We start from the raw sequence: 54051 nt of genomic DNA on the forward strand, positions 1-54051 counted from the left end.
AACCCGATGGCCAGCACCATGGCCAGCAGCGTCAGCGTATTGATGGAGAAGCCAAACAGGTACATCAGCGCGCAGGCGCCCACCAGCGACACCGGGATGGTGACGATGGGAATGATGCTGGCGCGCAGGTTGCGCAGGAAAAAGAAGATGACCAGCACCACCAGCACGATGGCCTCGCCGATCGTGTGGAAGACGGAATCGATGGAGCGTTCGATGAAGACCGACGAGTCGTACGCGATGTTCAACTTCATGCCGGCCGGCAGGGTTTCGTTCAGCCGTTCGACTTCCTGTCGCGCCGCCTTGGACAGTTCGAGCGGGTTGGCCGTGGACTGCCGGGTGACGCCGATATTGATGGCCGGCTTGCCGTTGAAGCGCGACAGCACCCGATCGTTGGCGGCCGCGATCTCCACCTTGGAGACGTCCCGCAGCCGCACCGGATAGCCCTTCACGTTGGCGACGATCACGTCCTCGAACTGGGCGGGGGTTTGCAGGTCGGTGGACGAAACGACCGAGAACTCGCGGGCGCGCGATTCGATGCGCCCTGCCGGAATTTCCACGTTCTGGCTGCGCAGCGCGGCTTCGACTTCCTGCACCGTCAGGCCGTAGGCGGCCAGCTTGTCGCGGTCGACGTAGATGCGCATGGACGGCAGGCGTTCGCCGAACACGCGCACTTCCGCCGCCCCCGGCAGCACCGACAGGCGGGTCTTGATATACCGGTTAATGTAATCGGAAGTCTGGATCGCCGAAAAGGAACCCGACTCCACGGCGATATAGATGATGGGCTGGGAGTCGGCCTCGACCTTGCCGATGATGGGCTCGTCGATTTCGTCGGGCAGGAAGCGCCGGGCGCGCGATACCTTGTCGCGGACTTCGGCCGCCGCCGCGTCCGGATTGCGCGACAGGTTGAACTTGATGTTGATGAGGCTGCGTTCCGACCGGCTGCGCGAGGTCATCACGTCCACACCCTCGATGCCCGCAAGCTGGTCTTCCAGCGGCTTGGTCACCTGCGATTCGATCACCTCGGGCGATGCGCCTTTGTAGGTGGTGTCCACCGACACGATGGGCTCGTCGATCTTGGGGTATTCGCGCACCGTCAGGCGCGAATACGAAATCAAGCCGATCAGCACGATGACCAGCGACAGGACCGAAGCGAACACCGGCCGTTTGATACAGGTTTCGGAGATACGCATGGCGCTATCGCTGAATGTATGGAGGGGGCCGGCGCTACGAGCCGTTGCCCACGATGGTCACGGACGCGCCGTCCGTCACGCGTTGCAGGCCCGAGACCACGAGCATGTCGTTGGCCGCCACACCCGTCAGGATCTCGACGCGGCCCTCGCGGCGCTCGCCGATCGTCACTTCGCGCCGTTGCGCGACGCCGTTCTCGACCCGGTAAACGTACTGCGTTTCGCCCGAGGGCGATAGCGCGGCTTCCGGCGCGACCAGCGCCTTGTCTTCGTTGAACAGCAGTTGCACCCGGGCAAACATGCCGGGCCGCAGCACGGAATCCTGGTTGGCCACGGTGGCGCGAAGCAGGATGGACCGGCCACCCGCGTCGATCAGCGGGCTGACGGCATAGACGAGGCCACGGCGCTCCTGACCTGGCAGCGCGTCCAGCCGCAGTGTCAGTTGCTGGCCCACGCGCACCTTGCTGAGATACATCTCCGGCACGCGGAAATCCACCTTGAGGGGATCGATTGCCTCGAGCGGCGCCAGATCCTGCCCCTGATTGACGTAATCGCCGACCGACACGCTGCGCAGCCCGACAATGCCGCCAAACGGCGCGGTGATGGTCATTTTGTCCAGGCGGGCCTGGGCCAGCGCCACGGCGGCCTCTTGCACCTTCAGCGTGCTGCCGGCCTCGTCACGCGCCTGCTGGCTGACGAATCCCTTGCCCTGCAGTTCCACCGAGCGCCGGTAATGGCTTTGCGCCAGCGTGAGGTTGGCGCGCGCCTGGGCCAGTTCCGCGCGCGGCACGGAATCGTCCAGGCGGATCAGCGACTGGCCTTGCTTGACGGGCTGGCCTTCCTTGAATTCGATCGCCTGGATGCGGCCGGCCACTTCCGGGCGCAGCACGACGGATTCGTCGGAGCGCAGGCTGCCCACCGCCGACAAGCCGCGGGCAAAGGGGATTTCCTGGACGGGCGCGACGGCGACCCGGGCCGGGGCGGCGGGCGCCGCAGGAGGTTTCGAAGTGGCTTGGGCAGGCGTGGCGGCGGGCGCCAGCCAGCGTGGAACAAAAACGCCGAGTGCGGCCCCCGCGGCCAATCCTGCCGCAACGGCGGCCAGCAGTACTGCTTTTTTCATGCGCGAATGTGGCGGTATTGCGGCGCGGGCCAGACTTGCCCTGCTCGGACGGCGCCGCAGGAACTGGATGGAGGGTTGGCACTTTAGCACCCGAATTTACATACTGGAACAATCCTGAAGCAGGATGAAAGAACTAAATCCGCCCTTGAAGGCGGATTTGAGGGTATATCCGGATGCCGATAGCGTGGCCGAACTCGCCGAAGCGGGCGACCGGGGCGCGGAGCGCGCCGATTCAGCCGCCAGTGGCTACGACGGCGCCGACGTCTTGTTCACGCGCGGCGAGCCACTTCGACGCCCATGTTGGCCAGCTGGTCGGCGCGTTCGTTGCCCGGGTCGCCCGCATGGCCGCGGACCCAGCGCCAGGAGACTTCGTGGCGCTGGACCTGTTCATCCAGCGCCTGCCAGAGCTCGGCGTTCTTGACCGGCTTTTTCTCGGCCGTGATCCAGCCGCGCCGCTTCCAGTTGACCAGCCACTCGGTCATGCCCTTCATGACATATTGGGAATCGGTGTGGATGGTGACGACGCAGGGACGCTTGAGCGCGCGCAGGCCTTCGATGACGGCCAGCAGCTCCATCCGGTTGTTGGTGGTCTGGAGTTCGCCGCCATGCAGCGTTTTCTCGTGCGTGCCCGCGCGCATCAGCACGCCCCAGCCGCCGGGACCGGGATTGCCCTTGCAGGCGCCGTCGGTCCACATTTCCACTTTCTGGTCGTTCGATTTGTTGTCCTGCATGGTGCTGCGTGGTTTTCCTTGTTCGTGCAATGTGAGGCCGACCTGGCCGCTCAGGTGCGGTCGAAGCCGTCGTCCGCGTGGCGGTTGACCACCACCGACGCGGCGCGCGCGCGCTTGGGTTTGGTTTTCCAGGCAGGCCCGATGATACGCATGCTGGCCACGCGCTTGACGGCCGACACCATATAGACCGCCCCGCCCAGGCTCCACCAGCGGGCGCCGGCGGACTCCAGGAAGTTCCAGCGCTGCAGCCATTTTTCGCTGCGGCAGGCGGGCGCGTAGCAGCCGAACTGGCTTTCGTCGACTTCCAGCGAAAGCAGCTTGAACCAGTCTTTGAGCCGCGCCAGCGATACCTGGGATGACGGCGGCTGCGGCAGCCATGGCTCCATGCCGGGCATCCGGGTGCGCGCGCCCCACATGCTCCAGGGATTGAAGCCCGAGATGACGACCCGCCCTTCAGGAACCAGCACGCGCTCGACTTCGCGCAGCACGTTGTGGGGCTCGGGCGTGCATTCGAAGGCGTGCGGCAAAATCAAGAGGTCTACGCTTTGGGATTCGAACGGCAGGGCCTCAGGTTGCGACACGACCACCCGCGACTGCCAGGCGGCCATGTTTTCCGGCATGGGCGTTTCGGTGCCCACGTAGCCCTTGAACGGCATCCGGTTCGCGCGCAGCAGGTTCATGTCGGCCAGACCGACCTGCCAGGCGTAATATCCGAAGACATCCGCGACGGCCGCGTCGAACTGGGCGCGCTCCCAGGCCAGCACGTACTGGCCCGGCGGCGTCTGGAACCATTCGGCCAGTTCTACAATCGGCGGAGTTTCTTCTGCCACGTTTTTATCCTTCGAATCCCATGCAAGCCTTGACCGCCCCCGCAGGCGGCCGCGAACGCAACGCCGCGGTCTTGCCTTTGCCAGCCTTTTCCGACAACTACATCTGGGCCATCGTCCGCGACGGCCAGGCGGCGGTCGTGGACCCCGGAGAAGCAGGCCCGGTGCTGCGGTTTCTTGAGCAGCAAGGCTTGAGGCTGCGCGCCATTCTACTCACGCACCATCATGGCGACCATGTGGGAGGCGTACTTGAATTGTCACGCATCGAGGGCATCACCGTATATGGTCCCGCGCGCGAACGCTTGCCGCGCTGCGACGTTGCGCTGACCGAAGGCGACCGCGTGACCCTGCCCGAACTGGACCTGGATCTGGCCGTGCTGGACGTGCCGGGCCACACCGCCGGGCACATTGCCTACGTCGGCCGGGCGGCCGGCGTGGAGCCCGCATTGTTCTGCGGCGACACCCTGTTTGCGGGCGGCTGTGGCCGGCTTTTTGAAGGCACACCGCCGCAAATGTATGATTCCTTGGAAAAATTTTCCGTTTTACCGCCCGATACAAAGGTTTTTTGCGCGCACGAGTACACTCTAGCGAACCTGCGCTGGGCTCTGGCGGTCGAACCGACCAACCGCGAACTGCAATCGTGGCAGCTGCAAGCCCAGCAATTACGCGCGGATGGTCAGCCCACGCTACCTTCGACCATCGGCCAGGAACGCGCGACCAATCCGTTTTTGCGCACGCAGCAGCCCGACGTCGTCCAGGCCGCTGCAAGCTGGGCGGGACGCAGCCAGAATTCGCCGGTAGAGGTCTTTGCCTCCCTTCGTGAATGGAAGAACGATTTCAAGTGACCACCTGATGAATCTATCCCGACTCCTTCTGCCGCTCATGGTGGCAGTCCTCGCCGGTTGCGCAGGAACCAAAGCTCCCGATAGCAAGAATCTCACTACCAATTCCCAAGGCCGCTACATCGCGCGGGATACGTCCCGGACGATCGACCTGACCAACCCGCCAGCCGATGCCTGGGACCGCATCCGCCGCGGTTTCGCCATCCCCAACCTGAATACCGACCTCTCCAAGCAGTGGACCGACTACTACGCGTCCCACCCGGAATCGGTGCAGCGCATGGCGGAACGCGCCGGCAAATACCTGTACTTCATCGTTGACGAGATCAATCGTCGCGGGCTGCCTACCGAACTGGCGCTGCTGCCCTTCGTGGAAAGCGCGTACAACCCGACCGCGCTGTCGCGGGCCCAGGCATCCGGCCTGTGGCAGTTCGTGCCGGCCACCGGCCAGCACTTCAACCTGAAGCAGGACTGGTGGCGCGACGAGCGCCGCGACCCCATCGCCTCCACCAACGCGGCGCTGGACTACCTGGAAAAGCTGTTTGAAATGCAGGGCGACTGGTACCTGGCCCTGGCCTCGTACAACTGGGGCGAAGGCTCGGTGCAGCGCGCCATGGCCAAGAACGAAGCCGCCGGCCAGAACACCGACTACCTGTCGCTGAACATGCCGGACGAGACCCGCAACTACGTGCCCAAGCTGCAGGCCATCAAGAACATCATCGCCGACCCGCAGCGCTATGCGGTGGCGCTGCCCCCCGTGGGCAATACGCCGTACTTCGTGACGGTGCAGAAGAACAGCGACATCGACCAGGAAATCGCCGCCAAGCTGGCCGAAATGCCGCTGGACGAATTCAAGGCCCTGAACCCGTCGTTCAACCGCCCGGTCATCCGCGGCGACCACGGCCCCACGCTGCTGCTGCCGGCTGACCGCGTCGAGACCTTCAACGCGAACCTGACCAACTACAAGGGCGACCTGTCCGCCTGGAAGGTCTATCACACGCGCCGCGGCGAATCCTACGCCTCGATCGCCAAGCGTTTCGGCGTGACCGAAGCGTCGCTGCGCCAGACCAACGACATCGGCTCGCGCCAGAAGTCGGCCACCGGCCAATCGCTGCTGGTGCCCGGCGAACCCGGCACGGGCGGCATCCAGATCGCGTCCCTGGCGCCCCCCGTGGGCGCGCTGGACTCGGCGCCGCAAGACAACAAGGCCGCGGCCCCGCGTGGCCGCGCCGCCCAGGCGCCCGCCGCCCGCGTGTCCAGCGCCCGCCCGAACGTGCGCAGCCACAAGGTGCGCCAGGGCGACACCCTGTTCTCGCTGGCCAAACAGTACGGCACCACGGTCGACGCGCTGCGCGCGCTCAACAACCTGAAGGGCAGCGCCCTGAAGATCGGCACGCAACTGCGCGTTCCGGGCACGAACGCCCGCGGCTGACGCAACATTCAGGACAGCGCGGCGCCCGAACCGGCGCCGCGTTTCCATGCCCGCTGGCCCGCCAAATTCCTTAAAATAGGCGGTCTCCAGAAGGGAAAAAATCAAAGGACGAATCTATGGGCTTTCTCGCCGGCAAGCGCATCCTGGTCACCGGGGTGCTTTCCAACCGTTCCATCGCCTACGGCATCGCGCGCGCCTGTCATCAGCAAGGCGCCGAACTGGCTTTCACCTACGTCGGTGATCGCTTCAAGGACCGCGTGGGCGAGTTCGCCGCCGAATTCGGCAGCAGCATCGTGCTGCCTTGCGACGTGGCCGAAGACAGCCAGATCGACGGCGCCTTCGCCGAACTCGGCAAGCATTGGGACGGCCTGGACGGCCTGGTCCACTCCATCGGCTTTGCCCCCCGCGAAGCCATCGCCGGCAATTTCCTGGATGGCCTGTCGCGCGAAGGCTTCCGCATCGCCCATGACATCTCGGCCTACAGCTTTGCCGCCATGGCCAAGGCCGCCCTGCCCCTGATGGAAGGCCGCGGCGGTTCCGTGCTGACGCTGACGTACCTGGGCGCCGAACGCGTGGTTCCCAACTACAACACGATGGGCCTGGCCAAGGCCTCGCTGGAAGCCAGCGTGCGCTACCTGGCCACGGCGCTGGGCCCGCGCGGCATCCGCGCCAACGGCATCTCGGCCGGCCCGATCAAGACCCTGGCCGCCAGCGGCATCAAGGACTTCTCGGCCATCCTGAAGTTCGTGGAAAGCCAGGCGCCGCTGCGCCGCAATATCACCATCGAAGACGTCGGCAACGTCGCCGCCTTCATGCTGTCGGACCTGGCAGCAGGCGTGACCGGCGAAATCACCCACGTGGACGGCGGTTTCTCGACCATCGTCCCGGGCATGGAAGGGTAATACGCCATGCAGGCGGGGCCATGGCGCCCCGCCTTGCTGGTCCGGTCCGGCGGCTCAGTCCGGCCGCACCACCAGCGTCGACACCTGCACGTCGACTGCCGTCATCAGCTTGTGGATCGGGCACTTTTCGGCCACCGCGAGCAATTCATCGATCTGCGCGTCGGACAGTTCGCCATGGAGCGTCAGCTTGGCGGTCAGGCGGTAGATGCCCTTGCGCTCTTCGCTGGCGTCGCGCACCACTTCAACGCCCACCGATTCCAGCGGCAGCTCTTTGCGCTGCGCGTAGACCATCAGCGTCATCGCCTTGCAGCCGCCCAGCGCGGTATCGAAATAATCATGCGGATCCGGCCCTTCGCCCTGCGGCTGGGGCATGGCCAGCGGCAGGTCATGGCCTTCGGCGGTGGCGGTGAATTGCAGGGTGTGGGGCGCATTCTGGCGCACGCGGATGCTCATCAATCGGATCTCCTGGTTGGGACTGCCGGCTGGCCGGCACCTGCAATGTTGTAGCACTTGACGCAGCCTTTGGGGGCCGGGACGGCGTCGCTGACAAAATGCTGAACTTCCCGCCGCCGCGCCTGTCCGATATCCCTGACTGAAACGATCTACAGGAGGCTCGCATGAGCGCCCGGCAACTACTCGACCAACTGCTGCAGTCCGGACAAGGCCTGCTTTCCGACACCACCAACCGCGTGCAGAACGCCACCGGCGGCAAGGGATCTTCGTTCCTCTCCGGCCTGGGCGGCGGCGCCCTCGGCGCGGGAGCGCTTGGCCTGCTGATGGGCAGCAAGAAAGCGCGCAAGATCGGCGGCAAGGTGGCGATGTACGGCGGCATGGCCGCGTTGGGCGCGCTGGCCTATCGCGCCTACGGCGACTGGCAGCGCAAACAGGGCGGCGCGCCGGCCGCCCCGCCCCAGACGCTGGACCGCCTGCCCGCGCCCGAAGCCGAGCAGCACAGCAATGCCGTGCTCACCGCCATGATCGGCGCCGCCAAGGCCGACGGCCACATCGGCCCCGAGGAAAAGACCCTGCTGGAAACCGAACTGGCCAAACTGTCGTCGGATGCGCAGGATCGCCGGTGGCTGGAAGCCGAACTGTCGCGTCCCCTGGACCCGAGCGTCGTTGCGCAGTCCGCCAAGACGCCCGAAATGGCGGCGGAAATGTACCTGGCCAGCCTGCTCGTCGTGGACGAGGAAAGCTACATGGAACGCGCCTACCTGGATGAATTGGCGCGTCAGCTCAAACTGGAGCCGGGGTTGAAGGAACAGCTCGAACAGCACGCCAAGGCGGCCGTCTGACGGACAGGCAGGCCGCCCGCGCAGGGCGGTCTGGCCAGGCCGTTGGGCGGTCGAACGATCCGCAGGTCGCGACCATGGTGGCCGATGGATCGCCGTTATCCGTTCAATCCGCCCGCAGTCCGATCGCCTCGGTCAGCGCGGTATAGCGGTTGATATCCGCGTCGATCATCTGCTGGAATTCCCGCGGCGTGCTGCTTGCGGGCGTGAAGCCCTGCTCGCGCAGCCCAGCCTGGACGTCGGGCCGGCGCACGATCTTCGCTACCGCCGCATTCAGTTTGTCCACGACCGCCGGCGGCGTCGCGGCGGGCGTCAGCAGGCCGTGCCATTGGTCCAGCGCATAGCCCTTTACCCCTTGTTCGGCCACCGTGGGAACGGTGGGCATCAGCGGTGATCGCGCCGGCGACGTAACAGCCAGCGCGCGCAACTTGCCCGCCGCGATCAGCGGCGCCGCGCTGGACGCCGTTACGACGCCCATGGGGACTTGCCCCGCCGTGACATCCGTCAGCGCCGGGCCGCAACCCTTGTAGGGCACGTGCTGCAGAACGGCCCCTGCCGCGCGGGCCAGCATCTCGCCCGCCAAATGCTGCGGCGTGCCATTGCCGCAGGACGCAAACGGCAGCGGCTTGTCCGAACGGGCGGCCGCCAGGGCGTCGTCCAGATTGCGCAAAGGCGATGCGGACGGCACAACGAATACCGAGGGCACGAACGCCACGTTGATGACGGCGGAAAAGTCCCGCTTGGGTGAAAAACCCAGGTTGCGGTAGACGCCCGGGTTGATCGCGAAGGAGCTGTTCACCATCAGCAGCGTGTAGCCGTCCGGCGGCGCCTCGGCCACGACACGCGCGCCGATATTGCCGCTGGCCCCGGGCCGGTTTTCAACCACCACCGGCTGCCCCAGCGATTCCTGCAAGCTCGCGCCGATTCGGCGGGCCAGCAGATCGGTGCCGCCGCCAGGCGGAAAGGTCACGACGATGGTGATCGGATGCGAGGGGTAGGAGGCGTCGCCGGGCGCCTCGCCCGATGGCGGATTGCCGCAGGCCGTCAGGGACAGCGCAACGAGCGTAAGGGACGAAAGCAGCAGGCGTTTCATATAGCGGGCCGGTAAGAACCGCAGCGCGCGGCCCGCGCTGCGGATTAAAGCGAAGCCGGCTGGGCCGGCGACTGGCGACTGGCCTCAGGCGTCCAGGCCGATGTCGAGCACCTTGGCGCTGTGGGTCAACCAGCCCACCGCGATCTGGTCCACGCCGGTAGCCGCCACGGCCGCAGCGGTGTCGGGCGTGATGCGGCCCGAGGCTTCGGTGATGGCCCGGCCGCGCGCCATGGCGACGGCACGGCGCAGATCGTCCAGGCTCATGTTGTCCAGCAGCACGACGTCCACGCCCAGCGACAGCGCCACTTCAAGCTGTTCCAGCGTGTCGACTTCCAGTTCGATCTTGACCATGTGGCCGACGCCGGCGCGCGCCCGCTCGACGGCAGTGGCGACGCCGCCGGCCAATGCGATGTGGTTGTCCTTGATGAGCACCGCGTCGTCCAGACCATGGCGGTGGTTGCTGCCGCCTCCCACGCGCACCGCGTACTTCTGCACGGCGCGCAGCCCCGGCATGGTCTTGCGAGTGCAGGTGACGCGAGCGCCATGGCCGGCGATGGCGCGAGCGATCGACGCGGTGGCCGTGGCTACACCGCTGAGATGGCACAGAAAGTTGAGCGCTACGCGCTCCGCGCTGAGCATGGCGCGCGCGTTGCCGTGGATGCGCGCGATCTCCATTCCGGGTTCCAGATCGCTGCCGTCGCGACGCGACACGATGAATTCGATGCCGGGATCCATGGCCCGGAAGGCCAGCCGCGCCAGATCCAAGCCCGCCAGCACGCCTTCCTGGCGCGCCACCAGCCGGGTCTGGGCCGTGGCGTCGGCGGGGACGATGGCGTCCGTAGTCAGGTCGCCGGCGCGGCCCAGGTCTTCCAGCAAAGCCGCGCGCACCAACGGCTCGAGCATGACGTCCGGCAGCGGCGGAACGGGCAGGCGGTCGGTTGCGGCGGGCACTGCGGCTTTAATGCTCATTTTGAGTATTTGTCAGTTAAAAAAAGGCGCGCACTTATTGCGCACCATTTATGCTAAAGACGAGCATAAGACATGTCAAGCGTCAAAGCACCCGGGACAAGGGCAGTTTGCTGCCCGCGATCGCCCGTTCCAGCAGGACGTCGCGGCGGAAGCGGAACAGTTTCGCGGGGCGACCGGTGGTGCCGGTGGCCATGTCGCCGGTCTCTTCGACCAGCGCCTGCTGCTCGATGAAGCGGCGGAAATTCTGCTTGTGCAAACCCCGGCCGGCCAGGGCCTCCACCGCCATCTGCAGCTGCAGCAGCGTGAACTGCTCGGGCATCAGCTCGAACACCACCGGGCGGTATTTGATCTTGGCCCGCAGGCGAGCGATGCCCGTGGCGAGGATGCGCCGATGGTCATGCCGCATCGGCTGACCCGGCAGCGGGGCATCGCCGTTGCTGCGCCGCGCCGCCTCGGGCACCAGCCCGGCCTCGAACAGCAATTCATAGCGCTGCAGGACCATGTCTTCGTTCCAGGCCGCGCCGTCCATTCCAAAAGTGATGGCGGCGCGCTGATGGCGGCGCGCGCGCTCGGCGGCGTCCGAGCTGTCGTCGCACCAGGCCGTCACCCGCGGCACGATCACGTCCTCGACAAGCGCGGGCGTGCCCGCGCGCCGGTCTTCCCACGGAAAGTACCGATACCAGTCCTGCCATCCGACCTGCGCGACGCCGGTCTCGCCCGCTTCCCGCGTGAGACCCAGGTAGCTGACCGAAATGACGCGCCCGCCGGATTCGTCCGAACGGTCGCCGTCGGCGAAGGTGTAGAGCTGCTCGACATAACCCAGCGGATGGTGCGTTTGCGCTTCGACCCATGCGCGCAGGCCCGCCTGCAGCGAGCGGTGCGCAAGCTCGAAAGGGCCGGCCGGCAAGGCGCGCGCATCGTCGGTCGTCAGCACGCGCGGTTGGCCGTTGGTCACGGCGACCAGCACGGCAACGAGTTCAGCATGGACGGAGCGTTCGACGGTTTCGGTCAAGGTAGGCGTAGGCAGAACAAAACGGGAAAGGGAAAAATCGAGCGGCAATGGGGCGGGCAAGGCACAGTCCGCAAGCCCCGCAAAGGCTGAAATTATAAGGACGGGGCCCTGCAACAGCCCCTTGCAATCGTGACAGTCAAAACGGCGACGACAGCGCGCGACGGTCCTAAGATGGGAAGGGAATCCAGGCGCGTCGCCATCGTGGGACGCCCGCAGACGGAGCGATCATCATGCTGAAAACTGCCCCAGATCCCAATCTTGCGCCCAAGCCTCCCGAGGACGTGAAACCTGCCCCGGATCCGCGCAAAGGCACCGATGTGCTGCCCATGCCCGACGAAAGCAAAGTCGTCGCCGGCATGCCGCGGCGCGGCCGCGCCATCGCGGAACCGGGCGAACCCGGCGTCATCACCCCCGAAGACGACGTGCTGGATACGTCCTACGAAAACCGCAAGGGCTGAGACCCGCGTTACGCGACTTTCGCCACCGCCTCCTGGCGCGTGTCCACCACCGTCAGGATGGCGAGAAAACCGCTGATGTCGAAGACTTCACGCACGTGCGGCTGCATCGCGCACAGCACCAGGGCGCCGGCGCCCTGCTTCAGGCGCTTGGCCAACACGAGGACGACGCGCAGGCCCGCGCTAGAGATGTAGTTCAGGTTGGACAGATCCAGCACGAAGCGGCCTTCGCCCTTTTCGACGTGGGCCAGCAGGTCGGCCTCGATGCCGGCGGCATTGCCGCTGTTGATCTGGCCTTCGGGCGAGACAACCAGCACTTCTCCGACTTTCTCTATTGCGAGACTCATAGCGTTTCCCCGTGAATGTCCGGCGCCCGGCGCCTGCGCATGGGGCCGGCGGCGCGATGCCCGAGATAATACGCGACGCGGCGTGACCTGTTCGCGGCGCGGTGCAATCGGGCATACTTGCGCCTCACGTGTACCCCTGAACGCTAGGCGACTCATGTCTTCTCAGCCCGATACGCTTGACCTCGTTCCCGACCAGAACGCCGTTGCCTCGGCCATGCAATGGCTGGAGGGTATCGCCGAACGCGAAGCGTGGCCGCCCAAGCTGAACTTCGGACTGTCGCTCAGCCTGGACGAAGCGCTGACCAACATCGTGTCGTATGCGTTCGATGATCCCTCGCAAGCCGGCCACCCGCCTTGCGTCGTGCTGTCCTGCCGCCAGGACAGCGATCTGATTTCTCTCGACATTGTCGACAACGGCCGCGCCTACGATCCCACCAAGACGCCGCCGCCTCCATTGGCCGCCAGCCTGGACGAAGCCGAAGTCGGCGGACACGGCGTGCGTCTCATGCAGCACTATCTGCACGACCTGCGCTACGCGCGCACCGATGGCCGCAACTGCCTGACCCTTATCGCGCGCGCCGGCTGAACCCTCGCCTCTTGCGGTTCATTGGCTAGCCTATCGATGCCTTCCGCTTCATAGGCAGAAAATACCGAACAAAATCCGGGCATCCGTCACTCATGCTTGTACGGCGCGCCAGTTGCGCGCCGCTTGAGTACTGATGCCGCCCGTGAATGCACCCTATCGTCCAGAAGGACTGACCGCCCGACCGCTGCATGCCCGCATCCATCCGGACGCCGTGGCGCACAACCTGGCGCGGCTGCGCGCAGCGCTGCCCGCCGGCCCCGCCGCGCCCCGCCTGTGGGCGACGGTGAAGGCCGACGCTTATGGTCATGGCGTGTCGCGCGTCCTTTCTGCCCTGCGTGGCGCGGACGGACTGGCCGTGTTGCATCTGGACGAAGCGCGCGCCTGCCGTCGCCTGGGCTGGGAAGGCCCGATCCTCGTCTACGGCGGCCTGTACTCGCCGGCCGATGCGCTGTTGATGGATACGCCCGACCTGCATCTGGTGATCACGCACGCCGCGCAACTGGATTGGCTGGCGCAAGCGCCGCTGGCGCATCCGCCCGCGATATGGCTGCGCTTTGCCGGCGACATCCATCACACCGGTTTCTCGGCCACCGCGTATCGCGCCGCCTACGACGCCGCGCGCGCCCTGAGCCGGCGCGGCGTGATCGGCGATGTCGGCCACTTGAACCATTACGCCCGCGCCGACGAGCCCGACGGCGTGGGCGACGCCGACAAGGTCTTCCGCGACACCATCGCGGGCCTGCCCGGCCCGGTTTCCACCAGCAATTCCGCAGCCCTGCTCAAGCATGGCGCGCGCGCCGCGGACACGCAATGGGTGCGCCCCGGCCTGGCCTTGTATGGCGCCAGCCCCTTTGCTGACACCAGCGCCGCGCAGCTGGGCCTGCGGCCCGCCATGTCGCTGCACTCGCAGGTGGTGGGCATACAGCGGGTGGCCGCCGGGGCGGGCGTGGGCTATGGCGGGGCGTTCTCGGCGCCGGAAATCATGGACGTCGGCATCGTTACCTGCGGCTATGCGGACGGCTATCCGCGCCACGCGCCTACCGGCACGCCGGTGCTCGTCGACGGCGTGCGCACGCGCCTGCTGGGCCGCGTGTCCATGGACATGATGGCCGTGGACCTGGGCCCCGTTCCGCACGCTTTGATCGGGGCGCCCGTCACATTGTGGGGCGCCGACGGCCTGGCGGTGGAGGAAGTCGCGGCGTCGGCCGGCACGATCGCGGCCGATCTGTGGACGAGCCTGAGCGCTCGCGTTCCCGCACACCTGGCCGGCGCGGCCGCGGCGCGCTGAATGGCGCCCGCGCCTGAAGCCGCTGCACGCGTCGACTTCAGGCGCGATGGCGCGCGTTCAGCCGGCCTCGCCTCGCGGACGCGCGGGCGCGAACAGCAAGAACAGGACGGTGGCGCACAGATAGATGACACCGGTCGCGGCCAGTCCGGCGCTCATGCCCGCCGCGCCGAACATCGCGCCCACCACCAGCGGCCCGGCCATCTGGCCCAGCTTGTCCGCGGCGCGCATGACGCTGGTTGCGCCCGCTGCGCCGTAGCGCTGCACATCGGGCAAGGCAAGCATGTAAGGGGACTGCGACGCGCCGGCGAAGCAGCTGGCCAGCGCCAGCAGAAGCACCGCCGCCGCCGCAGCCAGCAGACCGCTGTTGAAATACAGGCCCAGCATGCCCAGACTGCCCACCACGCCGCCCACCACGATCCAGCTTTTCTTGATCCGGCTGCGGTCCACCACGCGCCCCATCAACGGGCCCAGGTAGATCACGCACAACCCGTAGATCATCAATACGCGGCCGATGCTGGACGCGGCCACGCCCTCGGCTTCCAGATACAGCGGCAACGCGAAGGACAAGAGGCCCACCTGCGCGATCGAAAACGGAATGACGCTGCCCAGCAGCAGCAGGCCAAAATCGCGCGTGCAAAGCAGGCGCAGCGTATCCGACAGGCTGGCGCCAGCGCGCGCCGCCGCCTGGCCGGCGAGCTTGCGGCCGGCTTCCATGTACGGACGCATCAGCACCAGCACGCCCGCCAGCGGCAGGGCCAGCATTGCAGCCCCCACGCCGAACACGGCGCGGAAACCCACCTGTTCCATCAGCATCGCGCCCACCGCGGCGCCCGACAGGTGGCCGGCGAAGAGGCCCGCGATAACGCCCGTCATGTTGCGGCCGCGATAGGCCGCCGGACTGCGCGTGACGATGAAGCCCTGCAACCCCATCCAGGTCAGCCCATAGCCCAGGCCCACCAGGCCGCGCGCCGCGCTGAACATCAGCAGGTTGCCGGCGGCCGCGCAGGCCAGCATGCCCGCGCACGACACGCCCAGACCGGCCAGCACCGGCACCTGCCAGCCCTTGCGATCGGTCAGCCGCCCGGCCAGCAGCGATGTCAGCAGGCCGCAGCCCATTTCAACCGAGATGGGCAACGCCAGCAGCAGATTGGCCGGCAGGTCCAGCCCGCCGGACGGAAGGCTGCGCGCGTACAGCGGCAGGAACCCCAACGGCAGGGCCCACGCGAACAGGAATCCGAACATCACCGGCCGCGCGATGCGGCCCACTTCGGAGGCGTCGTCGGGGCCGACGCGCGTGCCATCGGGCAGCACCGCGCGCGCCGCGAACGCTCGATTCATCAGCAGGGCCAGCAGCAACAGCATTTCGATGGCCGCCACCAGCGCAACGGCCACCACGGTCACGGCGTCGAGCGCGCGGCTGCGCACGCCGGCAGCGATGACGTCGCCCGACAGGCGCAGCACCAGGTCACCATGCGCGCGCGGATCGGTGCGCGATTGGCCCACCGGCAATACCAGCGTCAGGTCTCCGGCCTGCGGACGCGCGGCCGGCAGGCCGGCCACATCGAGCGGCCCGCCTGCGTCCGCGCGTGCAAGCACACGGCCATTGCTGTCGACGAGTTCGATCTGGTCCACCGCGGGGAAGGTCGCGGCCAGCCGCGAGAACGGCGCGTCGACACCGCGCAACCGGTCCAGGGTCAGCCCATATCCCAGGACCCGGTCCAGATCGCGTTGCAGGCCTTCCGCCAACAAGCCGACGTTGTTGCGCGTGACGTCGACCCAGCCGCTGCGGAACGTGGAGATCGTGTAGGCCGCGTAGACGCCCTGGGCCAGCATCAGCGCCAGCAGAGGCACCACGAAGCGGGCGCGGCCGCCGGCGGCCAGCGAGGTCAGCGGCACCAGGTATTTGAAAACGGCGGCAAGACCGAGGCCCACCGCGAGGGTCACGGCCAGCAGCACCTTCAGGTTGTCCAGGATCAGCCGGCTGCTCGCGTCCGCGTCCTTGGCCGTCGACAGCACGACCGCGCCTGCGACCTTGCCGTCCGCGCCGGCCAGCGGCACCGCCACGGTCACCGCGCCGTCGCCCACGGACATCAGCGCCCCCGATGCGCGGCGCGTGGCCGCCGGATCACGCGCGCCGCCAGCGTCCAGCGCCCTGGAAAGCGCGATGGCGCCATCGGGAAGATCGCCCTGCAAGGCCAGCGTCTGGCCGTCGGCCAGCAGCACGGCCGCGCCGCGCAGATCGCGCGACCCCGACACACTGTCGCGCAATGTGTCGCGCAGGCCGAAGTACTGCTCCAGCGGCTTGCCCAACCGCAATCCGTTTTCGATGTTGCCCGCCACGCGGCGGGCGACGACTTCCACGCGATCGGCGGTGGTGTCCACCACCAGCCGGTTCAACGCAGACAGGCTCAGTGCGCCGATGAGCGCCTGCGCCAGCAGCAGCACGGCCAGGCAGGCCAAGGTGACTTCGAGCACCGGGCGGCGTTTCAAACCTTCCAGCACCAATTGAATGGGTTCGCTACGCATGGGACCGAAGCACCGCAAAGTATTTACACACGGGCACCAATGGTATTTACAATTAATGCAAATTGCATCTTTTTTCACACCGTCCCCCACCCCGCCCACCACCGCCTCCATGCCGTTCCGGTCGCTGCGTAGCAAGATTTTTTTACTGGTCGTGGCGATACTCGTGGCGGTAGCCGCGTTCGTCATGCTCACCACGCAGCGCAACGTGACACGCACGGTGATGAACAGCGAGCGCCACGCCGTCAACAACGTGATGGAACTGGTGCTGCGCGACACCGAGGCGCGCTGGGGCGCACTGCTCACGGACAAGATCTCCACCGTTCGCAGCGGACGCCGTCAGCTCATGCAGACGGGCACCGTGGTGGCCGCCGCGCTCAATTCCTACGCGGACATGGCCGAGCGCGGCATCGTGACGCCGGGCGCGGCCAAGGGCATGGCGCGCAACTGGATCAACCGCCTCAAGCTCGACGACCGCCGCTACGCCTTCGTGTACGACGCCGACTTCCAGGTGCTGGCCAGCGGCAACCCCGAGATGATCGACCGAGATCTGTCGGAAGTGTCGGACTTCAAGAACCGTCCGCTGGCCCAGGCGCTCTATGAAGAAAGCCGCAGCTCGGGCTACGGCTTCGCCATCTATCGCTGGCCGCCCTCCGCGCAGCGCGAGGACAGCGAAACGCGCTACGCCTATTTCGGTTATTTCCGGCCGTGGAACTGGGTGTTCGCCATCACCGACAGCGCGCATGACGTCATCGAGCAGATGCAGACGCGGCGCGAGCAGATGGAAAGCTCGGTGCGCGGCACGCTGTCGCGGCTGACATTGGCGCAATCGGGCTTCATCTTCATCGCGTCGGACGACGGCAGGATGATCGTGCCGTTGCCGGACAAGCAGGCCGGCCTGCTGGACGCCAAAAGTTCGCAAGGCGACACCCTGCGCGCCCTGCTTGCGGGCCAGAAAGGCGGCAGTGATCTGCAGAGCCTGTCGTTCGACGGCGGCGACGGCCCCTGGCGCATCGACAGCGCGCGCTTCGCGCCGCTGGGATGGACGCTGGTGGCCGCCGTGCCGGAAAGCGACCTGACCGCCCCCGCGCGTGAACTGCTGAACCGACAGGCCTTGATCTTCGTAGGCATGTTGCTGGTCGCGCTGATCTGCGCATGGCTGATGGCCGCCCGCATCGTGCGCCCGCTCGAGACCTTGACGCGTTACGCGCGTCTGCTGCCCGAACAGGACCTGACCGCCGCGTCCAGCGTGCCGGCCAACATCGCCGCGCTGCCTGCCCGCCACAAGGACGAAGTCGGCCGGCTCGCGTCCTCGTTCCTGTTCATGGATCACAAGCTGCGCGAAAACGTGGCCCGGCTGATGCGCGAGACCACCGCGCGCGAACGCTTCGAAAGCGAGCTCAACATCGCCCGCGCCATCCAGCTGGGCCTGCTGCCCGTGCCGCTGTCCAGCGCGATCCGCGAGCAAGTCGACCTGAACGCGGTGATGCTGCCCGCCAAGGAAGTGGGCGGCGATCTCTACGACTACTTCACGCTGGCTGACGGCCGCCTGTGCCTGGCGATCGGCGATGTCTCGGACAAGGGCGTCCCCGCCGCGCTGTTCATGGCGGTGACGCGCACGCTGATCCGCGCCACCGCCGAGGACGAATCGGACCCGGCGTTGATGATGCAGAAGATCAACAATCGCCTGTCCGAAAACAATCCCAACATGATGTTCGTCACGCTGCTGCTGGGCGTGCTGGACCTTGCCACCGGCGAACTGCAATGGGCCAATGCGGGCCATCTGCCGCCGGCGGTGGTGGGCGCGGACGGCGTGGTGCGCCTGCTGGAAGGCCGCAGCGGTCCGGCCTGCGGCGTGCAGGAAGACCTGCAGTACCGCAGCCTGTCCGCGTTCATTGCCCCCGGTGAAATGCTGGTCGGCTTCACCGACGGCATCACCGAAGCCGTCAATCCGAAGGGCGACCAGTATGGCGATCCCCGCCTCCTGGCCGTGCTGTCCAATCCTCCCGTTCCCTCGGCCAACCTGGCCAAGCGTCTGCTCGAAGACGTCCAGGCCTTCGCCGACGGCGCGGAACAATCCGATGACATCACATTGATCGTGATCCGCCGCCCATGAAGAAATCGTTGTCCACCCTCATGCTGTGCGCGGCCATGCTGGCGCCCGCCGCGTGCATGGCGCAGGCGGCGGAAGCCCCTGCCCCGACCGCGCCGGCCGCGGCGCAGGTCTTCTCCACCAAACCCACGCCCCGGCCCGACGGCAAGAAATGGCGTATCGGCTATTTCGAAAGCGGCGACTACAGCGAGTACCCGCGCACCTTGCGCGTGACCGTGGACGGATTGCAGAAGCTGGGCTGGATCACCGTGCCCGCCATTCCGGACGGGCTCAGCGGCCAGCAGATGTGGACGTTCCTTGCCGACAACGCGCGCAGCGACACGCTGGAATTCGTGCGCGACGCCTGGTGGCAGCCGGGCAATTTCGACGCCGCCCGGCGCCCGGCCGTGCGCGAGGCCATCAAGCAGCGGCTGACGGACAAGCACGACCTGGATCTCATCATCGCCATGGGCACGTGGGCCGGCCAGGACATGGCCGGCATGGGCGCGCCGGTGCCGACGATCGTGGGATCCACCAGCGACGCCGTCGGCGCGCGCATCACGCGTTCCGCCCAGGACAGCGGCCTGGACAATCTGCACGCGCGCGTGCAGCCGGAGCGCTACCAGCGGCAGGTGCGCCTTTTCCACGAAATCGTGCCTTTCAAGCGCCTGGGCCTGGTCTATGAAGACAGCCCCGAGGGCCGCACCTACAGCGCGGTCGACGCCGTGGAGCAGGTGGCGCGCGAACAGGGATTCGAAGTCCTGACCTGCAACGCGCCGTCCAACGGCATCGCCGCCGAAGCCGCCACGCGCAATGCGGTCGAATGCTATGCCAAGCTTGCCCCGCAGGTGGACGCGGTCTATGTCACCGTGCATCGCGGCGTCACGCCGGCTTCCGTCGACACCATCGCCGAGATCCTGCGCCAGGCGCGTGTGCCCAGCTTTTCGATGCTGGGATCCGAAGAGGTCAAGCACGGCCTGCTGCTGAGCCTTGCGCAGGCGGACTATTCCTACGTAGGATTGTTCTACGCCGAAACCATGGCGCGCATCTTCAACGGGGCCAAGCCGCGCGAGCTGTCGCAAGTATGGATCGACCCGGCCAAGATCGCCCTGAACCTTGAGACGGCGCGCGTCATCGGGTTCGATCCGCCGGTCGATATCCTGCTAGCCGCCGACGAGGTTTACGAAGCGCAATAGCCGCCCACGCACCAGTAACAGCGGCCGTAACGTTTGACGTAACCCCATGTATCTATGGCGCCCCCAAAGCGAACGGCGGGTCGTCTGGCATAAAATGGGGAACGCATCATGTTCGTGGAACTAAAGCAGCGTCCTGGTTACTCAAGCCCAGGAGCTACCAGACCTCACACGGGCCCGATACAGGACACGCCGGATTTCTTGGCTGCATGACAATTTCATCGGTTACCCCTTCGTCGCCATTCGTCTCACTGGACGCCTTCGCCAAAGCGGCGGAAAGCGGCCAGGACATCTACGTCGAGATTTCGGGCGAAAAGCTGCAAGTGCTAGGCACGGGCGCCACGCCCAGTGGCCGCAGCGTGGCGTGGGTGGCTCCCGATGTCGACACGACCGCGATGTTCGCGCAGGCGCTGGCCCACAGCTACGGCCAGGGAATCGCCAGCGCGGTCTCTCGCGAACTGGGCCTTGACCCCAACCCCGGCAAGCCCCTGTCCGCCCGCACGGTCGCCGCCGCGCTCGACATGGCGGAAACGTCCAGCCACGCGATGTCGGGCGTGGACTTCATGACTCGGCTGGCCACCTCCGCCGCCGGCAACACTCCCGTATTCCAGCAGGCTTGCAGCGATGCCAACATCGCGCCGGCAAGCCTGGACGCCTCGCGCCGCAGCGCCCTGGACGACGCCATGCAGGCGCGCTTCGACCAGGCGGCCCGCTCGGGTCAGAGCCCCGTGTCGTTGGCCACCGCCGCTGGCTGGTTGCGCGACTTGCTCAAGGCCGGCTAGTTTCCGCCCTTCGGAATTTCGCCCGGCCGATTTACTTGTTTTTACATATCAAGGTCGAAAAACCGGACTTTTAGCGCAATATTTCAAGTTTCGAAATATTGTGACGGGGCTAAGCTGCGATAATTCGCCACACAAGTAGTAATTTGTAGCTTAGAACTCGTTTCTGCTCCCCTCCAATCCCCATGACCAATCCGAGCGATTGCACGCCGGCTTCCCCGGAAGCGGATATGCCGCACCTTCGCCCAGACGGCGACGGCGCGGGCTGGGATTCGAGCAACGAGTACCTGCTGCGCGACCTGGTTCGCGAACATTCGAACCGCCTGCAGCGCTTCATCATCAAGCACATCGGCAACACCACCGAGGCCGAGGACCTGGCCCAGCAGGCGTTCGTCGAGGCCGCCCGCTCCTTCCGCAGTTTCCGCGGCGAGTCCCAGCTATCTTCCTGGCTCTACGGCATCGCGCTGAACCTGGTGCGCAACCATCTGTCCCGCGCGCCGGAACGCCGCCATGACTTCGTCAGCGACAGCGTGCTGGAAGACCAGGCGTCTTCCGACCTGTCGCCCGATCGCGTCCTGGAGCAGAACCAGACCATGCGGCTGCTCCAGGAGTCGCTGGACGAACTGCCCGAAAACATGCGCGACATCCTGCTGATGGTGGGACTGGACGACATTTCCTACGAAGAAGCCGCCGCGCTGCTGACGGTGCCCATCGGCACGGTGCGCAGCCGCTTGTCGCGCGCGCGTTCGGCGCTGCGCGACAAGATGGCCGAAAAAGGCCTGCGCCTGGACGACTAGGCCCCCTTCCGGGCTCCCCAGAAAGCGACGTCCAGGCCTTTGCCTCATGGCGCCCGGCCCGTCCCAGGCGCCGCCACCGGTTGAACCTGCACCACCGGCCCTTGCGAGGCCTGGGATTTGCCCTGCAACATCGGCTGGGCGGTCGGCCCCTGCATCCACTCGGACACGCGCAACTGCCCCTTGAGGCTGCCGCGCCCTTCCACGTTCGGCCCGAACAGCACCCGCGTGCGCTGGCCCTGCGCCAGGTCCAGGTACTGGCCGGGCGTCATGCCCGCGCCGCTGCCCCAGGTGGCGTCCAGCATCGGCGCCACGGCGCTTCCTCCTGCCTGCGCCACCACCTCGCCATTGACGGCGATGACCCGGGGCCGGATAAGGAACAGCCGCTCGCGGCGCTGCACTGTCTTGGACTTGTTCGAAAAGAAAATGCCCAGGCCCGGGATATCGCCCAGGAACGGCACCTTGTCCACCTGCTCCGAATCCTGGCTGCTGTTGTAGCCGCCGATCAGCAGCGTCTGGTCATTGCCCACGACGGCCAGCGTGCTGATATTGCTCTTGCGCACCGTCGGCAGGCCGTCGATGGGACGCTCCTCCTGGATGCGGCCGTCCTCGATGTCCACCGTGAGTTCGACCCGCGCGCCTTCCCGCGATTCGATGTGGCGCGGCGTCACGCGCAACGACGTGCCCACCGTGACGGGCGTCACCGTGGCCACCCGTTCGCCACGGGTCTGGATGTAGAACGTGTCCGACAGGTCGATCATGGCGCCCAGGTTGTCGGCCGTCAGGATCGAGGGCTGCGACAGGATGTTGGCCTGGCCGTTGGTCTGCAGCGCGCGCAGGCGCGCCACCAGATTGGACCCGACGCTGACGCCGATCGTCCCCGGCGACAGGCCGGCCGCGCTGTCCACGGGCAGGCCGCCGCTGGGCGCGAGCGCCAGGTTGCCGTAGCCGAAGCTCGTGGTGCCCGCGCGCGCGCCCCAGGTCACGCCCAGTTCGTTGACCAGATCCGAGTTCACGTCGACGATCATCGCCTCGATCTCGACCAGCGTGCTCGGCAGATCGAGCTGTTCGATAAGGCTGCGGTAGATGGGAATGCGGTCCGGGATGTCCTGCACGATGATGGCGTTGAGGCGCGCATCGGCCTGCACGGTGGGCTCGCGCAGGCGCAAGCCCGGTTTGCCCGCCGGCGCGGGCGCGCCGTTGGCTGCCGCGACCGTGGGCGCGCTGTCCGCGGCCGGACCGCCATTGACCTGCGGAAACAATGGCGGGCTGTCGCGCAGCGGCGCGGCGATGGCGGCCAGCGTCTCGTTGTTGTTGCCACCGCCTCCGCCCGTGATCAGGTTGCGCAGCACCGTGGACAGGCCGGGCGTCACGACCTTCTGGTCGCGGTAGCTGATCGTGCGGTCGTTGACCGACGCGTGCTTCAAGCGGAACACGGCCACCTGCTGCCCGCCCGCGCCCATGGGCAGCGCGGCGACGGTGCGCTCCACCAGGTCCACGTACCCGGGCGGGCCCGACACCAGGGCGATGCCCTGGTCCGGCAATTCGCCCCACCCAAAACGCGGGTCCAGGATGCCCAGTTGCTGCAACGCCTGGCGCAGCGCGCTGATCGAGCTGCCCATTGCGCTGACCGAACGCGTCTTCATGTCGTTGGTGCGGCTGACGAACAGCGTGCCGGCGTACACGAACCAGTTGAAGCCGTACACGCCGCCCAGCCGGTCCAGGAATTCGGTGGGCGAATTCGCATTGAACTTGCCGTTGACGACGCCAGCCACGTTGGACCCCATCTGCAGCGACAGGCTGAACCCGCCCGCGAACTCCCGCAGCAGCGACTGCAGGTTCTCGTCGCGCGCGTAGTAGCTGTAAGGCACGTTGGCCCAGTTCGGGGCGGCCACGCTTGCGCCGCTTACCCCCAGCGACAGGGCTGTCGCCAGAATCATCCGCTTGAACACACTATCTCCTCGGGTAAAGGTCCCGGTACGTTTTTTCATGCTGCCAGCCGCCGCACCGCGCCGGCCCAGAAGGACAGGGCATTGGCGAACGCGCCGACCGCTTCGTCCAGCGCCAGCGGGCTGCTGTCCGGGCTTAATGTCTGCTGCAGCCACAGGGTGCGCCCTTGCGGGTCGACCACGCACGCCGCCGCATGGCGGCTCAACATTCCTGCCGCCAGCTTGCCGATCTCGCGCACCAGATCGTCGCGCGCCGCGCTTTGCTCGGGCAGCGCGCAAATCCGCGACGTCATGGCCAGCCAGCCGTTCGGCGCGGGGTGCAGGTGGATGCGGAACCTGTCGTCGACCACCACGGTGAACCGGCCATCGGCACGGGTGGGCAACGGCAGGCCGTGGCGGCCCACATAGGCGGAAATAAGAGGATGCACTGGCGTCATGGCTGTGATTCCGGATTCGCGGCCAACTTGCGCACCAGCCGCAACACTTCGGCGACGGGCTCGATCAGCTCGCTGGGGATGTACTGGTCGGCTTGCGCGGTGGCCATCAGGGCGCGCGCCAGCGGGATGTTCTGCATGACGGGCACGCCCGCTTCGCGAGCGGCCTTCATCATCTGTTCGGCAAGCGCGCCCTCGCCCTTGGCAAGCACCATCGGCAACGGCGTTTCATCTGGCTCGTAATAGATCGCGATCGCCAGGTGGGTGGGGTTGGTCACCACCACCGACGCCTTGCGCGCGCTGGCCACCGCGCCGTGCATGACCATTTCCTGGTGCAGATGCTTGCGCTTGTGCTTGATGTGGGGGTCCCCCTCCATCTCCTTGAATTCCTGTTTGATGTCTTCCTTGCTCATCATCAGTCCCTTGCGGTACTGCATGCGCTGCCAGACGAAGTCGGCCAGCGAGATCACCACGTAGGCAAACGCGATGTTCACCACCAGCGTGCGCATCATTCCGCCCACGCCCGCTTCCAGGCCGGCCAGCCCGCTGTGCGGCACCGCCATCAGCTCGGGCAAAGCATCGCGCACAACCAGCGTGACCAATGCGGAGAGAAACGCGATCTTGATGATGGATTTCAGAAGCTCCACCAGATTTTTCTTGGAGAAAATGTTCTTCAGGTTCTCCATCACGTTGAGCTTCTTGGCCGAGGGCTTCAGCTTTTCGAAGGCGAGCACCACGCCAACCTGCAGGAACTCCGAGAACATGCCGACGATCAGCACGATCAGCACGAACGGCAGCACCAGCGCCACCGCCTCGCGCAGCGCGGCATCCAGCGCGGTCGGCAGCGCCTGCTCGAACGGCAGGCCCACCAGCGTCGACGGGATCAGGATCAGGCGGCCCAGCGATTCGACGATGCCATGCGCGTTGCCCAGCATGTAACCGAACATCGACAGCACCAGCAGCGTCTGGGTGAAATCCTTGCTGTGGGCGACGTCGCCCTTCTGCCGCGCCTCACGCAGCTTTTTGCTGGTTGGCTGTTCTGTCTTTTCGCCGCTCATGGCGCCCGCCACTGGTTGTCCAGAAACGGCAGGGCCGACCCGATCTGGCCGGTGGCCTCGGCGGCGTACTCGAACAGCGTGCTCATGTAGAGCACCAGCACCAGCAGGGCAAGCGCGCTCTTGATCGGCATGGCCAGGAAAAACACCTGGAGCTGCGGCGCGAACCGGCTCACCAGCGCAAGCCCGACTTCCGCCAGGAACATCGCGACGATCGCCGGCGCGGCGAACAGCAAGGTCAGGCGCAGGAAGCGGCCAAGCTGGTCCAGCATCAGGGGAATGCTTTCCTTGCGCAGCGTGGGCGTCCAGTCCCACAGATCCCACAGCCGGAAGCTGTCGTACAGCATGGTCAGCATCAGCGTGAAACCGCCGCCCACCAGGAAGAACACCATGAAGGCCTGGTTGAACAGGATGCCCATGGGCGAGGAATCATTGCCGGTAGCCGGGTTGATGGTGGCGCCCAGGCTGGCGCCACGCTGGTTGTCCACGACGAAGCCGACCGCCTCGAATATCCAGAAAGGGATGGCCACCAGAAAGCCCATCACCATGCCGACGAACACCTCTTTGACCACGATCAGCGCGATCTCGACCGTGCCCAGATCCATCGCCGCGTAACGGGGCGCCAGGGCGGGCACCAGCACGATGCCGATCGCCGCGCCCAACGCGTAGCGCAGCATCCCCGGCAGGAGCTGCCGGTTGAACAGCGGCAGCATCGCGCACAGCGCCAGGATCCGGGGCTGCGTCATGGCCAGCGTGCCCAGGAAAACCTTTGCTTCAGCGTAGGTGATGCCGGAAATCATCTTATGCGCCGCCCCTAGTGGATCTTGTAGAAGAGGTCGAACACGGAAATCGTGAAGTTGTAGAGCTCGGCGCTGAGCCAGCGCGCCGTCAGCAGGATCGTGGCGAACACCGCGATCAGCTTGACGGCGAACGACAGCGTCTGCTCCTGGATCTGCGTCAGCGCCTGGAACAGCGAGAACAGCGTGCCCACGATGGCCGCCACGGCGATGGGCGGCAGGGACAGCCACAGCACCAGGTACAGCGCCTGGGTCATATACGAGACGAGGTCGACGGTTCCCATTGCGCGCTCAGCCGTATGACAGCACCAGGCCCTGGATCAGCCGCGTCCAGCCGTCGACCATGACGAACAGGAACAGCTTCAGGGGCATGGAAATCGTGACCGGGGAGACCATCATCATCCCCATCGCCAGCAGGATGTTGGACACGATGAGGTCAATGATGACGAACGGCAGGTACAGCAGGAAGCCGATCTGGAAGGCGGCCGTCAGCTCAGACACCAGGAACGCCGGTATCAGCACCAGCAGGTCGTCTTCTTTCAGGTTGCGGGCGGCCTGCTCGCCCCAGAGCTGGCGGGCGGTGCGCACGAAGAAGTCGCGCTGCTCCGGCCGGCTGTTCTTCATCATGAAGGCGCGCATGGGCTCGGCGCCGCGCGCCACGGCATCCAGGATGCCTTCCAGCCTGTCCGGCGCGGGCGCGTTCAAGCCTGGGCTTCCCGGCGCGGCGGCGCCCGGCGCAACGGCGCCCGGCGCCACCGCCGCGGACGGCGCGCGCAGCTCGTCGCCGATCTGCATCACCACGGGCCCCATGACATAGGCCGACAGGATCAGCGCCAGTCCGTACAGCGCCATGTTGGGCGGCACCTGCTGCACGCCCAGCGCGTTGCGCACCAGCGTCAGCACCACCGCAATCTTCAGAAAGGACGTCGTCATCACGGCGGCCAGGGGCACCAGCGCCAGCAGCGCCAGTACGACGGCCAGGCTGATCGGATCCATACCGCTGCTCATGCGCCCGCCTTGCCCACGCTGCGCAGCGTCACGCCGATCCTGCCGTCGATCTCGACCAGCTCACCGGTGCCAAGCAGCGCGCCGTTGGCGCGCACGATGACCGGGCCGTCGGCCAGCGGACGTTCCAGGTCGAAACTCTGGCCCGGCTGCAGCTGGCGCAGTTCCCCCAGCGTCAGGTGGCGCTCGCCCAGCTCGAACGTCAGGCGCACCGGGATGGCGTCGATATCGAAAGGCGTCTGCGCGCCGGCCTCGGCGTCCGCGGGCGATTGAGGCGTCTCGGTCATAAGGGAAGTCCAGCCATGGGTAACGAGGTATGAGGATTGTTCGGGCCGCACGCGCAGCCCCTGCCCGCCGGCGGCGAGCCACAGTTCGCCTTCCGGCGTGACCAGGTACTGGTCAAGGAAAATCGTGTCGCGCGCCTGCAGTTCGCGCAGTTCGGCGGCGGGCAGATCCGTCCAGCCCAGCCGCGCGGCGACGCGCACCGGCACCGTGTCCACGGCGATGCCGTTGTCGGACGGCGCCGCGCTGCTGACCAGGCCGGCCAGCAGCATCAGCCCAAGCCCGTCCGCTTCCAGGCTGGCGTAGACCGTATCGCCGTTGACGGGGTTGCGTGCGGTGAGCGTCCAGGCCTGCGGCAGCGGCGATGCGCCGGCGTCCAGCGCCACGACGCGAGCAGGGCCGCCGGGCGACGACGCGCTCAGCGCCGCCATCGCCTCGGCCAGCAGCGATTCGATGGCCAGCGCGGCCAGCGCGGGCGGCACGTCGCCCGGGTCCAGGTCCGGAAAGCGCGCGGCGAGCCAGCCCTGCGCCGCCGAAGGCGGCAGCCCCACGCGCAGGCGGGCGCCGGCCCATTCCAGGTCGGCCATCATCGTGGCCGTCTGGCGCACGGCGGCCGGCACACCGGGCGTAAAGCCCAGCCGCCATGTCGCCGGCTGGGCGTCGTCGTCCGGCTGCGGCGGCAGCACCACCCGCAGGTCGGCGCCGTGATGCGCTATCAAGGACCGGGCCCTCGCCTCGTTGGCGGTCAGGCGCGGCAACGGCAGGGATGAATAAGAGGATTGCGTACTGGCAGTCATGGGAAATCGTCAAAAGTCAGCCGGCGTCGGCCTCGGCCAGACGGGGGTCTTCCGGGTCGTCCGTGCTTACGCGCACGCGCGCCGGCCTGCCCAGGCTGTGGGCAAGCTGCGCAGCCAGTTCGGGCGCCATGGCGCAAAGCCGCTCGCGCGAAGATTCGTTGGCGCATACGAAATCCGCCACCACGCGGCCTTCGTCTTCATAGACCGACACGCTGACGCCCGGCAGCACATCGTCCTTCAGTTCCACGCGGACCTGGCGACGGCCCTGGCTGCCGTCGGCCACCAGCAGCTGTTCGGCGGTCTCGCTCAAGGCCTGGGCAAGCGCCTCGGACTGGCCCGGCGCGCCCGCGGCGGTCGCGGCCGCGCCGGCGCCGAACAGCGAAAACGGCGATGCGGCGGCGGGCGGCGCGGGCGGCGCGTCGCCGTCCCCCTGCGACATGGCCTGCTCGAATGCCTGGCGGTCGGCGTCGCTCGCCTGACGGCCGGCAGCCTGGCCGTCCGAATGCGCGGCGTTGCGGGTGCCTTGCGATATGGCCGTCTCCAGCCCGATGCGTCGGTCGATGCTCATGCCGGCTCGAACTCCTCGTGCTGCTCCCAGTCCTCGCGGTCGCGCGAGATGGATGCGGCCTCTTCCATTTCCAGGTCTTCCTTGCGTTCCAGCGCCTGCAGATGCTCGTCCAGATGAATGCGCGCCAGTTCCACGAACTTGCCCGTCAGGCGCACGGCCTGTTGATGCTGCTGGCGGCTGGCGGCCAACGCCTGCGCTTCCTGCTCCACTTGCCGTTCGGCGGCTTCCAGCGCCTGCTGGCGCTGGCGCTCGCCTTCGCGCAGCCCGGCCACGTCCTGCAGCACGCCTTCGATGTCGCGCACGCGCACCACCCGGCTGCACAGGTCGCCATACATGGCGCGCTCGCGCCGCTCGGCCTCCACGCGGTAGGACGCCAACGCGTCTTCGGAGCCCTGGCGCGCCGCGTCGGCCTCGGCGTGGCGCATGCGCTGCCGCGACACGGCGATCTCGGCCTGCCCTTCGCGGAAGCGCTTGATGGCCAGCAGTTCGTCGAATACGTTCATCCAGCCCCCACGATGTCGGTCATGCGGGCCAGCGCGTCCGGCAAGGACATGCGCTCGTCGGTGCGCTGTTTCAGGAAGGCGTTGATCGCGCCGATCTTGTCGATGGCCTCGTCTGTCACGGCGTCGCCGCCGCGTTTGTATTCGCCGATCTTCACCAGCAGTTCGACTTCCTGGTACTTGGCCATCAGTTCGCGCAACCGCCCCGCCGCGCGCTTGTGCTCGGGCGTAATGACGGCGTTCATCACGCGGCTGGCGGAGGCCAGCACGTCGATGGCGGGATAGTGATTGGCCGCGCCCAGCTTGCGCGACAGCACGATATGGCCGTCCAGGATCGAGCGGGTTTCGTCGGCGATGGGCTCGGTCATGTCGTCGCCTTCGACCAGCACCGTATACAGCGCCGTGATCGAACCGTGTTCGTTCATGCCCGCCCGCTCCATCAGCTTGGGCAGCGTGGCGAACACCGACGGGGGATAGCCGCGGCGCGTCGGCGGCTCGCCGGCCGCCAGGCCAATCTCGCGCTGGGCACGGGCAAAGCGCGTCACCGAATCCATCAGGAACAGCACGCGCTTGCCCTGGTCGCGGAAGTACTCGGCGATGGCAGTGGCCACGTACGCCGCCTTGGCACGCTCCATCGACGACTTGTCGCTGGTGGCGCAGACGATGACGCTCTTGCGCCGGCCTTCGCGGCCCAGTTCGTGCTCCAGGAATTCCCGCACTTCGCGGCCGCGCTCGCCGATCAGCGCGACGACGGTCACGTCCACGTCGGCGCCCTTGACCAGCATGCCCATCAACGTGGACTTGCCGCCGCCGGCCGCCGCGAAGATGCCCATGCGCTGGCCTTCGCCGCAAGTCAGCACGCCGTCCAGCGCGCGCACGCCAAGTTCGAGCGGCTTGGAAATGATGCGGCGCTTCAGGGGGTCCGGCGCCTCGGCGAATACCGGATAGAACTTGCTGGCCTCCAGCGGACCCAGCTCAGCCTCGTCCAGCGGACGGCCCAGCCCGTCCAGCACCCGGCCCAGCAGACCGGGGCCGACGGGCACCATGTGGGCGCGGCCGGTCGGAATGACTTCGGTCGCCGTCGAAATGCCGTACATGTCGCCGATGGGCGTGAGCAGCGCCGCGTCGCGCGCAAAGCCCACCACTTCGCCCTTCATCTCGAAGTTCTCGCCCGGATTGCGCAGAATGCAGACCTCGCCCACCTTCACGGTGGGGACGACGGCCTTGATGATCGTGCCGATCACCTGCGTGACGCGGCCCTTGATGCGCAGGGTCGGCGTATCCTGCAGCGCCAGGCCCATCATTTCGGTGATGTAGTCGAACTGACGCATTCTCAGACTCTGCTGCCCAGCGTGCGCTGGAAAGCCTGCCGCAGCGCCTGGATCTGGCCTTCGAGGCTGGCCTCGACCATGCCGATCTCGCTTTCCAGGATGCAGGCGCCCCGGGCCAGGCGGCCGTCGGCCAGGATGTCCAGGTAGCCCACGCCGGGATAGGCGGCCAGCAGGTCGTTGATCTGCTCGCGCACGGTGTCGACTTCGGCGGGATGCAGCCGAAGCGTCATCTGCTTCTGGTTGCGCACCACGGCCAGCGCGTTGCGCACCACCACCATGACCTTCTCGCGGTCGTCAAAGCCGTCGACGACCTTGCGAACCGCGGCCATCACCAGTTCCACCATTTCGTTCTCGACGCCGGCGAAGTACTCCACCGTGCGGCCGACGGTCTCGATCATTTTCTCGGCCTGGTCCAGCAGGGCGGACTCGCGGCCTTCTTCGTAGCCGCGACGGCTCTCGGCGTCGAACGCGGCCTGTGCGCCGCTGACGATCGCATCGGCCTGCTCGCGGGCCTGCGCCAGCAGCGCTTCGGCGTCGGCCCAGGCGGCCTGGTCGGCCGCGCGCAGCACACGCGCGCCGGGGTCGGTGCGCCCAGCCAGGGCCCGGGGCGTCAGCGGAGCGCGGGGAATGAGGAATGCCATAGGGGATCCGTGTTCTTCAATATCGCCAGCCCGAGCGACAGCGCTTCCAGGGCGGGCACGGGAGCTTCCCGGGCGGGCAGCTCCGGCAGTTTCAGTTCGGCGCGCAGGCGTAGTTCAGGGCCTGCGTCGCTCAACGCGGCACGCAAGGCGGCCACGCCCAACGCATCGACGGCCTGCACGGCCTGTTCGATCGGCCACGCCGCGGTTTCCGCGATGCCGTCGTGCAGCACGCCGGCGGACCGGCGGGTGAAGTCCATCAGTTCCGCGCCCAGGCTGTCGATCAGCATCCGCACCTCGTCCCTGGCGATTGCGCGGCGCAGGCGCGGTCCGCACAACGCCGCGCCCATGCGGCGCGCGCACTGCGCCATCGCATCGGGCGACAGCAGCGCCAGCGCCAGCTCCGGCCGCTGCGCGTCCGTCACCGGACGGTCCAGCAGGCCCAGCGCACGCAGGATGTCGCGAGACCAATGCCGATGCCAGGACGCCGCCATCTGCGGCGCGCCCGCCACCGCTTCCAGCACGGCGGGCGCCGCAAAGGCGGCGTGCCGGCTGGGATGCAAGGTGCGGCTGGGCAGCAGGTTGAACGCAACCAGCCGGCGATCCAGCGCGCTGGCCGCCAGCGTCATGAGCCGCGCGCCTCGGTGGCCGGTTCGCGGCGGACAGGCGCGCTCGCCACGGGGCGGCCATAGCGCCACAGCAGGAAGCCGATGGCTCCGGCCAGCGCCAGCACCAGCAGCACCAGCGCCCCCAGCAGCACGGTCAACGTGCTGGCCGAGCCTTCGACGACCTCGATGCCCATCACCTGGCGCGTGGCCGGGCCGCCCGCTCCCGCCGCCGAGGGCTGCGCGGACACCAGCGCGATGGACACCCGGTCTTCGGTCAGGCCGGGAATGGCGTGGGTGACAAGCTTGCGGATCTGCGGCTGCAGCGCGTCCAGGGTGTAGCCCGCCTGGTGCTTGATGAAGACGGCGGCGGTCGACGGCGTCGTGTTCTCGCCCACGCCGCCGCGTTCGGGCAGCACGACGTGAACGCGAGCGGCCAGCACGCCGTCCATCTGCGACAGCGTATTGGTTAGCTCCTGCGACAGCGCGTAGATGTAGCGGGCGCGCTCTTCCATCGGCGAGGACACCAGGCCTTCCTTGCGGAAGATCTGCCCCATGCCGTCGAAGCGCTCGCGCGGCAGGCCCCGCGCGCGCAGGATGTCCAGCGCGCGCGCCACCTGCTGGCTGTCCACCGACACCGCCACGCCCGTCTTGGTGGTGGCCTTCTGCGCCGAGATGCCCGCGTCCAGCAGCACCGACAGCACCTCGTTGGCCTCGCTTTCGTTGGCGGCGGAGAACAGCTCGACGCGCGAACCGCAGGCCGCCAGCGCCAGCAGCAGAACCAGCGCCAGGAAGCGCAGGCGCCCCAGCAGCGCGAATACCGGCCCGCGCTCGGGCGCGCCGGAGGAAAGACATGCAACGTATGGCATTACGACATCCTGACTAGCGAATCGATGTTCTGCGTGGTGCGCGACACGGCCTTGCTGACCATTTCATAGTTCACCGAGACCTGCAGCAGGTCCGCCTGCAGGCGCATCATGTCCGCCACGTTCGGCTGCCCGCCCATCGCGTCCAGCCGGCCGGAAATGCCTTGCCACTTTGCGGCGTACTCGGTGGTCGTGCTGCGCAGGCTGCCCAGGATCTGGTTGCCCAGCGTCTGGGGCGCCGCGTCCACGGGCTGCGCGAATGCGGTCTGCAGCGCGGCCTGCAAGCCGGTCATCGCCGGCGTGGCGATTGCGGCTTCGTCGATGGCCGGCGCGTTCATTACGGCATTGAAGCGTTCGGTGGCCAGTTGCGCGGGCGCCGTGGCCGGCGTGTTCAGTATGGGCGGCAAGGCGGCCGAAAGCGCGGCGATTTCCATGTTCCCTAACTCCAAAGATCAAAATGACGAGGGCAAGCGGCGCGCATCAGGCGCCCTCCTGCGGCAGGCCCAGCAAGCCCCGCGCGAGCGTGGCGCCATCGCCCTCGCCCCCTGCGACGGACTCAAGCAGGCGTCGGCTTTCCCCGTTGCGGCCCGCAAGCTGCAACGCGAAGCCGCGCCACGCGTCGAGCAGCGCCCGCTCAGCCGGGTCGGCCATGACGGCCGATTCCAGCAGCGCCACGGCGTCGGGCGCGCGCGCGGTGTTCATCCATGCAACCGCCAGGCCGATCAGCGGATAGGCCGCCGCGGGGCGCAGGCGCCGCAGCGCTTTGAATATGGTTTCGGCGCGAGCCACGTCGCCCGCACCGGCGGCCAGGAAGCCGACCTCGGTCAGCAGCTTGGCGTCGTCCGCCGCAAGCACAAAAGCCGTCTCCGGAGAGACGGCTTGGGCCGCGCCGGCGGATGCCGGCGTACGAGGGCTATCGTTCATGATTCATGACGCGGCCTCGCGCGAAGAAAGTTGCAAAAGGGCCCCTGCCCGCAGCCGCACGTCGTCCGGCGTGCCCGGCGTGCACAGCAGTTCCAGCGTGCGCCGCGCCTGGTCCAACTGGCGCAACGCTAGATGGCATTCCGCCACGCGCAGGGCGGTGGGCAGGGAATCGGGATAGAGGGTCAGGACCAGCGAATAGATACTGATGGCCTCGTCGGCCCGGCCCACCATTTGCAGGCAGACGCCCAGTCCCACCAGGTAGTGCTTGCGGGTCGGACCGTACTGCGCCAGGAAGGCGAACAGGGGCAGCGCCTGCGCGTACTGTTCCTGCGCCACCTGGGCGTAGGCCAGCGCATACACCACTTCCAGCTGCTCCGGCGTAAGCCGGCGGCTGGAAGGCAGCGCTTCCATGCCGCGGTACAGCGCCTCGCCAAACTCACTGCGTTCAATTGCGGTATCGGCCATTTCCTATCCTTGCTGCATATTCGTTTGCGTGGCGGCGCAACAGGCGCCGCATCCGGGGCGTGACATCAGACGGCCATCCGCTTGCCGATGTTCGCCGAGATCTGCGACATGCTGTCCGCCGTGCCGTTGATCATCTGCGTCACCATGCGCAGGCCCTCTTCCATCTGCTGGATCACCTTGGTGATCTCCTCGCGCGACTCCTCCATCCGGGCCTGGAGCTTGCGCGTGATGGCGTCCAGTTCCTTTTTGTCGGCCTGGATGTTCTCGGCCTGGTTCTGCGTCTTGGCCACGTCGATCTTGATAGCGCCCTGCGCTACCTGGGTGGCGCCTTGCGTGATCTGGCCCACCGCCCCCACAATGCGCGCCGCCGTGCTGACCGAGCTGGCGCCGGCCGTCACCGCGATCGTGACCACGCCCACGGCGATGGTCGCGGCCATGCCGAATGCCATCGTGATGGCCATCGAGGTCTTGTCGTTGGCGCCAGCCAGCTCGGCGATGCCGCCGGCCAGCCCGCCGATCAGGTTCGGTTCGATCAGCAGCATGGCGGGCGACGAAATGCCCACCAACCCCGCCACCACCTTGCCGATGCGCTGGGCGGTTTCTTCGCTGACGCCGCAGGCCTGCAGGAACTTGCTGGCGATGGTGGTCATCAGGTTGCCCAGGCTGATCTCCGGTCCGCCGCATTCCTTCGAGACCTGGTCCGCCAATGCGATCGTCGACCCGATCAACGCCATCACGGCCAGGGCCAGCAGCGGCGCGCCCGCGCCGCCCGTGGCAATGGTGCCCGCCGCCAGCACGCCGACAGCGATCGCCGAGAACACCAGGGCGGCGATCTTGCCGATCCAGCCGAAGATCTTGCCCAGGACGCCCTTGCGGTCCGCTTCCTCGCACTTCTTGACGTAGTCCTGGATCTTCTGGAGCTGCGCCTCGTTGTTCTTTTCCATCTTGGTGCGCGCCACCGACAGGCTTTCCTTGGCGCTCGCAATCTGGGTCTCGTCGGACTTGGACCGGATGCTGCGCAGCAGGTCGATCATGTCGCTGGCCGAGAACGACTGCGGCGGCGGCTGGAGCGCCGGCGCGCCGTTCGCGTTGAACACGCCGTCGGCAGCGCCCCCTGCCGCGTCCTTTGCGCCGGGTAGCGTGCCGGCCATGCCCACGAAGGCGTCCAGCAGTTCACGGACCTTGGCCGCGCCAGCGGCGCCCTGAGCCCCGGCCGCGTTTGCGTCCTGGACGCCGTCGCCGCCGGGCAGCGGGACACCGGCGCCGATGCCGGGAGAGTTGGAAGAGATGGAGTTCATGTCGGAATCCTTGGCGACGCGCGGGCTCAGATATTGCGGGCGATGCCGCGGTTGGTTTCCATCCGCGACTGCTCGATGGCGCCCAGCTTGTCGCGCACGTCGCGGATGACGTCCATCATCTGCTGGGCCATTTCCGAGGCCTGCTGCATACCGGACTCGTGCACCTTGGACTGCGCTTCCAGTTCGGCCTTCTTCGCGTCATGCTCGGCGGCCTTGCGTTCCTGGCTGGCGTTGACCATGGAGCCGATGCCACCGGCGATGCCCGACAGGCCGCCGCCGATGTCCGATTGCTTCTTGGCCTGCGATTCGGCGAACTGGCCGCCCTTGGCAAGCGTCACGCCCTGGAGGGCGCCGGAACCCACTTGCGCCAGGCCACCCGCGATCTGGAACGCCCCCGCCACCATCGCGCCCACCATGCGATCCTGCGCGGCGTTGCGGATTTCCTGGGCGGCGCCCTTCAAGGCGCCGATTTGGGCTTCCATCTCGCTCTGGCGGACTTCGCGCGCCGACGTCCGCATGGTCTGGGCCAACTGCTGAAAGAGGGCCATGAAGGCGTAGATGTCCGTCTGCACGTCCATTTCGGTGAACGAGGCGAGCGTGCCCTGCACGCCGGAAACGTCGCCGCCCGGTTTCGCCTCCGGCGCCGGAATATCGCGGACGGCGCCACTGGCGCTTTGCAGAATCATGTCCGCCATGGCGGCGAGCTGCGCGGCGATCGCCGCCGACTCGGCCGGGTTTTTCGCGGCATCGAGCGAACCCATCAGCTTCTGACGGATTGCGTCGCTTGCCTCCTGGTTCAGCTTCGCCCCGTTGGCGGCGTTCTTGGTCAGATCGGCCGACGCCTGATTGGCCAGGTCTCCGGCGCTCTGCAACGGGATGGACCCGCCGCTAGCGGAAATGCTCGTCATGGAATGGCTCCAGTATCTTGGTCTGGCGCGCAGCGGCGCCGATCGGGTTTCAGCTTTGGGGGCTCGACAACGCGCGGCGAAGCACCTGCGCGCGGGCCGCCAGCGTGGAATGCTGCTCGTCGCCTTCGCACATCGCGGCGACCGCATCCAGCGCCTCGATGGCTTCGTCGCGTCGCCCCATCTCGACCAGGGATTCGGCGCTGTGATACAGCGGCGCCGGGTCAAGCGGATTGGCCGCAATGGCCGGCAGGTACTGGCGCATGGCGTCCTCGTGCCGCCCCAGCAACTTGCTGGCCGCGGCCAGGGCCAGACCATAGCGCGGCTGGGTGTGGTCGTAGGACACCAGCGCCGAGAACACCTTGAAGGCCTCGCTGTAGCGCTGCTGCTCGTACAGGGAATAGCCCAGCGCATACATCGCTTCAAGTTCGGCCGGCGTCAGGCCCAGCACGTCGCCCAGCTTGCCGCCTTCGCGGATATAGCTGGCCAGGCCGCCCGTGGCCTCTTCCATGGCCGCGGCCAGGTTGTCGGCCAGCGCGGCGTTTTCTTTGGCGTCCAGACTCATGTCGCTCTCCTCGTTACCCGGGGCGCTTGCGCCGTCACACCATCGGACGCATTTTCTTCATGCCGCCCGACGGCGCCGCGGAGGCAAAGCTCTGGCGCGCCATTTCCTGCGCCACCTCGGCCTCCACAGCCTCCAGGTCCTGGCGGAACAGCGCCTCGGCCTCGGCCTTTTCCTTCGGCCCCAGGCGCTCCGCCGTTACGGCGCGGACCTTCTCCGGGTCGAGACCCTGCTCGCGGTAGAAATCGTCGGACCGCTCCAGGGCGCGGCGGGCGTCGCCCAGCACGCGTTCGGCTTCGGCATGGATCTGTTCGGGGGTCTTTTTCTGGCTCATGTCTTTATCGCGAATCGGGATCGGGTGGAAAAAATCAACGCATGTTGCCGATGATGGCCGAACGGCTGTCCTGCATCTTCTTGACGAAGTTCGTCATCACGTCGAAGGCCTCGTTGCGCTTGTTCGACATGCTTTGCAGGCGCTGCATGTCCATCTGCTGCGTGTTCGACAGGGCATCGACCTTGTTTTTGATGTCCTGGATCGCGGTGTCGATGCTGCCCTTGGTGACTTTGCTGATGCCGCCATCGATCTGCAGCTTGTACTTGTCGGTGTTCAGGTCCAAGCCAGCTGCTTCCATGGCGCTGAACATCGCGTCGCGCATCTGGTTGTAGCGGTTGTCGTTTTCCGTGCCCGCCTTGTTCCAGTCCGGAATGCCGCCGTCCTTCATCTGCGTGTTGCCGTCCTTGCCGGACTTGAACAGGCCAGCCAGGGCGTTCAGGCTGTTCATGGCGTCGTTCAGCTTGCCGATCTGCTTGTTGCGCGCCTGCACTTCGCTGATCTGGGTCTGCAACTGCGCGTCCAGCAACTTGACGCGCTCGCCCTGCACCATCATCAACGCGGTCTCAATATCCATGCTGGACAGGTCGATCTGTCCGATGCCGGCCGCGCCGTTGGAACCATTAACCGTGGTCATTGCTCATCTCCGAAATTTTCGCCATCCGCCGCGATCCTGGGATCGCGCCTGGGTCCGCGTCTGGCGGCCCCTGCATACCGTGTAAGTAACCAGCCCCTGCTGCGAGTTCCACGCCGGTCGGACTTTTTATCCATCCCGGCCGCGCCCGCCGGCGCAGGGCGGCGCGCACCCCGTCAGCGCATGTTGCCGATGATGCTGGACCGGCTTTCCTGCATCTTCTTGAGGAAGTTGGTCATCACGTCGAAGGCCTCGTTGCGCTTGCCCGTCATGCTCTGCAGACGCATCATTTCCATCTGCTGGGTATTGCCCAGCTTGTCGACCTCGTTCTTGGCCGCGGAGATGTCGTTCTTGTTGGTCTCGACCGTGGCGGCGTTTTCCTTGATCTTCGCCTCCAGTTCGGCCACCTTCCCGCTGATCTGGTCCACCCAGCCCTGCACCACCCGCCCCTTGGCGTCCATCGTGCCGTTGCCGTCCACATCCCGGGGCGCATCGGCGCCGGTCGGCACGGTCAGGCCGGAGTCCTGGATCTGTTTCAGCGTCGCGTGAGACAGCGCGTGGTCGTCGCCCTGGCCCCACGACAGGCCGTACCAGCCCTCGGGATTCGGGCATTTGCTGGCCGCCAGCCGACCCTGAAGATCCTTCAGTTCCGCGATCTGCGCCTCCATCGACACGTTGGACGCTTCCAGATCCAGGTTCTGCGCCGATTTGGCGGTTATGGATTCGTTCAGGCCGGCCATTTCGGCATTGCGCGCATTCACCGAATCGAGCTGCGACCGCAACGAGTCTTCCAGCAACTGGGCGCGCTGCGACTGGACCGCCATCAGGGCGGTTTCCAGATCCATGCTGGACAGATCCAGACCCGCGACACCCCCTACACCCGCTCCTGACACCGAGGACATTGATTTCTCCTTGAATTGATTACGCCAGCGTCGGCGTCCGCAAGAGACCAAGGGTTAACCCTTGTCGATCATCCTCCGGCGCGCCTTGCCGTCGCCGGCCGCTGCTACCCCGTGTTCGTAACGGTTGCCGCGCCTTGGTTCCAAGCGGCGCGGATGGAACTTTTCCGGCCGTCCCGTTACTACCCCTGACTACGCGCGGCCTCTCCGGCCGCACCCCGCGCCTTATGAACCGAATCGAAGCTGGACTGCCCTCTTCCGCCTTTTCCTCGACGACCTCGCACGCCGACGTTTCGCACGGTCAGCAGCAGGTCGGAACGATGCTCGGCCAAGCCGCTGTCGCCGTGGACGGCGAATTCTCGCTGGCCGATTCCGCCGAGGAATTGAGCCTGCACATGGCGGAAAAGACCGAAGACAAGCACCACTCCGAGCGCAAGATGCGCGGAGAGGCGCCCCTGCAGCTGATGAGCGCTGAAGCGATCCTGGCCTACATGGCCGAGACGCACGACGCCGATGCCCAGGAAAAGCTGGTTGAACTGGCGCGTTTTCTCCTTGGCGGGAAAGGCGATCCGCGCCAGGCCGCCGGCAAGGCGTTCGGCGACGTCTCGCAGCAATTCCTGGCCCTGCAATACGCGCTGCGCCAAGGCGAACGCGAGGGCGCGGCCGAGGACGTGCTTGACGGCCTGCGCGAAGCGCTGGCCGATCTGGAACTGGAAAGCGGACCGCAGATCCGGGCCGGCCTGAACACCGTGTCCGCCGCCGGCGCGTACGCCAACGACACCCAGGGCGTCGCCGACTTCCAGCGCACATACCGCGACGTGGTGCTGGGGGAATCTTCCCTGGCCAAGACGCTGGCCCTGGCGCTGGAGCGCTTCGGCGGCAAGGACGTGGGCCGCGGCCTGCAGCAGCTGATCCTGGCGCTGGGCCAGGACCTGGCCGCCGCCCGCCCGTCCACCAGTCCTGACCGCCTGCAATCCCTGGTGCAGGATCTCTATCAACTGGGCACCGCGGTCACCGTCCTGGACGGCTGCGCGGAACTGGCTGCCAAACTCAAGCGCGACCACGGCGCGGCGTTCGAATCCGAGCGCCTGATGCAGGACCTGGTCAACGTCAGCAACGAAAAATGGGTGTCCGAAGCGCGCTTCTCGGGCCTTGCGGGTTCACACGGCGTCGCCACCGTCGAAGGGCGCATCGCATTTCTGGGCGGCGTGCGCGCGGTGCTCAAGGACCTGCCCGTGCAGGTCTATGCCGATGCCGACACCCGGCAGTCCGTCCTGAACGCCGCGCAGCAGGCCCTGGATACGGCCATCGACGAGGAATACGAATGAACAGCCTGGACAGCGCGATCTCCGCCTTGGGCGAGGACATCGGCATGCCCGGCCTGGCGCTCGGCGCCGGCGGCAACCTGGCCCTGCAACTGGAGTCCGGCCGCCGCGTCGCCGTGGAACCCGCCGGCGAGGAAGTGCTGGTCTATGTATCCGAGCCCGTGCCCTACGACGCCGCGGACCGTCTGCACAAAGCCTGGCGGCGCGCGCATTATTCGCGCCTGGACGACTGGCCCGTGCAGGCCGCGCTGCGCGAACAGGACGGCCTGCCGCGGCTGCTGGCGGTGACACGCCTGCCAGCCGGCGACGCCAGCGCACACAAGCTCAGGCAAGCCGTCGACTACCTGTCCCGCTGGCTCGACGCCGCGCGCGACGACTGAACCCGCAAACACGGAGAACTTTCATGTCCGACATGCGCATCAACGGCCTTGCATTCGACCGCGGCATCGACAGCATTTCGTACGCCGGCCGCGAAGCCAGCGGCCAGCAGCTTCCCGAACGCCACGAACTCACGCCTCCCGCGGACGGCGTGCGAGCGCAGCTGGCGCAACTGCTGGACAAGCCCAACACGGCGCGCTACCTGGACGAACAACTGCGCCCGGCGCTGGAAAACCGCGACCTGCTGATGCCCGCGAAATTCCAGCAGGCGCTGCAATCGGCGCTGGACGGCCTGGCCGCCGCGGCCGAACAAACCCAGCACCAAAGCCAGGACGACGCGCGCACGCTGAATCGGGCGCTGCGGTTGCTGAAGGACGAAGCGGGCCTGCGCGACCTGGTCGCCATGTACCGCAGCGCGCTGTACCAAGGATGAAGACCGGATGCCGCTGAACCACGAGGCGCGCGAGCTGCTCAGCCTGCTTGCCTATGTCTATCTTGAAAACAATCGGCCCGAGAAAACGGCCGTGCTGCTGAACGCCCTGCGCGCACTGAGGCAGGCCGAACCGCGCCAGCTTGCGGCGCTGGCCCTGGCGCAACTACGCGCCGGCAAGCCCGAGACCGCGCTGACCACCCTGGATGGCCTAGCCATGCAGGGCGGCGTCGACGCTCCTTTCCACCTGATCCGCGCCCAGACCCTGCTGGCCCTGGAGCGGCGGGACGAGGCCGCCGCGGCCATGCGCGCGTATGTCGCGCTGCGCCCCGCCACTGCCTTGCCCACCGAAACCGAGCCGACCTGAAGCCCCATGCAAGCCCTTAACCGCGCGGTCGCCGCCGCCACCAGCCGCAACGATATCGTCCTGGCGATACTGATCGTCTCGATCATCTTCATGATGATCCTGCCGCTGCCGACCACGCTGGTCGACGTGCTGATCGGCGCCAACATGACGCTGTCGGCCATCCTGCTGATGGTCGCCATGTACCTGCCGTCGCCGCTGGCGTTCTCATCGTTTCCGTCGGTGCTGCTGGTCACCACCCTGTTTCGCCTGGGCATTTCCATCGCCACCACGCGCCTGATCCTGCTGCAGGGCGACGCCGGCCACATCATCGAGACCTTCGGCAATTTCGTCGTGGGCGGCAACCTGATCGTCGGCCTGGTGGTGTTCCTGATCCTGACCATCGTGCAGTTCGTCGTGATCACCAAGGGCGCCGAGCGCGTGGCCGAAGTCGCCGCGCGCTTCTCGCTGGACGCCATGCCGGGCAAGCAGATGTCGATCGACGCCGACTTGCGGGCAGGCACCATCGACATGGACGAGGCGCGCAAGCGCCGCTCCGTCGTCGAAAAGGAAAGCCAGCTTTACGGCGCCATGGACGGCGCGATGAAGTTCGTCAAAGGCGACGCCATCGCGGGCCTGATCATCGTGGCGGTCAACCTGCTGGGCGGCATCCTCATCGGCACCATGCAGCGCGGACTGTCCGCGGGCGAGGCGGTGCAGGTGTATTCCATCCTGACCATCGGCGACGGCCTCATCGCGCAGATTCCGGCGCTGTTCATCGCGATCTGCGCGGGCATCATCGTGACGCGGGTGCAGACGGGCGATGGCCCGTCCAACGTCGGCAAGGACATCGGCGCGCAGATCCTGGCGCAGCCGCGCGCCCTGCTGATCGCCGCGGCGATCGCGGTGGGCATGGGCCTGATTCCCGGCATGCCCACCCTGACCTTCCTGGCCCTTGCGGCGGTGGTCGGCACCATCGGCTTCGTGCTGCTGCGCGGCACGCGCAAGGTCGTGGACGAAAAGACCGGCGAAATCACCGAAATTCCAGCGCTGGCGGCGGACGGCCAGAAGCCGGCGGCCAAGCCCCGCAGCGACGGCAGCGCGGAATTCGCGCCCACGCTGCCGCTGATGATCGACGTGGCCGCGCACCTGCAGCGCAGCTTCGACGCCGACGATCTGAACGAGGAACTGCTCAAGATCCGCCGCGCGCTGTACTTCGACCTGGGCGTGCCGTTCCCGGGCATCCAGCTTCGGTTCAACGACGCGCTGCCCCAGGACACCTACAACATCCTGCTGTCGGAAGTGCCGGTATCGCAGGGCAAGCTGCGTCCGGGCGCGGTGCTGGTGCGAGACACCGAACAGAATCTGCAGGCTTTGCAGGTTCCGTATGAAACTGACAAGCGCTTCCTGCCCAACATCCCGACTATCTGGGCGTCCGCCGACCTGGCGCCCACGCTGTCCGCGGCCGGCATCCCGTTCCTGGACCCGCACCAGGTGCTGACATGGCATCTGGCTTTCGTGCTGAAGAAGTATTCGTCCGACTTCATCGGCATCCAGGAAACCCGTTTCCTGCTGACCGCCATGGAAGATCGCTTCCCGGATCTGGTGAAGGAAGCGCTGCGCGTGATGCCGGTGCAGAAGATCGCGGAGATCATGCAGCGCCTTGTGTCCGAGGACATTTCCGTGCGCAACCTGCGCGCAGTGCTTGAAGCCTTGATCGAATGGGGCCAGAAGGAAAAGGACACGGTGCTGCTCACCGAGTACGTCCGGGTCTCGCTCAAGCGCCACATCAGCTACAAGTACTCCACCGGGCAGAACATCCTGCCCGCCTATCTGCTGGCCCCCAACGTCGAGGAAACGGTCCGCGGCGCCATCCGCCAGACGTCCGCGGGCAGCTATCTGGCGTTGGATCCCAATGCGTCCAAAAAGCTCGTCGACAACATCAAGCGCGCCACCGGCGACCTGAACGCCACGGCGCAAAAGCCGGTGCTGCTCACGTCCATGGACATCCGCCGCTACCTGCGCAAGATGATCGAACAGGACCTCTACGAACTGCCGGTGCTTTCCTACCAGGAACTCACGCAGGAGATCAACGTGCAGCCGCTGGCCCGGGTGGACCTGTGAACGCGCGCCATAGCGGAGGCTCGGCATGAGCGAAGCGCTTGAACTGCGCGTCCTGAGCGGCCTGCACCGCGACGCGCGCTGCCTGGTGGAAGACGGCGCGGTGCTGGGCGCCGACCCGGCTTGCGACATCGTGCTGGCCGACGACGGCATGGCCGCGCGCATGGCGCGCGTGCGCCTTGGCCCGAACGGCTGGGATCTGGCGCTGGGCGACAGCCAGCCCGACGGGCCACCGGCAACGCCCTGGAACCGGCCTGCGACGCTCGGTCCGATATGGATCACGGTGGCGCGGCGCGGCGACCCCTGGCCGCGTCTGCCCGACATGGCCGATGCGACGCCAGCGGCCGCGGACCCGCCGCCAGTCGCGCCGGACGCTGCCCTTGCCGTTGCTTCGGCGGCGCAAAACGCGGCGTCGAACGCCGCCGCGACGCCCGCGGCAGACGAAGAAGTCCAGCTGGAACGCCGCCTGCCGCTGCCGCCCGTGCAGGGCCGCCGCCGCAAGCGCGATTCCTGGCCGATGGCGCTGGGCCTGGGCGCGGTGCTGCTGACCATCATCGTGGCGATCTCGCTGGCGCTCATTCCGCCGTCCACCGCCAAGCGGGCGCCCACGCCCGACCCGCGCCTGGCCGCGGCCGAGAAATCCATGGGACAGATATCCGCCGTGTTCGAACGCATGGGGCTCGCGTCGCGCCTGCACGTGGCGCTGTCGCGGGACGGCACGGTCACCGTGTCCGGCTGGGTGCGCAACGCGGCCGAGCAGGACGCCGTGGCCGCCTCGCTGTCGCAGATCTGGCCGATGCCCGCGATGCGCATCAGCAATGAAGAAGAGGCCGTGCGCACGGCCCGCGACGCGCTGCGCGCCTTCAGCGTCAAGTACGAGCCGCGGTACCAGGGCGACGGCCGCCTGAACATCGCCGGCGTCGCCACCAGCGCGCGCGAACGCGCGTCCGCGATGGACGCGCTGCGCGCGCAGTTGCCGGGCATGACCGTGCTGGGCAACGACATCGTGCTGACGCAACAGGTCAGCGACACGTTCTCCAGCCAGATGGTGGACGCAGGGCTTTCCGGCGTCACGCTGGCCTGGAAGGCGGACTATCTGGACATCGCCCCGGGCGCGCTGGACGACGACCAGCGGCAACGCCTGCAGGACCTGGTGGACGACTTCAACAAGCAGTATTTCGGCGTGGCCAGGATCGCCGCCGCCGGCCCCGCCGGGCCGGCCGACAGCGTCCCCTTCGTGATCCGCAGCGTGGTGGGCGGCCCCCAGCCTTTTGTCGTGCTGGAAGACGGCAGCAAACTGCTGGTGGGCGGCGTCTACCGCAAGTACCGGCTGGTCGCCGTCGAGAACACCCGCATCATCTTCGAGGGACCGCGCAGCGCCATCGTGACGCGCTGACCGTCCAGACCCCTATCGTTGCTTATCGGAAAACCGTCGCCATGAACGCACCCGCCGCCCTGACCGAACTGGAACACCGCCTGGCCGCCCCCGGCGGCGCGGAGCTGGGCGCGTCCCTGGCCGCGCGCCTGGCGCGGCTGGAACACGCCGCCCGCACGCGCATGGATGCGGGTCTGCCGCCCGCCGCTTTCCAGGACTGCCTTGCGGTGGCCGATGCTGCGCAGGCGGCCCGCGAAGTCCTGGCGCAATACCCGTCCCAATCTTCCTCCGATGCCGGCGCCCCGACGCCGCCATCCCGATTCACTTCCTTGTCCCGCTAAGGAGACCCCGCATGGCAATCAACGGCCTTACCGGCTCGTCCGGCCTGAATTTCAACAGCGTCAACAGCACGATCTACGACAGCATCCGCACGCAGGAAACCAATCTGCAATCGACGCTGGCGAGCATGCAGACGAATGCCGACGGCAGCGTGTCGCAGGCGCAGATGCTGCAGATGCAGCAGCAGATCCAGCAATGGACGATGATGATCGACATCCAGAGCACGATCACCAAGCAGATCGCCGATTCGCTGAAGGGCGTGATCCAGAAGTCGAGCTGACGCAAGGCGGGCGGCGCCGCCGCCTACACCGACTGCATCATGAAGGCGGGATTGCGCCGCAGCGCGTCCACGTCCGGAACGGCGCTCGCGCTGCGTTTCTCCCAGGCCTCGACCTGGACTAGCAGCGCGTCGATCGCGGCCAGCAGCGTATCCGCGCGGCAGTCGACGCGCGGCACGCCCAGTTGCAGATGCATGCGGCCATCCGGCGCGGCGCAGGCAACTACGCCGCCGCCGGCCTGCATGAAGTTGCTTTGCGCCGCCAGCATGGCCAGCGCGTTGTCCATCTTGCCCCCCACCCCGCACGACAGCAGGATCTGCGCCCGCGCGCCATGATCCATGAGCTGCACCAGGTGCCGGCCATCGAATGCAAGCTGGCACAGGCCGCCCTCTGCGGGCGCCAGAGCGGGAATGCCCAAGGTCTGGCCGAGTTCGGAGAGTATCCGGGCGAATAGGGGATCTGACACGGTAGGCGTTCGGGCCGGGGCCGCGCGATCGAGACGGCGCCGCAGGCACGGGAGCGGGAGAGGCGCCAATCTTACCCGCGTTCGGAGCAACGGCCAATCGGGGGAACTCATGGGCGAGCTTCCGTTACTCACGGATCAGGTTCCACTCCGTGAGGCCCTCATGGCACACAATTCGATTTCCGACATCGCGCAGGCCGCCGCCGAATACACGCACGCGGCCTTCCATTCCCCCGTCGACGGCGCGCCCCCGGCGCAATGGGCCGTTCCGCTGGACGACCAGCATCGGCTGGGCATGGCCGCCAACCCGAACGACGGCAGCGTCGTCCTTTCGGCCTGGCGCCGCGCCTTCAACGATGCGCCCGACACCGACGACCTGCTGGGCGAGGCGCTCTTGCGCCGTGGCTTCGAGACGCGTCTTGGCGCCGGCCTGATCGGCGGCGTCACCCCGGAGCTTGGCGCCAGCTTGAGCCTGCCGCTCTATGCGCCCTGCGATGCGCAGCCTTTGCAGGATGCTGCGGATGCCCTGCTGCGCGAGCTTGATCGCGTCGATGGCGCCGCAGGCGACGAGCCCGACGCCCTTCCCGTCGTCCCGGCCGATGCGCGCGCGCTGCTGGGCGACGCGCAGCAAGCCGAACGCGACCTGTCCCGACTGGCCCAAAGCTGCGGGCTTGATGCCTTGCCGGCCGGCTCCCGCCATTTCGACCTGCTGTTCGACGACCTGCCCGGCCGCGTCACGCTGCATCCGTCCAACCGCCTGCTCGTCGTCGACTTCTTCGTATACGACGCCGTCGCCTTGCAGGGCAGCCTGCGCCGCGCCGTGATCAAGAGTGCGCTCCTGATCAACCAGAACGCGCTGCGCGGACACGCCTTCGTCGTCGGCCTGGACAGCCGCGACTTCGTCACCACCACCGGCCGCATCGCGCTGGACCGCCTGGATGACGACCTCTGGCCGCGCTGGCTGCAGTACCAGGTGACGCAGGCGCTGGACACGCGCGGTCTCGTGCAGAGCCTGTCGCTGGAAAACGCGGACATCTCGTTTGGCGGCGCCGGCGGCGCGGCCACGATCGCACCGGGAGAACTGGCATGACCAACATTTCCAGCCATATCCAGAACAGCGCCAGCGCTCCCGCCTGGCAGGCGCCCGTCCAGACGCCCACGTCGCTGCTCGGCCAGTTGAAGGGCCTGTTCGTCACGCCCGACAGCAGCGCGACCCACGTGCAGGCAGCCAAGGACTCGTTCGAGCAGTACTTCCAGCAAGAGACCAGCGCGCTCGCCAACATGATGGGGCCCAAGGGCATCGAGAGCTTCGCGGGCGACGTCCAGGCGAAATTCGAATCTATCGTGCAGCGCACCTTCGATGCGCTGCCGCGCAAGGAAGACGGCTCGGTCGGCGGCAAGGACTTCGCGTCCGCGATGAAGAAGGCCGGCGCCCAGGCCGCGATGGCGCTGGACCGCCTGAAGGTCGACGCCGCGCGCAATGAACTGACGGCCAACCTGCGCCCGGCGGACAACAGCCCGCAGATCATTCCCCACAAGGGCAAGTTCGTGGTCATCCGGCCCGCGCCGCAGCTCGAGAACCTGGTGCTGCGCGGCGGCGGCGCGAAGGGCATCGGCTACAGCGCCGCGCTGGACCAGATGGAAAAATCCGGCATGATGGCCGGCCTGAAGCACCTGGCGGGTTCGTCCGCCGGCGCGCTGACGGCCACCTGCCTGGCTTGCGGCCTGTCGGCATCGGAGTTCGAAAGCGGCCCCGCCGACGCGCTCTTCCGCCCCGGCGTGCTGGATGCGCTCAAGGGCGGCGGCGATCTCACCCGCCTGTACCCGGACCTGGAAATGGGCGGCGGCCTCGCACCCGCCGTAGCCTCGCTGAAGGTCGTGGACCAGACCAGCGCCAACAGCGTCTCCAACTTCCTGAACAGCCACTGGAACGACGGCGCCTTCCAGGCCAAGCTCCAGCAACTGGACCCGGTCGTGCAGGTGCGCCTGGACGAACTGCGCCAGCCGCAGAACTTCGACGACAACCGCCAGGGCAAGATGGTCACCTTCGGCGACTTGAAGGCACTGCATGAACTGGCGCCCGAGAAGTTCAAGAACCTGACGCTGACCGGCTGGAACAAGACCGACCAAAGAGAGGTCTACTTCGACGCCCAGACCGCGCCCGACATGCCGCTGGCCTATGCGGCGCGCATGTCGATGGCCTTCCCCATCGCATTCAAGGCCGTGTCGATCGACATGGACGGCGGCAAGAAGGTCTTCGCCGACGGCGGCATCGGCAGCAACATGCCGTCCGAGGTGTTCCTCAAGCCCAACGACGCGACCGGCGCCCGCGTGCATCTGGATGCGGACGCCAAGGGTGAAATGCGGGCGCGCACCCTGCTGATGACGTTCGACGAAAGCGGCAAGGCCTACCAGATCATGCACGGCGGCAAGCCCGAGGCCAAGCCGCCTGGCGTGCTCGACAAGGTGAAGGCCTTCTTCGTCAACCTGATCACCAGCCATCCCGACCAGGCGGGCGCCAACCTGAAGGACCAGAAGAAGGTCTGGAACGCGGGCCCGAACGCACTGCCGGTGTTCCATGGCGACATCAGCACGCTGACGTCCAACATCAGCGACGAAAAGCAGCACCAGGCCCATATGCTGTCGGCGTGGAAGGCCCTGGAACAGATCGACGCGCGCACGCAGCAGGCCTATTCGACGCGCTGCGACTCGCTGGAAGAAGTGGCGGCCATGCTGTCGCCGGACGAAAAGCTTGCGCTGCAATCGCTGTCGAATCCGGACGCGCAGCAGTCACGGCTGCTGGCGCTGATCAACGGCCTGGGCAACAGCGCGCCGCCCCCGTTGACGATGTTGCAGGTCTAGCACGCAAAGGAATTCGCGGAACTCCCGGGTCAGAGCGGCAACACCGCCCTGGCCCGGCACACCGCGCCCAGCCGCCCGGCGTCGGCCGCATGCGCGCGCCACAAGCGCAGCAAGCGATCGGCGCCGGTGCTGCGGGTGTCGACGACGTATCTTGCGTAGTCCAGCCAACGGCATTCGTCGGCATCCAGGCCGCCCTCGGCCACCGCCAGGACGTCTTGCGCCAGCGCGCACACGGCCTCGTCGTCCAGCGCATGCCGCATCGCATCGGCACGCAAGCCGCGCAGGCGCAGCCAGCCCCAGTCGCGAACCAGGTCCTCCGCCTCGTCCAGGTTGCGCATCAGCCCCAGTTGCAGGGCAGACGGCGCCATCGCAGTGGTCGCGGCGACAGCCTGGCCTGCGTCGTCCACCAGTTGCGCATCGGCAAAGCCCGCTCCCGGCGCCCGGCCCTCGATATAGCCGACCACGCCCAGCCCGGCGTACAGCTCCTCGATGCCGCCCGGCCGCTGCCATGCCTCGCGCAGCGCCTGCAACGTCGGCGGCGATTCCAGGCGATAACGCCACCGCGCATCCAGGAAATGCGCGAATTGCGAATACTCGAAATGCCCGCCCTGCGGCACGACGGTCACCGCCGCGCCAGTATCGGTGCGCAGCCCCGGCCAACCGTCCGACGCCATGAAGCGCGTCAGCGACGGGCTGCCCTGCAGGTATACGCCCACGGCGGACTTGTAGCCGTCTTCCGGCGTCAAAGGCAGGCATCGGCTGGCCGTGCCCGGCCCGAACATCCAGCGAAAGTAATCGCCCAGGTCGGCAAAAGGACGCTCCGGCAGCCGCTGCAGATAATGATCGCCGGCGTAGCGCGAATAGCGGAACATCCGGTCCCACACCGTCAGCCGGTTTTCCTTGAAGCCTGTCTCCCGGCCGTTCTCCAGCGGGCTGTTGGCAAAGATCGCCACGCTGGCCGGCGCCAGCGCCAGCACCACGTTCAGCGCCCGCGCCGCCTGGCGCACGTCGATCGACGTGCACGGACTGTTCTGCGCCTTGCCGTCGATGCCCACGCGATGCAGCCATTCGCGGTGCCCCACCAACTCGCGATAGATGGGCCGCGGCACCTGAACGGCGGAGTACCAGGCCGGGTCCAGCGTGCAAGCCGGATGTTCAGACACGTTCAACACCGTCGCGCCTTCCGCATCCAGCGCCGCCTGCGCGTCTTCCAGTTCCCGCCGCACGCGACGGCCCAGCTCCGCCAGTCCGCCCTCCTCCGAGGACACCGGAGCGAAAGCGGTCTCCAACAGGTTGAAGCCGTTATCCAGCCCGCTGTCGCCCGCCGCCACCGTCACCCCCACGTCCCGCCCGGCAATGCGATACAGATCCGGCGACTCATCGCGCGCGGCCTTGATCCTGGCCAACCGCCCGAAATACCCCGCCACTGGATGGCTCGCACCCGTATCCCGGCGCGCCACGGTCATCTCCATCTCCAGACCCAGCGTTTGCCCGGCGCGCGCGATCACCGGCGGGCTCCGGCATTGCGGACGAAGGCGGTGCAACCCGAAAGAGGGGTGAAGTCGGCGGACATGGTGGTCTTCTCTGTCAACAAAACACGATCGTGTGTGCTTAGTAACAGGACAAGGCCGGCCGTTCCCTTTGCCGCTCCGAGGGATTCCAAGAGCAGACTTCGCTCAACTCCGTTCGCGCCTGCAAACAAGGCCGCCCGCTATATCCGCACGAATTTCAGACATTGCTGATGGTGTGTTTCAACGCGATCCCTAGACTCGAGCGATTCGGCCATCGCAGGAGCCACCATGCACGGAAAAGAAATCATTGGGTTGGGCAGGAAGATCTTGAACGCCGGCTCGGCAGAGCCCGGCGCCAGCGGCGCACGCCGCAGCGGCTGCAACCACGCCGACACCGCGGTAGCAATCGCCGAGTACATGGTCCGCGAAATGAAGACCAACCCCTTCACCATCGAAGCCCGGAAAATCGCGATGGCAAACGCCGCCGATCCCGAAGAGTGGCTCGCCAAATGGCGGAAAGAACCCTGGTACGCCCGCCTGGTCGGGCCACCCGATTACTACGGCGCCGCGATGTCGCAGAAATTGATTGCGTATGCCATGTGGACGGAAAGAGTCGCGCCGAACCGGCCGTGGGATCACAAACGCATTCTGAGGGCGAAATTCCCGACCGACCTGGAGGCTGGGTGGCACAAATATGGTGATTGCGAGTACTTCCTGGACATCTGGTCGAACATCCACTACGGCTACGTCGGCGTTGCTCTGGGATTCAGCGCCGGTGAGATGATCAACGGGGCGGGGCTGGCGCAGTACTTAGATAATCTACGAAGACGGGAACCCCAGCATGACCACCCGGAACTAGGCCCTTGGCCGGCCAGTGCAGACGACATACAGGATCACCTTTCAATCAAGCTTGGGACAGATCTTTACTATGACGTTCCGCCCCACGCCTTGACGGCCGAAAAGCTTCTGGAGCGAATCGTGGCCGTGCCGTTGCCCTGGGGCGCCCATGGAAATCGCGCAAAGCAAAGGCATGCGTGCCTTCAAATGTGAGCCGCATATGAGAACTTTCTACCTAAAAGAGACAGGCCGTGGGGTCTACGTGGCCTTCCTAGTATGGGTATTGTTCTCACTATTTTGCCGTCCGATCGTGGCACTGCATTATTCCCCGACGGCCAGCGCTCCCATCACCTTTTTTTTTGATAGCGACGAATACCTTACTAAACGCGAGATGGCACCCGGCGCATCAAAATTCATCCCGACCACGATGAACCCTGCTTCCGACATGTGGATCACGATCACGTTCCCGTTTGATAGTAAAGACGTACTGAAAGTCACACAGCCATTCAGCCGGATAGACGTGTATATCGGCCCAGGCGCCTGCATAGAACGGACAGAAATTCGGCATGGCTTTTTTGCCCGTTTCACCGATCCGGACTTTCATGACGATTGGTGGCATTGAGCGGAACCGGTGCGGACGACCGGCCATATTCCCCTCCGGGGCCCAACCGCGCTTGGCTCGACAAATAAGCGGCGGAAAGCCAGCTCCCCGACGCGCGTTGGATCAGCCGCGCAGGAGCGACAACGACACAGACTCCGCCGATTGTGTCTTTTCAAGCGCTGCCTAGACTCAACCATCCCGTAGCGCCTTCGGTTCGCGGGTTCAGATGACACGCCGAATTTCGTTTGGCGCGGGGAGAATACGAAGATGCGCTATCTGAATTGGATATGCCGAGCGGCATGGGTGTATTTCCTTGTATGGCTCCTGTTCATGCTGTCATGCAGGCCTATTGTGGCGTTGCACTATTCCGCCAAATCCTCGGAATCAGTCGTCTTCTACCTCCTCACCGACGGAACCGTGACGAAGAGTGAGATCGCGCCCGGTCAATCAAATTTCACCCCCACCGCGATGAACCCAGACTCCGACATGCTTGTCATGCTTTCCTTTCCCTCCGGAAGCGGAGGTGGACTGGAAATCACGGAGCCTTTCAGTCGAGTAGACGTGTACTTCGGCCCGGGTGTTCGCATAGAACGGACGGAAATTCGGCACGGGTTTTTTGCCCGCTTCACCAATCCGGACTTTCATGACGATTGGTGGAATTGAGCAGAACCAGCGCGGAAGAGCGGCCGCATGCCGTTCAAAGACCAACCGGGGTCGCTCGCCTCAAAAGCAGAGGGGGCAAGCCAGTTCCTGACGAACGCTGGCCCCTTCAACCGTGCAGGTGCGACCACGACTCAGACTCCGCCGATTGTGTATTTCCAAGCTCGGCCTAGACTTTGCCATCTTGCAAAGCCTTTGGCCGGTGGATGCAGGCCACACACCGAACTTCAATTGGCATGAGGCGAATACGAAGATGCGCTACCTAAGTTGGACCTTCCGCGCGATCTGGGTGTATTTCCTGCTATGGGTCCTGTACATGTGGCTCTGCACCCCAGTCGTCGCGCTGCATTATTCCGCCAAGGCCACGGAACCGATCGGCTTCTACTTGGATACTGAGTCCAGCAACCTGAAGCGTGACCTGGCGCCGGGGGAATCACGGTGGTACGCCACTGACATGAACCGCCCCCCCTACATGTGGGTCACGGTTTCGTTCCCGTTCCACAGCAAGGATTTTCTGAACTTCGAAGGGCCCTTCAGCCGCATAGACGTGTACATCGGCCCCGGCGCCCAGATAGAACAGACAGAAATTCGGCACGGCTTTTTTGCCCGTTTTACCGACCCGGAATTCCATGACGATTGGCGGGATTGAGCAGACCGTATGCCGCACCGCCCGCCCTCCACCACGCCCCTCAATCCAGCTTCACCTTCGCCCCCTCGATCACCGGCTTCCACTTCAAGTAATCCTGCTTGATCGTCGACGCGAACTGGTCCGGCGTGGTGGGCATGGCTTGCGCCCCCTGCGCGGCCAGCGCTTCCTGCATTGCCGGCAAAGCAAGCACCTTGTTCAGTTCGGTGTTCAGCGTCCTAATGATGGGCTTCGGCGTCTTGGCCGGCGCGAGCAGCCCGTACCAGACACGCACGTCAAAACCGGGATAGCCAAGCTCGGCCACCGTGGGCACGTCCGGCAGGACCGGACTGCGCTGGGGCGACGTGACGGCAAGTGCCACCGCGCTGCCCGCTTTGAGCTGCGGAGCCGCCGACGGAATGGACGTGAAGATCACCGGAACTTGTCCGCCAAGCAGGTCGGCCATGGCGGGGCCTGATCCTTTGTACGGAACGTGGACGAACTTGATGTCCGCACGTTGTTGCAAAAGCTCGGCGGCCAGGTGCGTGATGGTGCCGGCGCCGGGCGATCCGTAGTTGACCGTCCCGGGCGCCTTTCTGGCCGCTTCCACCAGCGCCTTCAGGCTTTGGTATGGGCTGTTTTTACCCGCCACGATGACGAGAGGGGCTTCGCCGACGATGCCGATCGGCTCGAAGTCCTTGACGGGATCGTACGAGAGCTTGCTGTAGATGGACGGTGCGACCGCCAGGTTGTCGACCTGTCCCATGACGATTTCATAGCCATCCGGCTTGGCGCGCGCCGCCGCTCCGATGCCGATGGTTCCGCCTGCCCCCGGCCTGTTTTCCGCCACGACGTTCCATTTGGTGGTTTCGCCCAGCTTGGCGCTGACCGTGCGCGACAGAAAATCCGTGCCGCCGCCGGGCGTGAACGGAACGATGATGCGAATCGGCTGGTTGGGATACGGGTCCTGGGCGTGGGCGGTTGCGGCAACGCCCAGCGCGCAGGCTGACAGGAGCAAGGTGCGTAGCATGTCGTGTGTCTCCATCGTTATAGGCATATCGGCAGGCGCTGACGGCCTGTTCGTCCTACCGCGGCGCCGTCATACGACGCCGCGTTCCTGCAAGCCGCGGATGTCCGCCTCGGCAAATCCAAACCGCAGCAATACGCTTTCGGTGTCCGCGCCCAAGGCAGGAGCCGGCTCCGCCGGCTTGGCCGCCGCCTGCGCGAACTTGATCGGGAACCCCAGCATCCGGACCTCGCCGTGCTCGCCGTGGGGCACGTCCATGGCCATCTGCTGATCCTGAACCTGGGGATCGTCGAAGACCTCCTGCAGATTCAGGACCTGTCCGCAGGGCACGCCGAACCGGTTCAGGCGTTCGATCCAATGCGCGCTCGTGTGCTGCCGGGTGCGCGCCTGGATTTCCTCGGTGATGGAAACGCGGTTCCGCATGCGGTCGGCGTTGGTCTGGTAGCGCGGATCAGCGCGCAGCTCTGGCAGCTCCAGCGCATCAAGCAGCTTGTGATAGACGACGTCGTTGCTCGGCGCGATGGCGACCTGTCCGTCGGCCGTCTCAAACAGGCCGTACGGCGCCGCGAT

The 54051-nt window shown here is 66.6% G+C and carries 61 protein-coding genes (2 of these 61 cut by a window edge); 25 read left to right on the forward strand and 36 right to left on the reverse strand.

What is annotated here, in order from left to right; translation table 11 throughout:
* From RT614_RS26170 to RT614_RS26185, 4 genes are all read right to left on the reverse strand, one after another.
* On the reverse strand, nt 1-1190 hold the 5' end (the start) of the coding sequence (locus RT614_RS26170; RefSeq protein ID WP_313625206.1) for an efflux RND transporter permease subunit. 1903 nt of this gene lie to the left of the window's left edge; 1190 of the gene's 3093 nt are visible here — the first part of the coding sequence; it begins with the start codon at nt 1188-1190; the stop codon falls past the left edge of the window.
* A 34-nt stretch (nt 1191-1224) separates the two neighbouring features.
* Nucleotides 1225-2307: an efflux RND transporter periplasmic adaptor subunit gene (locus tag RT614_RS26175; RefSeq protein WP_313625207.1), complete on the reverse strand. Its 1083-nt coding sequence runs from the start codon at nt 2305-2307 to the stop codon at nt 1225-1227.
* 269 nt (nt 2308-2576) lie between these two features.
* Nucleotides 2577-3038: a ribonuclease HI gene (gene rnhA, locus RT614_RS26180; protein WP_313625208.1), complete on the reverse strand. Its 462-nt coding sequence runs from the start codon at nt 3036-3038 to the stop codon at nt 2577-2579.
* A 50-nt stretch (nt 3039-3088) separates the two neighbouring features.
* The gene (locus RT614_RS26185; RefSeq protein ID WP_313625210.1) at nt 3089-3868 is read right to left on the reverse strand and encodes a methyltransferase domain-containing protein; all 780 of its coding nucleotides are present in this window, start codon (nt 3866-3868) and stop codon (nt 3089-3091) included.
* 20 nt (nt 3869-3888) lie between these two features.
* Here RT614_RS26185 and gloB point away from each other — a divergent pair, with 20 nt between their 5' ends.
* The 3 genes from gloB to fabI all read left to right on the forward strand — a co-directional run bounded on the left by gloB (nt 3889) and on the right by fabI (nt 7038).
* Nucleotides 3889-4710 (forward strand): hydroxyacylglutathione hydrolase, encoded by an 822-nt coding sequence (gene gloB, locus RT614_RS26190; protein WP_313625212.1) that lies wholly within the window; start codon nt 3889-3891, stop codon nt 4708-4710.
* 7 nt (nt 4711-4717) lie between these two features.
* On the forward strand, nt 4718-6136 hold the full coding sequence (locus RT614_RS26195) for a transglycosylase SLT domain-containing protein (protein WP_313625214.1): 1419 nt from the start codon (nt 4718-4720) through the stop codon (nt 6134-6136).
* Between the two features lie 116 nt (nt 6137-6252).
* The gene (gene fabI / locus RT614_RS26200) at nt 6253-7038 is read left to right on the forward strand and encodes an enoyl-ACP reductase FabI (RefSeq protein ID WP_313625215.1); all 786 of its coding nucleotides are present in this window, start codon (nt 6253-6255) and stop codon (nt 7036-7038) included.
* A gap of 54 nt (nt 7039-7092) precedes the next feature.
* Here fabI and RT614_RS26205 read toward each other — a convergent pair whose 3' ends face one another.
* Complete coding sequence (locus RT614_RS26205) at nt 7093-7491, reverse strand: OsmC family protein (protein WP_313625217.1); 399 nt, start codon at nt 7489-7491, stop codon at nt 7093-7095.
* Nucleotides 7492-7655: 164 nt separating this feature from the next.
* Here RT614_RS26205 and RT614_RS26210 point away from each other — a divergent pair, with 164 nt between their 5' ends.
* Nucleotides 7656-8333: a tellurite resistance TerB family protein gene (locus RT614_RS26210; RefSeq protein ID WP_313625219.1), complete on the forward strand. Its 678-nt coding sequence runs from the start codon at nt 7656-7658 to the stop codon at nt 8331-8333.
* Between the two features lie 103 nt (nt 8334-8436).
* Here RT614_RS26210 and RT614_RS26215 read toward each other — a convergent pair whose 3' ends face one another.
* The 3 genes from RT614_RS26215 to RT614_RS26225 form a co-directional block, all read right to left on the reverse strand.
* Nucleotides 8437-9423, reverse strand: a complete 987-nt coding sequence (locus tag RT614_RS26215) for a tripartite tricarboxylate transporter substrate binding protein (protein ID WP_313625220.1) — start codon at nt 9421-9423, stop codon at nt 8437-8439.
* Between the two features lie 84 nt (nt 9424-9507).
* Nucleotides 9508-10392: a carboxylating nicotinate-nucleotide diphosphorylase gene (gene nadC / locus RT614_RS26220; protein ID WP_313625222.1), complete on the reverse strand. Its 885-nt coding sequence runs from the start codon at nt 10390-10392 to the stop codon at nt 9508-9510.
* Between the two features lie 82 nt (nt 10393-10474).
* Complete coding sequence (locus RT614_RS26225; protein WP_409558521.1) at nt 10475-11464, reverse strand: NUDIX hydrolase; 990 nt, start codon at nt 11462-11464, stop codon at nt 10475-10477.
* 170 nt (nt 11465-11634) lie between these two features.
* Here RT614_RS26225 and RT614_RS26230 point away from each other — a divergent pair, with 170 nt between their 5' ends.
* Nucleotides 11635-11862 (forward strand): hypothetical protein, encoded by a 228-nt coding sequence (locus tag RT614_RS26230; RefSeq protein WP_313625226.1) that lies wholly within the window; start codon nt 11635-11637, stop codon nt 11860-11862.
* Nucleotides 11863-11870: 8 nt separating this feature from the next.
* On the opposite strand, the gene RT614_RS26235 is transcribed toward RT614_RS26230, so the two are convergent.
* On the reverse strand, nt 11871-12206 hold the full coding sequence (locus tag RT614_RS26235) for an STAS domain-containing protein (RefSeq protein WP_313625227.1): 336 nt from the start codon (nt 12204-12206) through the stop codon (nt 11871-11873).
* A 154-nt stretch (nt 12207-12360) separates the two neighbouring features.
* Between RT614_RS26235 and RT614_RS26240 the strand changes: the two genes are divergently transcribed.
* Both RT614_RS26240 and alr read left to right on the forward strand, forming a co-directional pair.
* Entirely contained in the window at nt 12361-12792 is a 432-nt protein-coding gene (locus RT614_RS26240; protein ID WP_313625229.1) for an ATP-binding protein, read from the forward strand.
* Nucleotides 12793-12925: 133 nt separating this feature from the next.
* Nucleotides 12926-14080: an alanine racemase gene (gene alr / locus RT614_RS26245; RefSeq protein ID WP_313625231.1), complete on the forward strand. Its 1155-nt coding sequence runs from the start codon at nt 12926-12928 to the stop codon at nt 14078-14080.
* Between the two features lie 57 nt (nt 14081-14137).
* On the opposite strand, the gene RT614_RS26250 is transcribed toward alr, so the two are convergent.
* Nucleotides 14138-16606 (reverse strand): MFS transporter, encoded by a 2469-nt coding sequence (locus tag RT614_RS26250; protein WP_313625232.1) that lies wholly within the window; start codon nt 16604-16606, stop codon nt 14138-14140.
* A gap of 109 nt (nt 16607-16715) precedes the next feature.
* On the opposite strand from RT614_RS26250, the gene RT614_RS26255 reads away from it, so the two are divergent.
* The 4 genes from RT614_RS26255 (at nt 16716) to RT614_RS26270 (ending at nt 21464) form a co-directional block, all read left to right on the forward strand.
* Nucleotides 16716-18719 (forward strand): SpoIIE family protein phosphatase, encoded by a 2004-nt coding sequence (locus RT614_RS26255; RefSeq protein WP_313625304.1) that lies wholly within the window; start codon nt 16716-16718, stop codon nt 18717-18719.
* Nucleotides 18716-19891, forward strand: coding sequence for an ABC transporter substrate-binding protein (locus RT614_RS26260; RefSeq protein WP_409558522.1), 1176 nt, complete (start codon nt 18716-18718; stop codon nt 19889-19891). Before RT614_RS26255 ends, RT614_RS26260 begins: the two co-directional genes overlap by 4 nt.
* A gap of 206 nt (nt 19892-20097) precedes the next feature.
* Nucleotides 20098-20670, forward strand: coding sequence for a hypothetical protein (locus tag RT614_RS26265; RefSeq protein ID WP_313625233.1), 573 nt, complete (start codon nt 20098-20100; stop codon nt 20668-20670).
* A gap of 227 nt (nt 20671-20897) precedes the next feature.
* A complete protein-coding gene (locus tag RT614_RS26270; RefSeq protein WP_313625235.1) occupies nt 20898-21464 on the forward strand; it encodes an RNA polymerase sigma factor in 567 nt (188 codons plus the stop codon).
* A gap of 44 nt (nt 21465-21508) precedes the next feature.
* On the opposite strand, the gene sctC is transcribed toward RT614_RS26270, so the two are convergent.
* The 22 genes from sctC to RT614_RS26380 form a co-directional block, all read right to left on the reverse strand.
* Entirely contained in the window at nt 21509-23452 is a 1944-nt protein-coding gene (gene sctC, locus RT614_RS26275) for a type III secretion system outer membrane ring subunit SctC (protein WP_409558523.1), read from the reverse strand.
* The gene (locus RT614_RS26280) at nt 23449-23847 is read right to left on the reverse strand and encodes a CesT family type III secretion system chaperone (protein WP_313625236.1); all 399 of its coding nucleotides are present in this window, start codon (nt 23845-23847) and stop codon (nt 23449-23451) included. The genes sctC and RT614_RS26280 overlap by 4 nt, the downstream gene beginning before the upstream one ends.
* On the reverse strand, nt 23844-24902 hold the full coding sequence (sctU, locus tag RT614_RS26285; protein ID WP_313625238.1) for a type III secretion system export apparatus subunit SctU: 1059 nt from the start codon (nt 24900-24902) through the stop codon (nt 23844-23846). The genes RT614_RS26280 and sctU overlap by 4 nt, the downstream gene beginning before the upstream one ends.
* Nucleotides 24899-25699: a type III secretion system export apparatus subunit SctT gene (gene sctT, locus RT614_RS26290; protein ID WP_313625240.1), complete on the reverse strand. Its 801-nt coding sequence runs from the start codon at nt 25697-25699 to the stop codon at nt 24899-24901. Before sctT ends, sctU begins: the two co-directional genes overlap by 4 nt.
* Before the next feature lie 14 nt (nt 25700-25713).
* The gene (gene sctS / locus RT614_RS26295; RefSeq protein ID WP_006392849.1) at nt 25714-25980 is read right to left on the reverse strand and encodes a type III secretion system export apparatus subunit SctS; all 267 of its coding nucleotides are present in this window, start codon (nt 25978-25980) and stop codon (nt 25714-25716) included.
* 7 nt (nt 25981-25987) lie between these two features.
* The gene (locus tag RT614_RS26300; RefSeq protein ID WP_313625241.1) at nt 25988-26704 is read right to left on the reverse strand and encodes an EscR/YscR/HrcR family type III secretion system export apparatus protein; all 717 of its coding nucleotides are present in this window, start codon (nt 26702-26704) and stop codon (nt 25988-25990) included.
* Nucleotides 26701-27780, reverse strand: coding sequence for a type III secretion system cytoplasmic ring protein SctQ (gene sctQ / locus RT614_RS26305; RefSeq protein ID WP_313625243.1), 1080 nt, complete (start codon nt 27778-27780; stop codon nt 26701-26703). Before sctQ ends, RT614_RS26300 begins: the two co-directional genes overlap by 4 nt.
* 16 nt (nt 27781-27796) lie before the next feature.
* A complete protein-coding gene (locus RT614_RS26310; protein WP_313625245.1) occupies nt 27797-28348 on the reverse strand; it encodes a hypothetical protein in 552 nt (183 codons plus the stop codon).
* On the reverse strand, nt 28345-28851 hold the full coding sequence (locus RT614_RS26315; protein ID WP_313625247.1) for a type III secretion protein: 507 nt from the start codon (nt 28849-28851) through the stop codon (nt 28345-28347). The genes RT614_RS26310 and RT614_RS26315 overlap by 4 nt, the downstream gene beginning before the upstream one ends.
* The gene (gene sctN, locus RT614_RS26320; protein WP_313625249.1) at nt 28848-30179 is read right to left on the reverse strand and encodes a type III secretion system ATPase SctN; all 1332 of its coding nucleotides are present in this window, start codon (nt 30177-30179) and stop codon (nt 28848-28850) included. Before sctN ends, RT614_RS26315 begins: the two co-directional genes overlap by 4 nt.
* Before the next feature lie 2 nt (nt 30180-30181).
* Nucleotides 30182-30820, reverse strand: a complete 639-nt coding sequence (locus RT614_RS26325) for an HrpE/YscL family type III secretion apparatus protein (RefSeq protein WP_313625251.1) — start codon at nt 30818-30820, stop codon at nt 30182-30184.
* Nucleotides 30790-31446 carry a SctK family type III secretion system sorting platform protein gene (locus RT614_RS26330; RefSeq protein WP_313625253.1) on the reverse strand — a complete coding sequence of 219 codons (657 nt, stop codon included), beginning with the start codon at nt 31444-31446 and terminating at the stop codon, nt 30790-30792. Before RT614_RS26330 ends, RT614_RS26325 begins: the two co-directional genes overlap by 31 nt.
* A complete protein-coding gene (gene sctJ / locus RT614_RS26335) occupies nt 31443-32291 on the reverse strand; it encodes a type III secretion system inner membrane ring lipoprotein SctJ (protein WP_313625255.1) in 849 nt (282 codons plus the stop codon). The genes RT614_RS26330 and sctJ overlap by 4 nt, the downstream gene beginning before the upstream one ends.
* Nucleotides 32291-32722: a type III secretion system inner rod subunit SctI gene (gene sctI, locus RT614_RS26340; RefSeq protein WP_313625257.1), complete on the reverse strand. Its 432-nt coding sequence runs from the start codon at nt 32720-32722 to the stop codon at nt 32291-32293. Before sctI ends, sctJ begins: the two co-directional genes overlap by 1 nt.
* Before the next feature lie 46 nt (nt 32723-32768).
* The gene (locus tag RT614_RS26345; RefSeq protein WP_313625259.1) at nt 32769-33212 is read right to left on the reverse strand and encodes a tetratricopeptide repeat protein; all 444 of its coding nucleotides are present in this window, start codon (nt 33210-33212) and stop codon (nt 32769-32771) included.
* A gap of 3 nt (nt 33213-33215) precedes the next feature.
* Complete coding sequence (locus tag RT614_RS26350) at nt 33216-33677, reverse strand: tetratricopeptide repeat protein (RefSeq protein WP_313625261.1); 462 nt, start codon at nt 33675-33677, stop codon at nt 33216-33218.
* A 65-nt stretch (nt 33678-33742) separates the two neighbouring features.
* Nucleotides 33743-34975, reverse strand: coding sequence for a type III secretion system translocon subunit SctE (sctE, locus tag RT614_RS26355; protein WP_313625263.1), 1233 nt, complete (start codon nt 34973-34975; stop codon nt 33743-33745).
* A 26-nt stretch (nt 34976-35001) separates the two neighbouring features.
* The gene (gene sctB / locus RT614_RS26360) at nt 35002-35883 is read right to left on the reverse strand and encodes a type III secretion system translocon subunit SctB (RefSeq protein WP_313625264.1); all 882 of its coding nucleotides are present in this window, start codon (nt 35881-35883) and stop codon (nt 35002-35004) included.
* Between the two features lie 49 nt (nt 35884-35932).
* On the reverse strand, nt 35933-36445 hold the full coding sequence (locus tag RT614_RS26365; RefSeq protein WP_313625265.1) for a SycD/LcrH family type III secretion system chaperone: 513 nt from the start codon (nt 36443-36445) through the stop codon (nt 35933-35935).
* Between the two features lie 34 nt (nt 36446-36479).
* A complete protein-coding gene (locus RT614_RS26370; RefSeq protein ID WP_313625266.1) occupies nt 36480-36776 on the reverse strand; it encodes a hypothetical protein in 297 nt (98 codons plus the stop codon).
* 34 nt (nt 36777-36810) lie between these two features.
* Nucleotides 36811-37410 carry a hypothetical protein gene (locus RT614_RS26375; RefSeq protein WP_313625267.1) on the reverse strand — a complete coding sequence of 200 codons (600 nt, stop codon included), beginning with the start codon at nt 37408-37410 and terminating at the stop codon, nt 36811-36813.
* 173 nt (nt 37411-37583) lie between these two features.
* Complete coding sequence (locus RT614_RS26380) at nt 37584-38309, reverse strand: hypothetical protein (RefSeq protein ID WP_313625269.1); 726 nt, start codon at nt 38307-38309, stop codon at nt 37584-37586.
* A 224-nt stretch (nt 38310-38533) separates the two neighbouring features.
* Between RT614_RS26380 and sctW the strand changes: the two genes are divergently transcribed.
* From sctW to RT614_RS26420, 8 genes are read left to right on the forward strand one after another with little or no spacing between them, the layout of a single operon-like run.
* Nucleotides 38534-39634: a type III secretion system gatekeeper subunit SctW gene (gene sctW / locus RT614_RS26385; protein ID WP_313625271.1), complete on the forward strand. Its 1101-nt coding sequence runs from the start codon at nt 38534-38536 to the stop codon at nt 39632-39634.
* Nucleotides 39631-40011, forward strand: a complete 381-nt coding sequence (locus tag RT614_RS26390) for a hypothetical protein (RefSeq protein ID WP_313625273.1) — start codon at nt 39631-39633, stop codon at nt 40009-40011. The genes sctW and RT614_RS26390 overlap by 4 nt, the downstream gene beginning before the upstream one ends.
* Before the next feature lie 23 nt (nt 40012-40034).
* On the forward strand, nt 40035-40442 hold the full coding sequence (locus tag RT614_RS26395; protein WP_313625274.1) for a hypothetical protein: 408 nt from the start codon (nt 40035-40037) through the stop codon (nt 40440-40442).
* A gap of 7 nt (nt 40443-40449) precedes the next feature.
* On the forward strand, nt 40450-40806 hold the full coding sequence (locus RT614_RS26400; RefSeq protein ID WP_313625275.1) for a hypothetical protein: 357 nt from the start codon (nt 40450-40452) through the stop codon (nt 40804-40806).
* Between the two features lie 6 nt (nt 40807-40812).
* Nucleotides 40813-42906 carry a type III secretion system export apparatus subunit SctV gene (gene sctV / locus RT614_RS26405; RefSeq protein ID WP_313625277.1) on the forward strand — a complete coding sequence of 698 codons (2094 nt, stop codon included), beginning with the start codon at nt 40813-40815 and terminating at the stop codon, nt 42904-42906.
* Nucleotides 42907-42931: 25 nt separating this feature from the next.
* Nucleotides 42932-44299 carry a type III secretion system inner membrane ring subunit SctD gene (gene sctD / locus RT614_RS26410; RefSeq protein WP_313625279.1) on the forward strand — a complete coding sequence of 456 codons (1368 nt, stop codon included), beginning with the start codon at nt 42932-42934 and terminating at the stop codon, nt 44297-44299.
* A gap of 41 nt (nt 44300-44340) precedes the next feature.
* Nucleotides 44341-44619, forward strand: a complete 279-nt coding sequence (locus tag RT614_RS26415; RefSeq protein WP_313625280.1) for a hypothetical protein — start codon at nt 44341-44343, stop codon at nt 44617-44619.
* 11 nt (nt 44620-44630) lie between these two features.
* Entirely contained in the window at nt 44631-44897 is a 267-nt protein-coding gene (locus RT614_RS26420) for an EscF/YscF/HrpA family type III secretion system needle major subunit (RefSeq protein WP_313625282.1), read from the forward strand.
* Between the two features lie 23 nt (nt 44898-44920).
* Here the strand turns inward: RT614_RS26420 and RT614_RS26425 are convergent, their stop codons facing one another.
* Nucleotides 44921-45361 (reverse strand): CesT family type III secretion system chaperone, encoded by a 441-nt coding sequence (locus RT614_RS26425; RefSeq protein ID WP_313625284.1) that lies wholly within the window; start codon nt 45359-45361, stop codon nt 44921-44923.
* Nucleotides 45362-45521: 160 nt separating this feature from the next.
* On the opposite strand from RT614_RS26425, the gene RT614_RS26430 reads away from it, so the two are divergent.
* Together RT614_RS26430 and RT614_RS26435 are read left to right on the forward strand one after the other, a co-directional pair.
* Nucleotides 45522-46448, forward strand: coding sequence for a hypothetical protein (locus RT614_RS26430; RefSeq protein WP_313625286.1), 927 nt, complete (start codon nt 45522-45524; stop codon nt 46446-46448).
* Nucleotides 46445-48220 (forward strand): patatin-like phospholipase family protein, encoded by a 1776-nt coding sequence (locus tag RT614_RS26435; protein WP_313625288.1) that lies wholly within the window; start codon nt 46445-46447, stop codon nt 48218-48220. Before RT614_RS26430 ends, RT614_RS26435 begins: the two co-directional genes overlap by 4 nt.
* A gap of 29 nt (nt 48221-48249) precedes the next feature.
* Here the strand turns inward: RT614_RS26435 and RT614_RS26440 are convergent, their stop codons facing one another.
* Nucleotides 48250-49728, reverse strand: coding sequence for a glutamate-cysteine ligase family protein (locus RT614_RS26440; protein ID WP_313625290.1), 1479 nt, complete (start codon nt 49726-49728; stop codon nt 48250-48252).
* A gap of 291 nt (nt 49729-50019) precedes the next feature.
* Between RT614_RS26440 and RT614_RS26445 the strand changes: the two genes are divergently transcribed.
* The 4 genes from RT614_RS26445 to RT614_RS26460 all read left to right on the forward strand — a co-directional run bounded on the left by RT614_RS26445 (nt 50020) and on the right by RT614_RS26460 (nt 52478).
* Complete coding sequence (locus RT614_RS26445) at nt 50020-50781, forward strand: polymorphic toxin type 44 domain-containing protein (RefSeq protein WP_313625292.1); 762 nt, start codon at nt 50020-50022, stop codon at nt 50779-50781.
* Nucleotides 50738-51190, forward strand: coding sequence for a hypothetical protein (locus tag RT614_RS26450; RefSeq protein ID WP_313625293.1), 453 nt, complete (start codon nt 50738-50740; stop codon nt 51188-51190). Before RT614_RS26445 ends, RT614_RS26450 begins: the two co-directional genes overlap by 44 nt.
* 246 nt (nt 51191-51436) lie before the next feature.
* Nucleotides 51437-51832, forward strand: coding sequence for a hypothetical protein (locus RT614_RS26455; RefSeq protein WP_313625294.1), 396 nt, complete (start codon nt 51437-51439; stop codon nt 51830-51832).
* A gap of 250 nt (nt 51833-52082) precedes the next feature.
* Nucleotides 52083-52478 (forward strand): hypothetical protein, encoded by a 396-nt coding sequence (locus RT614_RS26460; RefSeq protein WP_313625296.1) that lies wholly within the window; start codon nt 52083-52085, stop codon nt 52476-52478.
* A gap of 40 nt (nt 52479-52518) precedes the next feature.
* Here RT614_RS26460 and RT614_RS26465 read toward each other — a convergent pair whose 3' ends face one another.
* Together RT614_RS26465 and RT614_RS26470 are read right to left on the reverse strand one after the other, a co-directional pair.
* Nucleotides 52519-53484: a tripartite tricarboxylate transporter substrate binding protein gene (locus RT614_RS26465; protein ID WP_313625297.1), complete on the reverse strand. Its 966-nt coding sequence runs from the start codon at nt 53482-53484 to the stop codon at nt 52519-52521.
* A 69-nt stretch (nt 53485-53553) separates the two neighbouring features.
* A protein-coding gene (locus RT614_RS26470) for a CoA transferase (RefSeq protein WP_313625299.1) crosses the window boundary here: on the reverse strand, nt 53554-54051 show its 3' end. It continues 681 nt past the right edge of the window; 498 of the gene's 1179 nt are visible here — the last part of the coding sequence; its start codon lies beyond the right edge, outside the window; it ends in the stop codon at nt 53554-53556.

This window comes from Achromobacter sp. (assembly GCF_032102605.1).
Lineage (GTDB): Bacteria > Pseudomonadota > Gammaproteobacteria > Burkholderiales > Burkholderiaceae_B > Achromobacter.

Excerpts from the sequence above, each read along its gene's own strand:
- RT614_RS26175 (WP_313625207.1), bottom strand. The coding sequence starts at position 2,307 with ATGAAAAAAGCAGTACTGCTGGCCGCCGTTGCGGCAGGATTGGCCGCG.
- rnhA (WP_313625208.1), bottom strand. The coding sequence starts at position 3,038 with ATGCAGGACAACAAATCGAACGACCAGAAAGTGGAAATGTGGACCGAC.
- gloB (WP_313625212.1), top strand. The coding sequence starts at position 3,889 with ATGCAAGCCTTGACCGCCCCCGCAGGCGGCCGCGAACGCAACGCCGCG.
- RT614_RS26195 (WP_313625214.1), top strand. The coding sequence starts at position 4,718 with ATGAATCTATCCCGACTCCTTCTGCCGCTCATGGTGGCAGTCCTCGCC.
- fabI (WP_313625215.1), top strand. The coding sequence starts at position 6,253 with ATGGGCTTTCTCGCCGGCAAGCGCATCCTGGTCACCGGGGTGCTTTCC.
- RT614_RS26205 (WP_313625217.1), bottom strand. The coding sequence starts at position 7,491 with ATGAGCATCCGCGTGCGCCAGAATGCGCCCCACACCCTGCAATTCACC.
- RT614_RS26210 (WP_313625219.1), top strand. The coding sequence starts at position 7,656 with ATGAGCGCCCGGCAACTACTCGACCAACTGCTGCAGTCCGGACAAGGC.
- RT614_RS26215 (WP_313625220.1), bottom strand. The coding sequence starts at position 9,423 with ATGAAACGCCTGCTGCTTTCGTCCCTTACGCTCGTTGCGCTGTCCCTG.
- nadC (WP_313625222.1), bottom strand. The coding sequence starts at position 10,392 with ATGAGCATTAAAGCCGCAGTGCCCGCCGCAACCGACCGCCTGCCCGTT.
- RT614_RS26230 (WP_313625226.1), top strand. The coding sequence starts at position 11,635 with ATGCTGAAAACTGCCCCAGATCCCAATCTTGCGCCCAAGCCTCCCGAG.
- RT614_RS26235 (WP_313625227.1), bottom strand. The coding sequence starts at position 12,206 with ATGAGTCTCGCAATAGAGAAAGTCGGAGAAGTGCTGGTTGTCTCGCCC.
- RT614_RS26240 (WP_313625229.1), top strand. The coding sequence starts at position 12,361 with ATGTCTTCTCAGCCCGATACGCTTGACCTCGTTCCCGACCAGAACGCC.
- alr (WP_313625231.1), top strand. The coding sequence starts at position 12,926 with ATGCCGCCCGTGAATGCACCCTATCGTCCAGAAGGACTGACCGCCCGA.
- RT614_RS26250 (WP_313625232.1), bottom strand. The coding sequence starts at position 16,606 with ATGCGTAGCGAACCCATTCAATTGGTGCTGGAAGGTTTGAAACGCCGC.
- RT614_RS26255 (WP_313625304.1), top strand. The coding sequence starts at position 16,716 with ATGCCGTTCCGGTCGCTGCGTAGCAAGATTTTTTTACTGGTCGTGGCG.
- RT614_RS26260 (WP_409558522.1), top strand. The coding sequence starts at position 18,716 with ATGAAGAAATCGTTGTCCACCCTCATGCTGTGCGCGGCCATGCTGGCG.
- RT614_RS26265 (WP_313625233.1), top strand. The coding sequence starts at position 20,098 with ATGACAATTTCATCGGTTACCCCTTCGTCGCCATTCGTCTCACTGGAC.
- RT614_RS26270 (WP_313625235.1), top strand. The coding sequence starts at position 20,898 with ATGCCGCACCTTCGCCCAGACGGCGACGGCGCGGGCTGGGATTCGAGC.
- sctC (WP_409558523.1), bottom strand. The coding sequence starts at position 23,452 with ATGAAAAAACGTACCGGGACCTTTACCCGAGGAGATAGTGTGTTCAAG.
- RT614_RS26280 (WP_313625236.1), bottom strand. The coding sequence starts at position 23,847 with ATGACGCCAGTGCATCCTCTTATTTCCGCCTATGTGGGCCGCCACGGC.
- sctU (WP_313625238.1), bottom strand. The coding sequence starts at position 24,902 with ATGAGCGGCGAAAAGACAGAACAGCCAACCAGCAAAAAGCTGCGTGAG.
- sctT (WP_313625240.1), bottom strand. The coding sequence starts at position 25,699 with ATGATTTCCGGCATCACCTACGCTGAAGCAAAGGTTTTCCTGGGCACG.
- sctS (WP_006392849.1), bottom strand. The coding sequence starts at position 25,980 with ATGGGAACCGTCGACCTCGTCTCGTATATGACCCAGGCGCTGTACCTG.
- RT614_RS26300 (WP_313625241.1), bottom strand. The coding sequence starts at position 26,704 with ATGAGCAGCGGTATGGATCCGATCAGCCTGGCCGTCGTACTGGCGCTG.
- sctQ (WP_313625243.1), bottom strand. The coding sequence starts at position 27,780 with ATGACTGCCAGTACGCAATCCTCTTATTCATCCCTGCCGTTGCCGCGC.
- RT614_RS26310 (WP_313625245.1), bottom strand. The coding sequence starts at position 28,348 with ATGAGCATCGACCGACGCATCGGGCTGGAGACGGCCATATCGCAAGGC.
- RT614_RS26315 (WP_313625247.1), bottom strand. The coding sequence starts at position 28,851 with ATGAACGTATTCGACGAACTGCTGGCCATCAAGCGCTTCCGCGAAGGG.
- sctN (WP_313625249.1), bottom strand. The coding sequence starts at position 30,179 with ATGCGTCAGTTCGACTACATCACCGAAATGATGGGCCTGGCGCTGCAG.
- RT614_RS26325 (WP_313625251.1), bottom strand. The coding sequence starts at position 30,820 with ATGGCATTCCTCATTCCCCGCGCTCCGCTGACGCCCCGGGCCCTGGCT.
- RT614_RS26330 (WP_313625253.1), bottom strand. The coding sequence starts at position 31,446 with ATGACGCTGGCGGCCAGCGCGCTGGATCGCCGGCTGGTTGCGTTCAAC.
- sctJ (WP_313625255.1), bottom strand. The coding sequence starts at position 32,291 with ATGCCATACGTTGCATGTCTTTCCTCCGGCGCGCCCGAGCGCGGGCCG.
- sctI (WP_313625257.1), bottom strand. The coding sequence starts at position 32,722 with ATGGAAATCGCCGCGCTTTCGGCCGCCTTGCCGCCCATACTGAACACG.
- RT614_RS26345 (WP_313625259.1), bottom strand. The coding sequence starts at position 33,212 with ATGAACGATAGCCCTCGTACGCCGGCATCCGCCGGCGCGGCCCAAGCC.
- RT614_RS26350 (WP_313625261.1), bottom strand. The coding sequence starts at position 33,677 with ATGGCCGATACCGCAATTGAACGCAGTGAGTTTGGCGAGGCGCTGTAC.
- sctE (WP_313625263.1), bottom strand. The coding sequence starts at position 34,975 with ATGAACTCCATCTCTTCCAACTCTCCCGGCATCGGCGCCGGTGTCCCG.
- sctB (WP_313625264.1), bottom strand. The coding sequence starts at position 35,883 with ATGACGAGCATTTCCGCTAGCGGCGGGTCCATCCCGTTGCAGAGCGCC.
- RT614_RS26365 (WP_313625265.1), bottom strand. The coding sequence starts at position 36,445 with ATGAGTCTGGACGCCAAAGAAAACGCCGCGCTGGCCGACAACCTGGCC.
- RT614_RS26370 (WP_313625266.1), bottom strand. The coding sequence starts at position 36,776 with ATGAGCCAGAAAAAGACCCCCGAACAGATCCATGCCGAAGCCGAACGC.
- RT614_RS26375 (WP_313625267.1), bottom strand. The coding sequence starts at position 37,410 with ATGACCACGGTTAATGGTTCCAACGGCGCGGCCGGCATCGGACAGATC.
- RT614_RS26380 (WP_313625269.1), bottom strand. The coding sequence starts at position 38,309 with ATGTCCTCGGTGTCAGGAGCGGGTGTAGGGGGTGTCGCGGGTCTGGAT.
- sctW (WP_313625271.1), top strand. The coding sequence starts at position 38,534 with ATGAACCGAATCGAAGCTGGACTGCCCTCTTCCGCCTTTTCCTCGACG.
- RT614_RS26390 (WP_313625273.1), top strand. The coding sequence starts at position 39,631 with ATGAACAGCCTGGACAGCGCGATCTCCGCCTTGGGCGAGGACATCGGC.
- RT614_RS26395 (WP_313625274.1), top strand. The coding sequence starts at position 40,035 with ATGTCCGACATGCGCATCAACGGCCTTGCATTCGACCGCGGCATCGAC.
- RT614_RS26400 (WP_313625275.1), top strand. The coding sequence starts at position 40,450 with ATGCCGCTGAACCACGAGGCGCGCGAGCTGCTCAGCCTGCTTGCCTAT.
- sctV (WP_313625277.1), top strand. The coding sequence starts at position 40,813 with ATGCAAGCCCTTAACCGCGCGGTCGCCGCCGCCACCAGCCGCAACGAT.
- sctD (WP_313625279.1), top strand. The coding sequence starts at position 42,932 with ATGAGCGAAGCGCTTGAACTGCGCGTCCTGAGCGGCCTGCACCGCGAC.
- RT614_RS26415 (WP_313625280.1), top strand. The coding sequence starts at position 44,341 with ATGAACGCACCCGCCGCCCTGACCGAACTGGAACACCGCCTGGCCGCC.
- RT614_RS26420 (WP_313625282.1), top strand. The coding sequence starts at position 44,631 with ATGGCAATCAACGGCCTTACCGGCTCGTCCGGCCTGAATTTCAACAGC.
- RT614_RS26430 (WP_313625286.1), top strand. The coding sequence starts at position 45,522 with ATGGCACACAATTCGATTTCCGACATCGCGCAGGCCGCCGCCGAATAC.
- RT614_RS26435 (WP_313625288.1), top strand. The coding sequence starts at position 46,445 with ATGACCAACATTTCCAGCCATATCCAGAACAGCGCCAGCGCTCCCGCC.
- RT614_RS26445 (WP_313625292.1), top strand. The coding sequence starts at position 50,020 with ATGCACGGAAAAGAAATCATTGGGTTGGGCAGGAAGATCTTGAACGCC.
- RT614_RS26450 (WP_313625293.1), top strand. The coding sequence starts at position 50,738 with ATGGAAATCGCGCAAAGCAAAGGCATGCGTGCCTTCAAATGTGAGCCG.
- RT614_RS26455 (WP_313625294.1), top strand. The coding sequence starts at position 51,437 with ATGCGCTATCTGAATTGGATATGCCGAGCGGCATGGGTGTATTTCCTT.
- RT614_RS26460 (WP_313625296.1), top strand. The coding sequence starts at position 52,083 with ATGCGCTACCTAAGTTGGACCTTCCGCGCGATCTGGGTGTATTTCCTG.
- RT614_RS26465 (WP_313625297.1), bottom strand. The coding sequence starts at position 53,484 with ATGCTACGCACCTTGCTCCTGTCAGCCTGCGCGCTGGGCGTTGCCGCA.